General features: G+C 54.3%; 38 protein-coding genes and 3 pseudogenes (1 of these 41 running past the window's edge). 16 read left to right on the top strand and 25 right to left on the bottom strand.

The window, feature by feature from the left end:
• A protein-coding gene (locus tag IEV89_RS19890) for a prepilin-type N-terminal cleavage/methylation domain-containing protein (protein ID WP_188475253.1) crosses the window boundary here: on the bottom strand, positions 1–17 show its beginning. It extends 322 nt beyond the left edge of the window; the window shows 17 of its 339 coding nt (coding positions 1–17); it begins with the start codon at positions 15–17; the stop codon falls past the left edge of the window.
• Positions 1–522 (bottom strand): YgdB family protein, encoded by a 522-nt coding sequence (locus tag IEV89_RS19885; protein WP_188475252.1) that lies wholly within the window; start codon positions 520–522, stop codon positions 1–3. The genes IEV89_RS19890 and IEV89_RS19885 overlap by 17 nt, the downstream gene beginning before the upstream one ends.
• Positions 519–1,106 carry a prepilin peptidase-dependent protein gene (locus tag IEV89_RS19880; RefSeq protein WP_188475251.1) on the bottom strand — a complete coding sequence of 196 codons (588 nt, stop codon included), beginning with the start codon at positions 1,104–1,106 and terminating at the stop codon, positions 519–521. Before IEV89_RS19880 ends, IEV89_RS19885 begins: the two co-directional genes overlap by 4 nt.
• Positions 1,097–1,594, bottom strand: coding sequence for a prepilin peptidase-dependent protein (locus IEV89_RS19875; protein ID WP_229746543.1), 498 nt, complete (start codon positions 1,592–1,594; stop codon positions 1,097–1,099). Before IEV89_RS19875 ends, IEV89_RS19880 begins: the two co-directional genes overlap by 10 nt.
• A 251-nt stretch (positions 1,595–1,845) precedes the next feature.
• On the bottom strand, positions 1,846–2,640 hold the full coding sequence (gene thyA / locus IEV89_RS19870; protein ID WP_188475250.1) for a thymidylate synthase: 795 nt from the start codon (positions 2,638–2,640) through the stop codon (positions 1,846–1,848).
• 6 nt (positions 2,641–2,646) lie between these two features.
• Entirely contained in the window at positions 2,647–3,516 is an 870-nt protein-coding gene (gene lgt, locus IEV89_RS19865) for a prolipoprotein diacylglyceryl transferase (RefSeq protein ID WP_188475249.1), read from the bottom strand.
• Between the two features lie 173 nt (positions 3,517–3,689).
• The gene (gene ptsP, locus IEV89_RS19860; RefSeq protein WP_188475248.1) at positions 3,690–5,936 is read right to left on the bottom strand and encodes a phosphoenolpyruvate--protein phosphotransferase; all 2,247 of its coding nucleotides are present in this window, start codon (positions 5,934–5,936) and stop codon (positions 3,690–3,692) included.
• Positions 5,937–5,947: 11 nt separating this feature from the next.
• Positions 5,948–6,475 carry an RNA pyrophosphohydrolase gene (rppH, locus tag IEV89_RS19855; protein WP_188475247.1) on the bottom strand — a complete coding sequence of 176 codons (528 nt, stop codon included), beginning with the start codon at positions 6,473–6,475 and terminating at the stop codon, positions 5,948–5,950.
• A gap of 695 nt (positions 6,476–7,170) precedes the next feature.
• Between rppH and mutH the strand changes: the two genes are divergently transcribed.
• The 3 genes from mutH (at position 7,171) to IEV89_RS19840 (ending at position 9,524) form a co-directional block, all read left to right on the top strand.
• Positions 7,171–7,857 carry a DNA mismatch repair endonuclease MutH gene (gene mutH, locus IEV89_RS19850; RefSeq protein WP_188475246.1) on the top strand — a complete coding sequence of 229 codons (687 nt, stop codon included), beginning with the start codon at positions 7,171–7,173 and terminating at the stop codon, positions 7,855–7,857.
• Between the two features lie 129 nt (positions 7,858–7,986).
• Entirely contained in the window at positions 7,987–8,205 is a 219-nt protein-coding gene (locus IEV89_RS19845) for a YgdI/YgdR family lipoprotein (RefSeq protein WP_188475312.1), read from the top strand.
• Positions 8,206–8,483: 278 nt separating this feature from the next.
• A complete protein-coding gene (locus IEV89_RS19840; RefSeq protein WP_188475245.1) occupies positions 8,484–9,524 on the top strand; it encodes an NADP(H)-dependent aldo-keto reductase in 1,041 nt (346 codons plus the stop codon).
• A gap of 63 nt (positions 9,525–9,587) precedes the next feature.
• On the opposite strand, the gene lplT is transcribed toward IEV89_RS19840, so the two are convergent.
• The 3 genes from lplT to IEV89_RS19825 form a co-directional block, all read right to left on the bottom strand.
• On the bottom strand, positions 9,588–10,805 hold the full coding sequence (lplT, locus tag IEV89_RS19835; protein ID WP_188475244.1) for a lysophospholipid transporter LplT: 1,218 nt from the start codon (positions 10,803–10,805) through the stop codon (positions 9,588–9,590).
• Positions 10,802–12,967 (bottom strand): bifunctional acyl-ACP--phospholipid O-acyltransferase/long-chain-fatty-acid--ACP ligase, encoded by a 2,166-nt coding sequence (gene aas / locus IEV89_RS19830; RefSeq protein ID WP_188475243.1) that lies wholly within the window; start codon positions 12,965–12,967, stop codon positions 10,802–10,804. The genes lplT and aas overlap by 4 nt, the downstream gene beginning before the upstream one ends.
• 368 nt (positions 12,968–13,335) lie before the next feature.
• Complete coding sequence (locus IEV89_RS19825; RefSeq protein WP_188475242.1) at positions 13,336–15,600, bottom strand: molybdopterin guanine dinucleotide-containing S/N-oxide reductase; 2,265 nt, start codon at positions 15,598–15,600, stop codon at positions 13,336–13,338.
• A gap of 264 nt (positions 15,601–15,864) precedes the next feature.
• On the opposite strand from IEV89_RS19825, the gene galR reads away from it, so the two are divergent.
• The gene (gene galR, locus IEV89_RS19820) at positions 15,865–16,869 is read left to right on the top strand and encodes an HTH-type transcriptional regulator GalR (RefSeq protein ID WP_188475241.1); all 1,005 of its coding nucleotides are present in this window, start codon (positions 15,865–15,867) and stop codon (positions 16,867–16,869) included.
• Positions 16,870–17,066: 197 nt separating this feature from the next.
• On the opposite strand, the gene lysA is transcribed toward galR, so the two are convergent.
• Positions 17,067–18,329: a diaminopimelate decarboxylase gene (gene lysA, locus IEV89_RS19815; protein ID WP_188475240.1), complete on the bottom strand. Its 1,263-nt coding sequence runs from the start codon at positions 18,327–18,329 to the stop codon at positions 17,067–17,069.
• 138 nt (positions 18,330–18,467) lie between these two features.
• On the opposite strand from lysA, the gene IEV89_RS19810 reads away from it, so the two are divergent.
• Complete coding sequence (locus IEV89_RS19810) at positions 18,468–19,403, top strand: LysR family transcriptional regulator (protein ID WP_188475239.1); 936 nt, start codon at positions 18,468–18,470, stop codon at positions 19,401–19,403.
• 82 nt (positions 19,404–19,485) lie between these two features.
• Here IEV89_RS19810 and IEV89_RS19805 read toward each other — a convergent pair whose 3' ends face one another.
• Both IEV89_RS19805 and IEV89_RS19800 read right to left on the bottom strand, forming a co-directional pair.
• Positions 19,486–20,649, bottom strand: coding sequence for an MFS transporter (locus tag IEV89_RS19805; protein WP_188475238.1), 1,164 nt, complete (start codon positions 20,647–20,649; stop codon positions 19,486–19,488).
• A 201-nt stretch (positions 20,650–20,850) separates the two neighbouring features.
• Positions 20,851–21,759, bottom strand: coding sequence for a LysR family transcriptional regulator (locus IEV89_RS19800; RefSeq protein ID WP_188475237.1), 909 nt, complete (start codon positions 21,757–21,759; stop codon positions 20,851–20,853).
• Between the two features lie 126 nt (positions 21,760–21,885).
• Between IEV89_RS19800 and IEV89_RS19795 the strand changes: the two genes are divergently transcribed.
• Positions 21,886–22,755, top strand: coding sequence for an MBL fold metallo-hydrolase (locus IEV89_RS19795; RefSeq protein WP_188475236.1), 870 nt, complete (start codon positions 21,886–21,888; stop codon positions 22,753–22,755).
• A 90-nt stretch (positions 22,756–22,845) separates the two neighbouring features.
• Here IEV89_RS19795 and IEV89_RS19790 read toward each other — a convergent pair whose 3' ends face one another.
• A complete protein-coding gene (locus IEV89_RS19790) occupies positions 22,846–23,562 on the bottom strand; it encodes a tetratricopeptide repeat protein (RefSeq protein ID WP_188475235.1) in 717 nt (238 codons plus the stop codon).
• Positions 23,563–23,703: 141 nt separating this feature from the next.
• Here IEV89_RS19790 and IEV89_RS19785 point away from each other — a divergent pair, with 141 nt between their 5' ends.
• Complete coding sequence (locus IEV89_RS19785) at positions 23,704–25,443, top strand: ABC transporter ATP-binding protein/permease (protein WP_188475234.1); 1,740 nt, start codon at positions 23,704–23,706, stop codon at positions 25,441–25,443.
• A gap of 145 nt (positions 25,444–25,588) precedes the next feature.
• Positions 25,589–26,341 carry a GntR family transcriptional regulator gene (locus IEV89_RS19780; protein ID WP_188475233.1) on the top strand — a complete coding sequence of 251 codons (753 nt, stop codon included), beginning with the start codon at positions 25,589–25,591 and terminating at the stop codon, positions 26,339–26,341.
• Positions 26,342–26,374: 33 nt separating this feature from the next.
• Here the strand turns inward: IEV89_RS19780 and IEV89_RS19775 are convergent, their stop codons facing one another.
• Complete coding sequence (locus tag IEV89_RS19775) at positions 26,375–27,973, bottom strand: PTS transporter subunit EIIC (RefSeq protein WP_188475232.1); 1,599 nt, start codon at positions 27,971–27,973, stop codon at positions 26,375–26,377.
• Between the two features lie 50 nt (positions 27,974–28,023).
• Positions 28,024–28,286 (bottom strand): annotated as a pseudogene (locus tag IEV89_RS19770) (helix-turn-helix domain-containing protein).
• Between the two features lie 121 nt (positions 28,287–28,407).
• On the opposite strand from IEV89_RS19770, the gene IEV89_RS19765 reads away from it, so the two are divergent.
• Positions 28,408–28,638: a helix-turn-helix domain-containing protein gene (locus IEV89_RS19765; RefSeq protein WP_188475231.1), complete on the top strand. Its 231-nt coding sequence runs from the start codon at positions 28,408–28,410 to the stop codon at positions 28,636–28,638.
• A gap of 283 nt (positions 28,639–28,921) precedes the next feature.
• On the opposite strand, the gene IEV89_RS19760 is transcribed toward IEV89_RS19765, so the two are convergent.
• From IEV89_RS19760 to IEV89_RS19745, 4 genes are read right to left on the bottom strand one after another with little or no spacing between them, the layout of a single operon-like run.
• Complete coding sequence (locus tag IEV89_RS19760; protein WP_229746544.1) at positions 28,922–30,328, bottom strand: efflux transporter outer membrane subunit; 1,407 nt, start codon at positions 30,326–30,328, stop codon at positions 28,922–28,924.
• 40 nt (positions 30,329–30,368) lie between these two features.
• Complete coding sequence (locus tag IEV89_RS19755; protein WP_188475229.1) at positions 30,369–33,494, bottom strand: efflux RND transporter permease subunit; 3,126 nt, start codon at positions 33,492–33,494, stop codon at positions 30,369–30,371.
• Positions 33,495–36,740: an efflux RND transporter permease subunit gene (locus tag IEV89_RS19750; RefSeq protein WP_188475228.1), complete on the bottom strand. Its 3,246-nt coding sequence runs from the start codon at positions 36,738–36,740 to the stop codon at positions 33,495–33,497.
• Complete coding sequence (locus IEV89_RS19745; protein ID WP_188475227.1) at positions 36,737–38,026, bottom strand: MdtA/MuxA family multidrug efflux RND transporter periplasmic adaptor subunit; 1,290 nt, start codon at positions 38,024–38,026, stop codon at positions 36,737–36,739. The genes IEV89_RS19750 and IEV89_RS19745 overlap by 4 nt, the downstream gene beginning before the upstream one ends.
• Before the next feature lie 401 nt (positions 38,027–38,427).
• On the opposite strand from IEV89_RS19745, the gene IEV89_RS19740 reads away from it, so the two are divergent.
• The 3 genes from IEV89_RS19740 to IEV89_RS19730 all read left to right on the top strand — a co-directional run bounded on the left by IEV89_RS19740 (position 38,428) and on the right by IEV89_RS19730 (position 52,408).
• Positions 38,428–39,249, top strand: coding sequence for a gamma-glutamyl-gamma-aminobutyrate hydrolase family protein (locus IEV89_RS19740; RefSeq protein WP_229746542.1), 822 nt, complete (start codon positions 38,428–38,430; stop codon positions 39,247–39,249).
• Positions 39,250–39,668: 419 nt separating this feature from the next.
• On the top strand, positions 39,669–41,399 hold the full coding sequence (locus IEV89_RS19735) for a ShlB/FhaC/HecB family hemolysin secretion/activation protein (RefSeq protein WP_188475226.1): 1,731 nt from the start codon (positions 39,669–39,671) through the stop codon (positions 41,397–41,399).
• A 71-nt stretch (positions 41,400–41,470) separates the two neighbouring features.
• On the top strand, positions 41,471–52,408 hold the full coding sequence (locus IEV89_RS19730) for a hemagglutinin repeat-containing protein (protein ID WP_229746541.1): 10,938 nt from the start codon (positions 41,471–41,473) through the stop codon (positions 52,406–52,408).
• A gap of 183 nt (positions 52,409–52,591) precedes the next feature.
• On the opposite strand, the pseudogene IEV89_RS22090 reads toward IEV89_RS19730, so the two are convergent.
• Positions 52,592–52,696: pseudogene (locus IEV89_RS22090) on the bottom strand (SymE family type I addiction module toxin); the annotation flags it as partial.
• A gap of 237 nt (positions 52,697–52,933) precedes the next feature.
• Here IEV89_RS22090 and IEV89_RS21825 point away from each other — a divergent pair.
• Both IEV89_RS21825 and IEV89_RS19720 read left to right on the top strand, forming a co-directional pair.
• Positions 52,934–54,514 (top strand): VENN motif pre-toxin domain-containing protein, encoded by a 1,581-nt coding sequence (locus IEV89_RS21825; protein WP_229746540.1) that lies wholly within the window; start codon positions 52,934–52,936, stop codon positions 54,512–54,514.
• A gap of 2 nt (positions 54,515–54,516) precedes the next feature.
• Entirely contained in the window at positions 54,517–54,825 is a 309-nt protein-coding gene (locus tag IEV89_RS19720) for a hypothetical protein (RefSeq protein WP_188475225.1), read from the top strand.
• A 51-nt stretch (positions 54,826–54,876) separates the two neighbouring features.
• Here IEV89_RS19720 and IEV89_RS19715 read toward each other — a convergent pair whose 3' ends face one another.
• On the bottom strand, positions 54,877–55,203 hold the full coding sequence (locus tag IEV89_RS19715) for a SymE family type I addiction module toxin (RefSeq protein ID WP_188475224.1): 327 nt from the start codon (positions 55,201–55,203) through the stop codon (positions 54,877–54,879).
• Positions 55,200–55,385, bottom strand: a pseudogene (locus IEV89_RS19710) (SymE family type I addiction module toxin). The gene IEV89_RS19715 and the pseudogene IEV89_RS19710 overlap by 4 nt, the downstream one beginning before the upstream one ends.
• Positions 55,386–55,645: 260 nt before the next feature.
• Between IEV89_RS19710 and IEV89_RS19705 the strand changes: the two are divergent.
• Entirely contained in the window at positions 55,646–56,959 is a 1,314-nt protein-coding gene (locus tag IEV89_RS19705; RefSeq protein WP_188475223.1) for a VENN motif pre-toxin domain-containing protein, read from the top strand.
• Between the two features lies 1 nt (position 56,960).
• Positions 56,961–57,425, top strand: a complete 465-nt coding sequence (locus IEV89_RS19700; RefSeq protein ID WP_144417054.1) for a PM0498 family protein — start codon at positions 56,961–56,963, stop codon at positions 57,423–57,425.
• 137 nt (positions 57,426–57,562) lie between these two features.
• On the opposite strand, the gene IEV89_RS19695 is transcribed toward IEV89_RS19700, so the two are convergent.
• The coding region (locus IEV89_RS19695; RefSeq protein WP_188471404.1) for an integrase core domain-containing protein at positions 57,563–57,671 on the bottom strand (109 nt) is incomplete at its 5' end.

Genomic DNA, 57,671 nt, shown 5'->3' with positions numbered 1-57,671 from the left:
CTAAATCCCTTTTCCATCAGTTGCCTCCGTGTGGGTTGCCTCACAATAGGTCGCGTCAGACTCGGGGCAAAAGTCCAGATACCCCTGCTTAAGCGCCACCAGAACATATCTTCCCCCTGAGATTGTTATCGCGGTTGCTTGCTGATAGAGCGTGAGTGGCGCCCCATCGCCTATTCTCGGCCCTTCCCCTTTGAGCAAAAAAATCCCCTCCCGCAATGAGGGGCGCATACAGCTATTCAGTGGTTGCCCCAAGCCGGCCGCACTCAGGTTTCTCTGCTGGCACTGCCAGCCATTCCCAGAAGGTATTGCCCAAGATTGTTGCATCCCCCAGTTGAGCGATGATTCCGCCTGTTCCCATTCGAGGAAGTAACGATGCTCATTAGCAGTAATTAACAGTGCACCCGATAAATGCTGCCCCAGAGTCGTGAGGACCAAAAGGCCGAGCGACATCATCATCACAATACTCAATATCATTGCACTGCCGCGCTCATGACCACCTGCCTGACCGCTAACCGCCCTCACAGCTGATGCCCTGCCACGTGCGTTTCAATCCGCCGATGAATAACAGGCGCATCCCTCCATCTGGCTGACAGAACGATTGAATACAGATGGGCATTCTTCGGCGAAATAGTGTCTGTGATCTTAAATTCAGTCACTTGCACCTCCGAGGGATCCAGAAGCTTTTCCCAACCGCTCTCAGAGCAATGTTGTGTTCCTCGCTGTGTTTCGATCCCACTATCGCGCAATCGATAGCCAAAATAATCTGACTCACTGCTGCCTGGCGGATCCCAGCGGCCGTTGCGGTTCAGGTCATACAGAATAATCACGCAAGAACGCGCGGCTTCACCACGACTATTACCTATCATTACGGCCTTTCCTTCGCACTCACCATTGCAAAATCCTGCACGCCGCAAGTCCTTTTCAATATTGAACGCCACCCCTCTGAGAAGTTGCTCCAGTTGGAAGTGTCGACTAAGGCTTTGGCTGCGCTGACGTAACATCGGGTAGAGCTGTGCCGCACTGAGCATTAGCATGCTGCCAATACTGATTGCCATCAGCACCTCGGGCAGTGTGAAGCCTTGTGAGCGACCTTGATTCAGAGACATACCGGTGAGCCCGGCATAGGTTTGCCTTCACTGCATAATCTGATCCGTCCTCGGGCTGAAAGAACCAGGCGAATACTGCCCGCAGAATTTCTCAATGTGATATGTCCCGCCTGGGCGGCATTACGTATGCCATAGAACCCCATGACTTTCTCCGTGAAATCGAGGATTTCCATGTCGGGTTCAGACACCATAAAGTGCGCCATACTGTCAGAAGACGTGCAACTTGCCGGACGCAATGAATAACCGACACAGCCTTGAACCCCGCCTATGGCCCATAAGATGATTGAACGGTTATAAGCATTAGCTTGCGTCTGTAAACTAATGAGATAGAGCCTTAGTCTCTGGGCATTTTGTTCAAGACGAAGTGCCTGCTGGTAACTCTGCCAACTGTGCATTCCCCACAGGCTACAGATGCTAATCAGCATAATCACCACCAAGATTTCTATCAGGCTCATGCCCTGCTGTTTTGAGTCATAGGCTGTTTTCATGCGGAGATTTTACTCAACCGTATTGAGCCAACAACTGACAAAGTAAGGCTTTCCAGCCATCATCTGGAATATTTTTGAGGATTAGTTTTACACAACAAACATTATGCGATATGGCTCGCAAGACGGTAATACAGGCAGGAATTGTTATGGAGAAAACCAGAATAACGTGTAGAAAAGGGGACAGGAAACTGAAACCGACTTTTTAGCAAGAAAGATCCCCCGCCAGCGTGAGCCAACGGGGAAACCAAGGCTTAAATAGCGACCAGCGCTTTGATCGCAGGATGCGGATCATAACCTTCGATATCAAAGTCTTCGAAACGATAGTCAAACAGCGAGGCTGGCTTACGTTTGATGATGAGTTTAGGCAACGCTCGTGGTGCACGGCTCAGTTGCAAATGCGTCTGATCCATATGGTTGTTGTACAGATGCGTATCACCGCCCGTCCAGACGAAGTCACCCACTTCCAGGTCACACTGCTGGGCCATCATATGAACTAATAGAGCATAGCTGGCGATATTGAAAGGCAACCCGAGAAAGATGTCGCAAGAACGTTGGTATAGCTGGCAGGAGAGCTTGCCATCAGCCACATAGAACTGGAAAAACGCGTGGCAAGGTGCCAGCGCCATTTGATCCAGCTCCCCAACATTCCATGCAGAAACGATAATGCGCCGGGAGTTCGGGTCCTGTTTCAACTGGTTTACCACATTGGCCAACTGGTCGATCTGCTGGCCGTCGGCAGAGCCCCAGGCGCGCCATTGCTTGCCATATACCGGACCCAGATCGCCATTTTCATCGGCCCACTCGTCCCAGATAGAGACGTTATTTTCATGCAGATAAGCGACGTTGGTTTCACCTTTCAGGAACCATAACAGCTCATGAATGATGGAGCGCAAATGACATTTTTTAGTGGTAACCAGCGGAAAGCCATCTTGCAGATTGAAACGCATCTGATGACCGAAAATTGACACCGTCCCCGTACCGGTACGATCAGCTTTAGGTGTGCCCTCATCAAGCACTTTCTGCATTAAATCCAGATACTGTTTCATGTTACCTCACGACAACTGTTTTTGCGGGCGGCGATAGGCCCAGATCATCACGATGATACCGATGACAATCATTGGAACGGAAAGGATTTGCCCCATGCTGAGGAAACCGTCAAACAAGCCAAGTTGAGCATCTGGCTGGCGGTAATGTTCAACGATGCTGCGGAAAGTACCATAACCAATCAAGAACAGACCCGACACTGCACCCATTGGGCGCGGTTTGCGGATAAACAGGTTGAGGATGATAAACAACACCACACCTTCAAGCAGCAGTTCATACAACTGTGACGGATGACGCGGCAGAACACCGTATTGGTCTAGCAATGGCTGCCATTTAGGGTTAGCCGCGGCGATAGCGATATCTTCCTGGCGAGAGCCTGGAAACAGCATCGCCCATGGCACATCGGTCGTCACTCGGCCCCACAATTCACCGTTAATGAAGTTACCCAAACGACCGGCACCTAATCCAAACGGGATCAGCGGAGCAATGAAGTCGGCAACCTGGAAGAAAGTGCGTTTGGTACGACGCGCAAACCACAGCATGACCAAGATGACGCCGATCAAACCACCGTGGAAGGACATTCCACCGTCCCAGACTTTGAATAAATAGAGCGGATTTTCGAGGAACAAAGGCAGGTTATAAAACAGTACATAACCGATGCGGCCACCGACGAAAACACCGAGGAAACCGGCATACAGCAGATTCTCAACTTCATCTTTTGTCCAGCCACTGCCTGGCTTGTTAGCCCGGCGAACGGCTAGCCACATTGCAAAGACAAAACCGACCAGATACATCAGGCCATACCAGTGCAGAGAAACCGGTCCTATGGAGAAAATGACCGGGTCAAACTTGGGAAACGCCAGATAGCTGTTACTCATCTATCACCCTAAATAGTTTATTGTTATCGCCCGGTTAGGGGTCGGCAGGGGCAGGATCATAGCACAGGCAATGCTTGGCGCGGACCAGACAGTCCGGAAAATTTCTGTAAAAAAACATCACACACCCTACTTCCGGAGCAGCCAATGCATCGCATCTTAAGAATTTAGGGTATTTATTTACCGCCGCGGATCAGACCGCCCAACCCACGTCTTTCCATGAAAGCCGCTGTCATGTGGCGAACATCAGTCGTGAATTGCGCCTCAAGTGCTCTGCGGGCAAGTTCCTGTGCGTCCACCAAATCAATATGGCGTAACAGATATTTAATACGTGCCACGCTGCGTCCGTTCATGCTGAGATTGCGATACCCCATACCGGTTAGCAACAGCGCTCCCATCGGATCCCCCGCCATTTCACCGCAAATACTAAGGGATAAATCGGCAGTTTCGGCATCGGCCACGATCTGTTTAAGCACCCGCAGCATGGCCGGATGCAGACTGTCATATAACCCGGCAACCCGGGTATTATTACGATCAACGGCCAGCAGATATTGTGTTAAGTCGTTGGTTCCAACTGAAAGAAAGTCGACCCGGCCAGCCAGCGAAGGCAACATAAAGATCATCGATGGCACTTCGATCATCACGCCAATACGCGTTTTAGGTAAGTCGTAACCGAGTTGTTCCTGCACCTCGCGCGCGGCACGATCGATCAAACGACGCGCCTCATCAATCTCTTCAAGGCTGGTGATCATCGGCAGCAGAATACCAAGGTTGCCCGTCGCCGCATTCGCTCGCAGCATGGCGCGAACCTGAATCAGGAAAATTTCTGGCTGGTCGAGGGTGATGCGGATACCGCGCCAGCCAAGACAAGGGTTCTCCTCGCTGATTGGCATGTAGGGCAGTTGCTTGTCAGAACCAATATCCAACGTACGCAAGGTCACTGGCTTGGTAGGAAACAGCTGCAGCATCCCCTGATACTGCGCAACCTGTTCCTCTTCAGACGGAAAACCACTTTGTAACATAAAAGGGATTTCGGTGCGGTAGAGGCCCACGCCATCAACGCGACTGCCGAACAGCTTTTCGTGATCCGCGCTCAGGCCAGCATTAAGCATCACCTGAACCCGCTCACCGGTTTTCATCGCCGCAGGTTGTTCAACGTCATCTTCCGCACGCTGACTGAGTTCCATCTCTTCGCTGATCAACCGCTTATACTCGTTAACCAGCACCGGCTCAGGATCGATCAACAGCTCGCCGCGGTAACCATCGACAATCAGTTGGCGCTGATTGAGCAGGGACGGTTGAATATCTGCCCCCATGATCGTTGGCACGCCCATGGCGCGCACGAGGATCGCCGCATGGGAGTTAGAGGCACCATCACGCACAACCACCCCAGCCAGCCGATCCTGGGGGACTTCAGCCAGTAAGGTGGCGCTCAATTCATCCGTTACCAGAATAAAACGCTCTGGCCACTGGGTATTCCCCTGAATAGTGTCATCAAGATGGAAAACCAACCGCTGCCCGAGCGCCCGAAGATCACTGCCGCGTTCTCGCATGTAAGTGTCTTGCAGGCTGGCAAACTGCGCGGCAAATGCCTCCACGACTTTTTTGACCGCCCACTCCGCCACGGAGCCTTTATCGATTTCAGCGAAGAGCTCACGCTTTAGCCGCGCGTCATTAAGCAAGTGTGAATAGAGGTCAAAAATGGCAGCACTTTCTTTCTGCGCGCTGGCACTAAAACGCTTACTGAAACGACGAAACTCGGCACCGGCATCCTCCAGAGCGCGGGTCAGACGCTCACGCTCACGCACCGTGTCCAAGGTGGACGCCATATAGACCTGATCTAACGAAGGTTGCGTGCTGTCCTGCCAGCCAGTACCAATAGCTACACCTGGGGAAGCAGCCAGCGCTTTAACTCGGGTTTGACGAAAGCGGCCGTAGAGGACGTTGAGCTGAGCCAGGGACAAAATGCCCGCGAGCTGGTTAGCAAGCGTAACCATGAAAGACTCTTCACTTTCATCGAATTGCCGGTGTTCACGCTGCTGGATAACCAGCACGCCAAGTAACTGGCGACGGTGAATAATCGGCACACCGAGGAAGGATCGAAACAGATCTTCTTTTACCTGGGGGATATATTTGAAGCTGGGGTGACTTTGCGCGTCGGCGAGGTTAATGGGTTCAGCCAGTCGCCCGACCAACCCGACAATGCCCTCGTCGAACGCCAACGCAATAGTACGCCCGCGAGGTTTTTTCAAACCTCGCGTCGCCATTAGGTAGTAACAACGGCGGTCATTGTCAGCGAGATAAACGGAACAGACTTCGGTATCCATCGCCAGGCAGGTTTCATTGACCAACACATCCAGCGCATCATTCAGGCTGGACGTCATCGCTACCTTTTCAACAATTTCTCGCAAACGCGTGAGCATTTCTTCGTGACTTAGCCTCTTTTACGGCGATAAACGGATGACGTTCGGAGCATGGATGTTTCCTGCATTGGCATCACAGTCATGGAAAACTCCTTCATAACGCGACGATAAACATCACGTTTGAATGACACGACCTGACGCACCGGATACCAGAAACTCACCCAGCGCCAACCATCAAATTCTGGCGTACTGCTGCGCTGCATGTTGATATCTGCATCATTACATACCAATTGCAGCAGGAACCATTTTTGCTTTTGGCCGATACATACCGGCTTTGTATCCCAACGCACCAAACGTTTTGGCAATTTATAGCGTAACCAGTTGCGGGTCGAAGCCAGAATACGCACGTCTTTTCTGCCAAGACCCACCTCTTCAAACAGCTCACGGTACATGGCCTGTTCAGCAGTTTCACCGGAGTTGATGCCCCCTTGAGGAAACTGCCATGAGTGCTGGCCATATCGTCTGGCCCATAAAACCTGGCCCTGTTTGTCACAGATTACGATACCAACATTCGGGCGGTAGCCATCATCATCGATCACCGGACTACCTCAATAAGCTCAAAATCATAGATGTTCTGATTGTTTCATACTACCAACAGGCGGTAAACCACTGCTTCGTCCCTATCTTCACGAATAAAAAAGGGATAACTCACACGAAAAAGTAAAGTTATAAACAGGCAACCCTAAACAAGTGCAACTTTATTCACTTTTTCTGTGGATAGACATGTGAAGAACTTCATAACAAGAGGGGTAAAACTATTTTAAGCTTTTTCCTACTCAGTTTTTAAATTCAATTTAAATCAATAATTTTCAATCATTTAAAAACAACTCACAGCTTCTCCACTGGTTTAATTTATGACTTTAACGGCACTGTGGATGATGGCTGGCGAAAGAACAACCAACGGTGTTTTTATCCACAGATAAAAGCTATCCATTGACTAATTATGGGACAAAATGACAAAAAACCCCCACAGTCAAGCCTGTAAATCAAACCAGTGATCCCTATAAGTGTGGGTTATCCAGAAAATCTGTGGATAAGTAGGGGGAAGATCCTGTTCATTGTCTGCTTCAACTGTGAGTTAACCTTAAATGATCCGCCAGGATAATGGGACTTTTCGAAAAAAAACCCACGATAAATCATGCTATTATTCGGGGTAGTCGCGGGTATAACTTTTAATTGTATCCAGCGCACAGCCTGCGTATAAAAATCAACCAACTATTGCGGAACTTGCTGCATGTCGATTCCACTGCCCACTATCGAACCACCTCGCGACGAACAAACGTTGCTGGCACGCGCACAATCACTCGCGGGTTATTCTCTGGGGCAATTAGCCGAGAACGCTAATCTGGCTATCCCGCCAGATTTAAAACGCGAAAAAGGCTGGGTGGGCATGTTGCTGGAAGTCTATCTGGGTGCAATGGCAGGCAGTAAACCCGAGCAAGATTTTGCCGAGATCGGTATCGAACTTAAAACCATCCCTATTGATGCTGCGGGCAAACCTCTGGAGACCACTTTTGTATGTGTCGCACCGTTGACCGGTAACAGCGGAGTGACCTGGGAAAGTAGCCATGTCCGACATAAACTGGCACGCGTACTGTGGATCCCGGTAGAAGGAGAACGTCAGATCCCGCTGTCAGAAAGAAGAATTGGCGCGCCACTGCTGTGGAGCCCTTCCCATGACGAGGAACAACAGTTGCGTCTGGACTGGGAGGAGTTGATGGATTTGATCGTGCTGGGAAAAGTAGAAACCATTACCGCTCGTCACGGCGAAGTATTACAGCTACGTCCTAAAGGCGCTAATAGTAAAGCGTTGACAGAAGCCATCGGCGAGTTTGGTCAGCCCATCATGACGCTACCGCGTGGGTTCTACCTCAAAAAGAGCTTTACCGGACCTCTGCTCGCGCGACATTTTCTGCTTTAGCCGATGTTTGTTTTTAACAATAAACAAAAATAAACATCTTTCACCTAACCTAACCCAGAGGTTTTGCTATCCTGATAACAGTTTGAACAAGCCCATGATGAAGGAATAGCAATGATGAAAGGAAAAGCAATGAATAAAGGCTTATTGATACTCAGCGCAGCGCTGATTGTAGTGGGTCTGGCGGGTTGTGCCAGTGATTATGTCATTTCAACCAAAGACGGCAGCATGATACTGACAGACGGCAAACCTAAATTGGATAAATCAACCGGGTTGTTGAGTTATACCGACGATCAAGGTAATGAACGTCAAATCAATAACGACAACGTCAGCCAGGTAATGAAACGCTAAGCGTTTGAGAAAAAACATTCCAGATGGGTACCAGCGGGGAGTCACCGCTGGCACCCACCCTTATTAACGCCAGCCTGACCATTTCCTGCCGAACTCAGCTTGCCGCTTCCCCCATCCGCATCGCTTGTATATAGTCAGATATCGTCTCTGACGCACAGACAACGGTAAAAACCGATAACGTCTAAACGTGAAAATAGATTTCATCCTGGAAAGAAATACAAAGTTAGTTAAGGCACGTTTTATCAGCCTGACATCCTCAAAAGTAAGGAAGACCGGCAATGCAATATCACCGTATACCCCACAGTTCTTTAGAAGTGAGCTTATTGGGACTTGGCACCATGACATTTGGTGAACAGAACAGCGAAGCCGAAGCCCATCAACAGCTGGATTACGCCGTCGCTGCTGGCATCAATCTGATTGATACGGCAGAAATGTATCCGGTGCCGCCACGCCCGCAAACGCAGGGACTGACTGAAAGCTATATTGGCAGTTGGCTGAAAGCCCGCGGCAATCGCGAAAAGATCGTGTTGGCCAGTAAAGTTTCCGGACCTTCACGCGGCAGCGACAACGCCATCCGTCCAGATCAATACCTGGATCGCAAGAACATCCGTGCGGCACTTGATGCCAGCCTCAAGCGTTTGAATACCGACTATCTGGATCTTTATCAATTACACTGGCCACAACGTCCAACGAACTTCTTTGGTAAATTGAGTTATCAGTACACCGAAGACAGCTCACCGGTCACCATTCTGGAAACACTGGAAGCGCTGAATGAGCAGGTGCGTGCCGGGAAAATTCGCTACATAGGCGTATCCAATGAAACACCATGGGGTGTGATGCGTTATCTGCAACTGGCAGAGAAACACGATCTTCCACGCATTGTGTCGATTCAAAACCCCTACAGCCTGCTAAACCGCAGTTTTGAGATTGGTCTGGCAGAGATTAGCCAACATGAAGGCGTAGAACTTCTGGCCTACTCAAGCTTGGCTTTCGGTACGCTAAGCGGCAAATACCTCAACGGTGCAAAACCGGCGAATGCACGTAATACGCTATTCAGCCGCTTTACCCGCTACTCTTCGCCGCAGTCTGAAGCCGCCGTGGCCGAATATGTGACTCTGGCCCAAAAGCACAACCTGGACCCATCACAGATGGCACTGGCCTTTGTCCGTCAGCAACCTTTTGTCGCCAGTACCTTGCTCGGCGCGACATCACTGGAGCAATTGAAGATCAACATTGATAGCCAGAACCTGACGCTGGGAGAGGATGTGCTTAACGCGCTGGAAGAGATCCATAAACGCTTTACCATTCCTGCGCCGTGATCGCGATTTCAGACATTAAAAAGGGCGCAATCTGCGCCCTTTCGTTTTTGTTCCAACAATGAATTATGACGACGACAGGCTGCGACGCTTTTGCATCACCTGCCATACCCACAGCGCGGTAATGGCCAGAGCGAAGATCACGCCAAAACCAATACCAATGCCCACGACCGGTACTCCTGCCATGACCACCAGCGAATACAAGCCAAGCATCAGCAGCATCGCGGTGTTCTCACCGAGATTCTGCACCGCAATCGCGTTACCCGCGCCGACCGACTCTTTACCTCGATGCTGCAACAGCGCATTAAGTGGCACCACAAAGAACCCGCCGAGGATCCCCATAATCACCAGTAACAAGTAGCTGTTCAACATATTGGTTTGCAAAGCAAAAACAACGACTGCGATACCAATCGCCACACCAGCAGGTAGGCAGCGTTTGACCGTTTTGAGGGTGATCAGTTTAGCGGCCGCAGCGGCACCCACCACGATACCGATCGCCACCATGGCGTTAAGCAGCGTTGGGGTTTTGTTGTCAGTAATACCGAGCGCTACCGGCACCCACAACACCAGCAGAAAACGCAGCGTGACGCCTGCGCCCCAGAACAAGCTGGTTCCGACCAGTGAGAAACGGGTTTCGCCGTCGTTCCACAAAATTCGACAGGCGCGGAAAAAGGTGCCCGTTATGGCTTTCGGCTTCCATGACTGCCCCGGACGGGCCGCCGTAAGCTTAGGAATAAACCAGTTCGCCACCACGGCCGCTGCATAAGCCAGCACACAGACGCTCAGTGCCGCCAAAATACTCCAGTCAGCCAGCGAGCCACCGGCCACCGAGCCCAGCAAAATAGCAGCGATAGTTGAAGCTTCCATCAGACCATTGGCTTTGACCAGCTGTTCGCCTTCGGTAATTTCACCGAGGATGCCGTACTTAGCGGGTGAATAGGCTGCCGCACCAATCCCAACCAGCGTATAACCGAGGAACGGATTCAGTCCGGCGCAAATAACGGCCGCTCCTGCCAGTTTGAGGATATTGGCAAACATCATCACTCTGCCCTTGGCAAAACTGTCTGCGAACTGACCGACAAACGGCGCGAGAATGATGTAAGTGGCGACGAAAGCCATTTGTAAAATGGGCTGACTCCAGTCGGGATAGAGTTGTTGCTTAATCAATGCCAGTGCGGCAAACAGCAGCGCGTTATCGCCGAAAGCTGACAGGAACTGCGCAACGATCACCGCAGTCATGCTACGCGACATGAGCGGGGATTTTGCAAGTAAGGGCTGGATCATGCCTCATTCTCCGGTTTTTCTGCCATCTCGCGCAGGGTGACAAAGTCAGGTTTACCGCTGCCGAGTAGCGGCAGCGCTTTGATCACGCGAATATCGCGCGGCACAGTGAGTTCAGGCAGCCCGAGTTCGCGGGCGGCTTTGGAGAGTGCATCGCGGCGCAGTTCGCCATCGGTGGTAAACAGCACTAACGCTTCACCTTTGCTGCTGTCACTGCGCGACGTCGCGGCGTGCTGAGCATCAGGCGAGGCTTTCAGTGCCAGCTGTTCTACACTTTCGAGCGAGACCATTTCACCGGCCAGTTTCGCAAAGCGCTTCACGCGGCCCTTAATGGCACAGAAACCCTGCTCATCAAGCGTGACGATATCACCGGTGTCGTACCAGCCGGCTTGCATATCACCATCAGCATTTTCGGCCTGCGGCGTCTCCAGTACACCGGGGTTTTCCACCCGCAGATAGCCTTTCATAATATTCGGCCCGCGCAGTTGTAAACGCCCCCCCACGTCAATACCCGGTACCGCAATCAAACGCGATTCCATACCCGGCATAATGCGACCCACGGTGTTAATTTTAGTGGCCATAGGGACATTGATAGAGACGACGGGCGCACATTCCGTCACGCCATAGCCTTCCAAAATGCGGATACCGAATTTGTCCTGCCAGATTTGCTTGGTGCTTTCAGACAACTTCTCGGCGCCAGCCACCACGTAACGCAAACGAGCGAAATCATACGGATGGGCGAAGCGAGCGTAGTGACCGAGGAAAGTCGAGGTGCCAAATAGCACGGTGCAGTTCTGATCGTAAACCAGCTCCGGCACGATGCGATAATGCAGCGGGCTTGGGTAGAGGAACACTCGCGCACCGGTAATGAGTGGTGTCAGTAGCCCAACGGTCAGGCCAAAAGCGTGAAACAGCGGCAACGACGACATAAAGCGGTCGCGCGGCGTGAAGTCTGCAATAGTGCGGATTTGCTCGACGTTGGCCAGCAGGCTGGCATGGGAATGCACGACGCCCTTCGGATTGCCTTCCGAACCGGAAGTAAACAGCACCAGCGCTGCATCGTCGGCTTTTTGTGGCAGCATCGCCCGGCGTGGGAAGATCAGATGGAAAAGGATCCACAGCTTATCTTTGGTGCTGACGGTATCTTTTAGATCTTCCAGATAGACCCATTTCGCGTCCGGGACGTTCTCCGGCAGATGCGTTAATTTGCCTTTTTCCAAAAACTGGCGCGAGGTGATAATGGTTTCAATCTTCGCCGCTTTCATCGCGCTGTTGATACCTTTGGCACCCGACGTATAGTTAAGCAGCGCCGGAATACGGTTACGCATTGAAGCGCCGAACAGTGCTGCAGCCATAATAGTGGCGTTCGGCAGCAACATCCCGACATGTTCACCTTCACGGGTGAAGCATTGCAGAATACGGCTCACGCCCAGAGATTTTTTCAGCAATCCCTGATAACTGTCCTCTTTGAAAGCGATGTCCGCAATACAAGGTTTACGGCGGCCATAACGGGTCTGTGCGGACAGCAATGCCTGATAGAGCGTCTCGGGTTCGCGGGTGTTCATCCGCGCATCCATCATGATGTCATGCAACGTCTGTCCCGCCAGTATGCGACGTTCACGGGCGCGCGGGGCATCCGGTATCGGTATCTGCTGTGGCGGCAAAATGTTGATCGTGATTTTTGGGAACCAGCGGATTTTGAAGCTACCGAACAGGCGGCCGAACGGCGTGTACTCTGCACCGTCAATACGCACAGGTATCACGGTGGCCTGTGACTTCGCGGCCACAAAAGCGGCGCCGTCGTAAATCTTCATCAGTGAACCGGTGACGGTGATGCGGCCTTCAGGGAACACCACCACCGGACGCCCCTTTTCAACTTCGCGCACCAACCGTTTAATCGCCATCGGCTTGGTCGGATCCAGCGGCACAAAGTCGACATAAGGTTTCAACCATTGCATATACCCACTCTCGGTAATGCTGGAATAGACTGCAAACACTGGCTTGACCGGCAAGAACAGCACCAACAGCACGCCGTCGATAAACGAAACATGGTTCGGTGTGATCAGGAGTTTGGGATAATCAAAATTGGCGTTGGCGGGTGTGACCGTAACGCGAAACGCCAGGCGGAACAGCAGCCTGAAAAATTGAAAAAGAAAGTTGTACATCCAAGCCATCTCCTTATGAGTCATTCCTGATTCTGAAAGAAGAAAAAGGTTAAGGAAGCAGCATACTATAGGAGCAAGGAATTTTACGACGGGTAGGTGAAAGTTTAGGAGAGTCCCGTATTTAGCGATGCAAAAAAGCAAAAAAAAACCTACGCATCCGCGTAGGTTGGTGCAAATTTAATCGGTATCAACATACAGAGTACGCTGATGATTCACCAATCAATACCTCTGGGACGTTCAATTTAGCCGTTTTGCCCTATTCCCTGCCAGCAGCCAATAGCAACATAATCCCGCAAAGTGTAACCAGTGGTGAAAAACTGTCTGAGTTCAGTCATTAATGACACATCAGACAGTCACCCGATAAAATTTCATGTGTTTATACCGGCAACCTCCACCAGGCAGCTCATGGCATTCGGCCCCTGGGTCAGTGGTGACGTGCCGATATCTAGCGTCAGTACGTTGGGGTTACCCGCCTGTTCAGTCTCCTGCCATTTGCCGCCAAAGCCTGGGTCAAACCATGCACCGGTCGCCATCAATACGACCCCACGGGTGATCCCGTCATTGAGCGATATACCCGCCAGACAACTACCGCGATCGTTGGAGACTTTCACCAGCGCCCCATTTTGAAGCCCGCGCACAGCCGCATCCTCAGGGTGCATCATCAACGTTTCTTTGCCTGCCGTTTTATTCGACTGCGCTAACGGGGACTGATCCAGCTGGCTGTGCAGACGATCTTTCGGCTGAATAGAAATCAGGTGCAGCGGCCATTGTTTAGCGATGTCAGCCCCAAGCCACTCTACCGGTGGCTTCCATTCAGGATGACCTGCAAAATCCTGATAGCCGTAGCTGGCGATTTTCTCAGAGAACAGTTCAATTTTTCCGCTCTGGGTACCGAGCGGATTGGCGCGCGGGCTTTTACGAAATTCCTCGAAAAACACGAAATCTTTCTGCGGCATCGGCAACTCAACAAAGCCACGCTCCCAGAAGCTTTCAAAATCCGGCCACTCCACGCCCGTGCCGTTTTGCGCTTCACCACATTTTTGGTAAATATGACGCAGCCAGGCATCTTCGTCACGGCCCTGGGTGAACGGCTCGCGGTAGCCCAGACGCTCAGCCAGATCGGCAAATATGTCGAAGTCATTACGCGCCTGATGCTGAGGCGCAATCGCCTGATGCATCGCCAGCACGAAGCGGTCGCGGGACGAACCCCCAATATCATTACGCTCAAGTGTCGTGGTGGCCGGTAATACGATGTCCGCCATTTTGGCGGCCGGTGTCCAGACATTGTCTTGCACAATCACTGTGTCCGGTTTCTGCCACCCTTCCACCAGCCGGTTAAGCTGCTGGTGGTGATGGAACGGATTACCACCAGACCAGTGCACCAGATGAATATCCGGGTAGTTCAGCGTTTCCCCCTGAAACTGATAAGGCTGGCCGGGGTTGAGCAGCATGTCGCTGATACGCGCCACTGGGATCGACAAACCGGATGGATTTGGCCCAGCGCTGACCGCTGGCCCCGGCGTGTCAAAACGTGGGTTGCCGACGCTATTCATCGAACCGTGGCCGAATGAGAAGCCACCGCCTGGCAGACCGACCTGCCCGAGCATGGCTGAAAGGGCAATCATCATCCAGTAAGGTTGCTCGCCGCGATGGGCGCGCTGAACCGAGTAAGAGCAGGTGATGAAGCTGCGCACGCCAATCAACTGCTGCGCCAACCGAGCAATACGCTCTGCCGGAATACCCGTGATCAGACTCGCCCACTCGGGTGTTTTTGCCACGCCGTCAGTTTTGCCTTGCAGATAGGCTACCAGTTGCGGATACCCCACGCAGTGGCTGGCGAGAAAGTCATCATCCTGAGCACCCTGACGCTGAATTTCGAAGGCTAGCGCCATCATCAGTGCGGCATCCGTATTGGGACGGATGGGGATCCACTCGGCATTGAGAAAGGCCGGGCAGTCATCACGCATTGGGCTGATATTAATCACTGGCGTGCCTTTCTTCGCCAACTGCTCCAGCGCCGGTTTCAGCGTGTGCTCCACCGCACCGCCGGACGCCACCTGAGCGTTTTTCAATGCCAGGCCGCCAAAGGCCAGCAGGATCTCCGCGTTGTGCACTACGCTCGGCCATGACGTGACACGCCCGGTCATAGGGGTAAAAGTGCCAATCACATAAGGAAGGAAGAATTGTGCTGAGCCCCAGCTATAGTTGCCCTGCTGATCCACACCGCCACCGCCGGTGAAATAAAAACGTCGCACCAGTGATCGCGCATGATGAAGACGACCGGCGGAAGACCAGCCATAGGACCCGTTGAAAATACCGGATGCACCATAGCGATCACGCACACGTTTGTTCTCCGCCGCCACCAGATCCAGCGCCAGATCCCAGTCCACTTCGACAAAATCTTCTTTACCACGCAGCGTACGGTCGCTGTTTTCTCGCTTTTGCAGCCACGAACGGCGCACCGCCGGTTTACGGATGCGCTTATCGGAATACACCAGTGGGACGATGGAGTCGAGCAAGGGTGAAGGGTCAGCATCCGCAGAGTGAGGCTCACAGCGGATTAAGCGCCCGTCTTCCACCACGGCGGTATAGGCTCCCCAGTGAGCCAGTTGCGGATAGCGTTTGATTGTCATGTTGTTCTCTGATGGGATTATTATAGGCAAGTGAATAACGTTAAAAATAGCATTGCTGGTGACGGTAACTCAAAGCACAAATATCGATAATCGCTGAGTTTTACAGAGGAAGCTGGTTTTAATCAGCCCTTATCTTTTGAACCACTGATCCACAAAACATTGTCTTGCATCACAAAGTTACGATCTGCATCCCTTGTCCCACCGCGCTTTTTCCGCAAAACTGATAATGTAAACGCTTACCCTCACACAAACTTTGGACGTGTAATGGCTACCATCAAAGATGTTGCAAAACTGGCAGGTGTCTCCGTTGCGACGGTTTCACGCGTGATTAACCACTCACCCAAGGCCAGTGACAGCTCGCGAGAAGCGGTGCAGATCGCCATGCAACATCTGCAGTATCATCCTAATGCCAATGCGCGAGCGCTGGCACAGCAATCGACTGAAACCCTCGGCCTGATTGTCGCGGACGTCTCAGACCCTTTCTTTGGTGCCATGGTAAAAGCCGTGGAACAAGTGGCCTATGCTACCGGCAATTTTCTGCTGATCGGCAACGGTTATCACAATGTCGAGAAAGAGCGTCAAGCGATTGAACAGTTGATCCGTCACCGCTGTGCAGCGTTGGTGGTCCACGCAAAAATGCTGCCTGACGACGAGCTGCAAAACCTCATGCAACAGATCCCGGGTATGGTGCTGGTCAACCGCACTTTGCCTAATTTCGAACAACGCTGCGTAGCCCTTGATGACCGCCACGGCTCATGGCTGGCGACCCGTCATCTGATCCAGAGCGGCCACCAGCGCATTGCCATTTTGTGTTCAAACCACGGTATTTCTGATGCCAAAGATCGCCTGCAAGGCTATCTCGATGCCCTAAAAGAGCACAACATTCCCGTCGACGACAAACTGATCGCTTACGGAGAACCGGATGAAATTGGCGGCGAGCAGGCCATGGCTGATTTACTGGGATTAGGGCGCCACTTCACCGCAGTGACTTGCTACAACGACTCGATGGCGGCCGGTGCGCTTTCGGTGTTAAGCGATAACAGCATTGATGTGCCGGAAGAGATCTCACTGATTGGTTTTGATGATGTGCTGATTTCCCGCTACCTGCGCCCGCGTCTGACCACGATTCGCTACCCGGTGGTGGCAATGGCAAATCAGGCGGCACAGCTGGCTCTCGCCTTAGCTAAAGGTCAGCCGCTGCCGGAAACAACCCATATGTTCAGCCCGACGTTAGTACGCCGACACTCGGTGAGCGGCCCTGCGAGATAAACACCCGTCATACTGCCAGCGACAGGGCATTGGCGGCAACTCGAAGGATACTGCCTGATATTTTAAGACGTGTGATTTAACCTACCGCTGAACGTGGTGGGATTGTGCCGGTGTTCGCGGGCATTCTTCTTGTACTCAGCCATACCGGGGCCTTTTGCCTAATCAGACAGAAAGTAGGCCCCGTGAATGCCTGCCGATTAAATCAGTTCAAGTGCCAGTAACTCTTCGATCGTTTGACGGCGGCGAATCAAACGCGGTTCGCCTTTTTCAAACAGCACTTCCGGCAGTAACGGGCGGCTGTTGTAGTTTGAAGACATCGATGCGCCATACGCGCCGGTATCGTGGAACACCAGATAATCACCGATATGGACTTCAGGCAACGGGAACGTCTCAATACCGCCGCCCGCTTCCTGCGTAAACACATCACCGGACTCACACAACGGGCCGGCAATCACTGAGTCAATAAGCGGTTGTCCACTGAGGTCCCGGCCATCGGCAGGCAGCAGCGAAATATGGTGGTAACTGCCGTACATCGCCGGGCGCATCAAATCGTTAAAACCGGCATCACACAACACGAAGTGACGGCTTCCCATATTTTTCGATGCCCGCACCTGCGCCACTAACACCCCCGCCTCGGCGACCAGAAAACGACCTGGTTCGATTTCCAGATGGACGTCATGACCGAAATGCGCGGCAATCTGTTCCCGCGCGCGGTTCCATAAACCATAATAATGCGCGGTATCTATGGCTTCTTCGCCGAAACGGTAAGGAATAGACAACCCCCCACCGGCTGAAATAGCCTCAATATCATGGCCCATTTCAATCACCTGACGCGCCATAGCATCGCACACCTGTTCAAGATGCGCATAATCCACGCCGGAGCCGATATGCATATGAATGCCAATCAGTTTCAGGTCATAACGCGCTATCTCGGCCAGCGCGGCGGACAAATCGGCATACCAGATCCCGTGTTTGCTGTTTTCACCGCCGGTATTGGTCTTCTGACTGTGCCCATGACCGAAGCCCGGATTGACGCGCAACCACACCGGATGTCCCGCCTTCTGGCGGCCAATTTGCCCCAGCATGTCAATGGAACCGGCGTTGACCGGAATATCCAGTTCTATCACTCGGTCGAGAGTCGGTTGATCCAGGACATCAGCGGTAAAGACAATCTCGCTGGCGTCACGGCCCGGTTTAAAGCCTGCCAGCAGCGCACGTTCAATCTCGCCGAGCGACACAGAATCCACCTTGACACCCTGTTCACGCATCAGACGCAAAATATGAATGTTCGAGCAAGCCTTCTGCGCAAAACGGATCACATCAAACTGGCGCAACTGCGCAATACGCTGGCTAATGATCTGTGCGTCATAGGCCCAGACCGGGCAGCCGTATTGCTGTGTCAGCGCCAGAAGATTGGCGGCATTCAGCGCGGTGGAGGTGTCATTTAAGGCGCGTGGCATAAGAAGTCCTGAGATCCGAGAAATTAAGTTAACCTGAGTATCGCCGATTCACACACTGCGGGAAAATATCTTCTTTGCACCAGTCTATTCATTTATGATATGGATATTGCCCGCTAAGCATCCTCTGCGGAGAGCCTGATGCCCACCCTTTCCCTGCGCCATATCGAGATTTTTCACGCCGTTATGACCACCGGCAATCTGACCGAAGCCGCTGCGCTGCTCAACACCTCTCAGCCTACGGTAAGCCGTGAATTAGCCCGCTGCGAAAAACTTTTGAATTTACAACTCTTCGAGCGCCTGCGCGGACGCCTCTTTCCGACCGTGCAAGGACTGAGATTGTTCGAGGAAGTGCAGCGATCCTATTACGGACTGGACCGCATCGTCAGCGCGGCAGAAGGCATCCGCCAGTTTGAACAGGCACAGCTCTCCATTGTCTGTTTGCCGGTGTTCAGTCAGTCTCTGTTACCTGCGGTGTGCAAGCCCTTTCTGGACCGTTACCCGGACGTCAGTTTTAACATTGTGCCGCAGGAATCGCCGCTGCTGGAAGAGTGGTTATCGGCGCAGCGCCACGATCTCGGGCTGACCGAAAATACTCATACGCCGGCCGGTACCGAGCGGCAACCGTTACTGACGCTGAATGAAGTGTGCGTATTGCCCGCCGGGCATGTGCTGGCAGCTAAAAATCGTCTGACACCAGAGGATTTTTCTGGCCACAATTTTATCAGCCTATCGGCCACCGACAGCTACCGACAGTTGTTCGATTCATTGTTCAATGAGCATCAGGTTAACCGTCGTCTGGTGATGGAAACCCACAGTGCGGCGTCGGTGTGCAGCATGGTGCGCGAGGGCATCGGCGTGTCGATAGTCAATCCGCTCACTGCTCTGGATTACGTCGAGAGGGGCGAAAGCGGCATGGTGGTGCGAGCATTAAGCCTGTCAGTCCCCTTCACCATCAGCCTGATTCGCCCGCTGCATCGGCCTGCATCGGCACTGGTGACGACGTTCATCGAACATTGCCATCAGCAGGCGCAGCGGTTTGCGCAGCGTCTGGAATATGCGCTGAAACAGTCATAGAATCCGAAAAATAGACGATAAGCAGCGAGAGCTCCAATCCAATATCACGATGAGTCGTGGCTCTACGCTATCACCGTAAAGGTCAGGCCACGGCTTTAACCGTTTTCTTCGCCGCGCGGCGGAATGTCACAATACACAACAAAAAGCCGACCAGGCCAAGGCTGGCAGCGGCCAGCGGCACGGCTGTCAGACCAAGACCCCGAGCAATCACTGCCCCACCGACCCAGGCACCTAGCGCATTACCCACATTAAACGCCGCAATGTTAAGGGTAGAAACCAGATTCGGCGCGTTTTTACCGTAAGTCACCACGTTAATCTGCAACGCCGGCACAGCAGCAAAACTGACCATCGCCCAGAAGAACAGCGTCACTTCAGCGGTCAGCAGATTCGTGCTGGTCCAGCGGAACAGCGCAGAGAACACCACGATCAGCAGAAAAATCACCGTCAGAGTGGCCCCTAATCGCCAATCGGCCAAACGCCCGCCGACCACATTCCCTATCGTCAAACCCAGACCAATCAGCAACAGTGTCAAACTGACGCCGTGCTCGGAAATGCCGGTAATTTCAGTGAGCATCGGGGCAATATAGGTGAACAATGCAAACATCGCTGCGGCGAAAAATACCGTGATCGACAACGATAGCCAGAGGCCAAGACCGCGCAGCGCGCCCATCTCTTTGCGTAAATCGGTAGGTTCTTCCTCTTTCTTATCCGGCAGATTTTTATACAGCGCGAACAGCGATGCGACGCCGATAAGCGCGACGGCCCAGAAGGTCGAACGCCAACCCAGAGCCTGACCGAGTGCGGTGCCGAGTGGCACACCCAATACGTTCGCCAGCGTCAGGCCGGTGAACATCAACGCCACGGCAGAAGCCCGGCGATTGGGTGCCACCAAATTGGCGGCCACGACGGCACCAATGCCAAAAAAGGCACCGTGACACAGCGCAGTGATCACTCGCGCCAGCATCAGGAAACCGTAGCTGTAAGACAAGGCGCACATCAGATTACCGAATATGAAAATCACCATCAGCAACAGCAGGGTTTTCTTGCGCGGTAATTTCGCCGTCAGTACCGCCATGATCGGCGCACCGATTGCCACGCCCAGCGCATATCCGCTGATAAGCCAGCCCGCCAGCGGAATACTGACCTGTAAATCGTTCGCCACATTGGGCAACAACCCCATGATGACAAATTCGGTTGTGCCGATGGCAAACGCACTTAACGCCAGTGCCAGAAGTGAAACAGGCATAAAATTCCCCGTGGTTTATCTATTATTGTTAGAAGAATGTTTCATAGCAGCACAGAAATACCACGCAGATCACACTTTTGACCAGTGACGATGGCACAAATTGCCATGTAATTTGGATTAACTCAATGATGTTTAAGGGTTATGAAAATGTGGGTAAACGGTTTTAAAAAATAGCGCCGACAGCATCAACCAGACTATTTTTCAGTACTCAGTGATAACCAGCTGTGGGTGCTCCGCAAACCACACCACCAAAAAGTCCAGCAACGCCCGCAGCGCAGCGGGCATTTGCCGACGAGAAGCGTAAATCGCATAAATGCCCATCTTTTGCGGTTGCCACTGCGACAGCAGCGTCACCAATTGTCCACTGGCAACCAGCGGTGCAGCAGAGTAATAAGGTTGCATCACAATGCCTGCACCTTCCACCGCGCCGGTCAGTAGCACCAGTGATTCATTGGCGCTGAGATTACCACTGACGGGGATTGCCGTTTTCTCGCCATCGCGCTCAAACTGCCACAGACTTTTGCTGAAATAGCTGTACGTCAGACAGTTGTGCAATGTTAAATCCTGAGGTTGTTGCGGCGTGCCGTGCGCTGCCAGATAGGCCGGTGCCGCGCACACGACTGACGGACACTGCGCCAGCGGGCGGGCTATCAAGTTGGGATCAAGATCGTTGGTGATGCGCAGCGCCAGATCGATGCGATCTTCCACCAGATTGATCGCCCGGCTCTCCAGTTGCAGATCGATGCTGACTTGCGGATGACGGCGCAAAAACTCGGCCACGGCGATCACCACCGCTCCCTGACCGAAAGATTGCGAACAACTCAGGCGAAGTAATCCGTGCAAAGCGTCGTTCTGACTTTCCCCGACGCTGACCATCTCCGCTGCCACCGCCAACATTTTACGGCAGCGTGTCAGCGTGTTTTCACCGGCATCCGTGAGACTCAATTTGCGGGTCGAGCGGTGCAGCAGACGTGCACCTGACCATTTTTCCATTTCAGATAAATAGCGCGTCACCATCGCCCGTGACATATTCAGCGACTCAGCGGCACTGACCATACTGCCGCGTTCGACAATGGCGACAAAAACTTCAGCAGCGGTAATTCTGTCCATAGATTGATCCGATTTACGCAACAAACAGTTGCGCATTATCCGGTTTTTCTCCCGCACTATGCAACGTAGAGTATGTGCTTACCAAACGTTATTATTTTACTTTGTTACCGTCTCTGAGGAAATTTTATGCGCCTGAACACCTTAGCCCTGACCGCCGCGTTATTACTCGGCACCAGCCTGGCCGCCAATGCCGCTGCGTTAAAAATGGAAGTCTATAATCCGGGTGAGGCCAGCATCTTCCCGGTGTCGTCTGAAATCATCACCGGAGAAAAAGACGCGGTGTTAATCGACGCACAGTTCCAGCGCAATGACGCAGAAAAACTGGTTGAGAAGATTAAAGCCAGCGGCAAGAACCTGACCACGGTGTATATCAGCCAATCAGATCCTGATTACTACTTCGGTCTGGATGTGATCCACGCCGCTTTCCCGCGGGCTAAGATCCTTGCGACTCAGGCGACTATCGATGAAATCAACGCCACCAAACAAGGTAAAATGGCCTTCTGGGGCCCGCAGTTAAAAGACAATGCACCGAAAACTGTGATTGTTCCACAAGCCCTTAAAGGCAACAGTTTTGAGTTGGAAGGCAAGAAATTCGAAGTGAAAGGCCAGGTCGCTGATCGTACCTTCGTGTGGATCCCATCGCTGAAAGCCGTTGTCGGCGGCGTGCTGGTCGATGGTAATAATATGCATCTGTGGGTGGCTGATAACCAAACGGTGGAATCTCGCAAGCAATGGGTTGCCGCGCTGGATCAGATTGCTGCACTGAAACCCTCTACTGTCGTGCCAGGACATTTCCTGCCGGGCGCACCGCACACGTTGGTGTCCGTTAAATTCACTAAAGACTATTTGCTGACGCTGGAACAAGAGCTGCCAAAAACCAAAGACTCCTCCGCGCTCATTGCCGCGATGAAAGGTCATTACCCGGAACTGAAGGATGATTCATCACTGCTGATGAGCGCCAAAGTATTGAAGGGCGAAATGAAGTGGCCGCAATAAACTTTCGATTCTTACTATTGCTGTATGGACAACCTTAACCCTCCGCGACAATCTGGAGGGTTAAGGAGAAGAGGGGAAAACATCAGAAAGTTATGGTGACACTCTAACGAAAGGCCCTTCGGCCTGCACGTTCATGCCAAAACCGCATTCACCTGTAGTATGCAGATTAACCTGTTCGGCCACGAAATCCATGCTGACCAAGCATTGCCCGCCACCGGCATTTTTGTCATCGGCTTGGCGGTACAGGGCTTTCCCCTCTTTTATTGTCGTCACCACCGAGAACTCACCGGTGTTCGGGCCGTAGTAGAGTGACATCAGTCCCATATACATTCCGCTGAAATCAATCCTGAACTGAGCCTCTTCCGCGTGAACGTCGACTTCATTCCAACTACCGTAACCGGCATATTGCCAATACTCCCCCGCCGCGCTGGCGGCGGCTGGCAGGGCATCAAGCTTAGGTTTGATCTGACTGAGATTGTATTGGGATTTCTTATTATCCGGCGCCAACATCAACCAGGCTTTCGCTTTGCGGTACTGCCCCTGACGAATATAGGTCAGCGCAATGTTGTTATAAGCAGTAGCGATACTGTCCTGCGGCTTGTGGCAGAATTCACTCCACGCCACCTGATCGCGAAAGACTTCTCGTGCTTTGTCGTACTCGCCCTGCTGATAAGCCACTTTTCCGGCGGAAGCATAAATACCGGCTTTCACACAGTCGCCGTTGATGTCGGGTTCATCGATCTTCGCCAATGCCTGAAAGCTGACCGACCCGCCGACGATCAGCAGTAAACTCAACGCGACTTTCATCAAAACCCCTTTTCTAAGTGCGGAATTGAACTTTACCGCAGGAAAAACATCCTTACATGTGTGCGATTGCCCTCTCGCGCTGGTTCGCTCATTCTGGGATGATGATTCATTCTCCCTTTAACTCTTTGAAACACGGCAATTATGACTAATAAACCTGGGAAATCGGCACCATGGCGTGCCGTCTGGCAACTCATTAAGCCTTATTGGCTCTCCGAAGAAAAATGGCGTGCATGGGGCCTGTTGACCATGATCATTATCCTTTCACTGGCTAGCGTCTACCTCAGCGTCCAATTCAATGAATGGAGCCGGGTGTTTTACGATGCTCTGCAAAACAGAAACTATCCGGTGTTCAAAGCCCAGTTGTTTAAATTTACCTGGCTGGCGCTGATCTTTATCGTCATTGCCATCTATAAAGTCTATCTGACACAGGGCCTGCAAATGAGCTGGCGCCGTTGGATGACCGAAGAGTATATGGACAAGTGGCTGGGTAATCACGCCTATTATTATACGGAGTATCAGCATCAGGTTGATAACCCAGACCAGCGTATTTCCGACGATCTTAACGCGCTGACCAGTGGTACGTTGTCGCTGATGCTGGGTCTGTTATCCAGCGTCGTCACACTGTTCTCTTTCGTATTTATTCTGTGGTCAATCAGCGGGCCGCTGACCTTTGCCCTCTTTTCGCATGAGATCACCATTCCAGGCTATATGCTGTGGTTTGCGCTGCTGTATGCCATTGTCGGCTCAGTCATCGTTTGGTGGGTGGGTAAACCGTTGGTTCGCCTTGGATTTAACCAAGAGTGGTTCGAAGCAAACTTCCGTTTTGGTCTGATCCGTGTTCGAGAAAACAGCGATGCGATTGCCCTTTATCACGGAGAGAAAAGCGAACGTGAGCAGTTGTCGGGCAAGTTTGATTCAATAAAGACCAACTGGTGGTCAATTATGAAGGTCACGCGTAACCTCAACGTAGCGTCAACCTTCTACGCCCAGTTTGCTAATATATTCCCTATTCTGGTGGCCTCACCGCGCTATTTCTCCGGCGCGATTCAGATGGGCGCACTGATGCAGATTGCCTCGGCTTTCGGCCAGGTACAGGGTTCGCTCTCCTGGTTTATCAATGCATTTACCGATCTCGCGAGTTGGAAAGCTTGCGTCAACCGTCTGGCTGGTTTCAATGCCGCCATCGATCAGGTTAACGGCCAACCCCGTGGTATCAGCGTGATTGAGTCAGAGAAGGTCGATCTGCAACTCGATGATCTTACGCTAAAACTCCCCAATGGCAGCCCGCTATTTTGCAACGTTTCCGCCAACCTTAAGGCCGGTGAACGCGTGCTGATTGCCGGTCCTTCCGGCTGCGGTAAATCTACGCTGCTGCGCGCCATTGCCGGAATATGGCCTTACGGCACTGGCCGCATTCATCTTGCCGCCGGTAAAAGTCATCTTTTCCTGCCACAGCGTAGTTACATCCCCATTGGCACACTGCGCGAAGCGCTGAGTTATCCAGATTCCAGTCGCGACTACACGGATGACCAGCTTAACAACGTGCTTGAGCAGTGCTGCCTGCCACACCTGCAAAGTGTACTGGATGATTACGCCAACTGGAGCCAACGCCTGTCGCCGGGAGAACAGCAACGTCTCTCGTTCGCACGAGCATTGCTGATCCAGCCGGCTATTTTATTCCTCGATGAAGCCACCAGCGCACTGGATGACGAAACCGAGCAACGTATGTACAGTCTGCTGGTCAGCGAATTGCCTGAAACCTCAGTGATCAGCGTCGCGCACCGTAACAGCGTGGCAAAATATCATCAGCATTGCTGGCGCTTCAAAAGCCAGGAAGATGGCTGCAGCCAATTCTCCTCCTCCGCATTACTGCCCGAGTAAATACCGCTAACCAAACCCCTGTCGGGGTTTGGTTATTTTCACTTCCGGCCCGGTCCTAAAACCCATCCCAGCGCACAGATCCTCGCTTTAAATTTGTTCAATTGTATACCTGGCTATACAATTTACACAGATAATCGGAGGCCTGATGAAAATCGACAAAACCTCGTTCGTTCCACTTTATTTACAGATAGAACAACAGCTTACTGAAAAGATTAATGCGGGTGATTTCCAACCCGGAGATGCTATTCCCACCGAAGCCGCGCTGTGCGAAATTTATGGTGTTTCTCGTATGACAGCGCGTAAAGCGGTGGACTACCTGGTACGTCAGGGGCAAGTGGCGCGTTTTCGTGGCCGGGGGACTTTTGTGGTCAAAAAAAGCAAAATCAGCAAAGTGAATCTTCCCCTCGACCGCCATCTCACCGCCAGTGAACTGGCCATCGAAATCAACCAGCCCATAGAAAACCGGGTGTTAGAGTTCAAACAAATCGCTGCAGACATCGATATTGCCACCGCGCTCAATGTGCCAGTGGGTACCGCACTGCATTTTATGGTTAGGTTACGTTTGCTCGGCCAGGAACCTTTTGTTTACGAACAGTGCTGGCTGCTGGCAGATCTGTTCCCGGATATGACCCGCCAGGCGCTGACCACGTCGAAATACGCTTATCTGCGTTCGAAAGGTTATGACCCGCTGGGGAGTAATAAGCAGATATCGGCCGAATTGCCTTCGAATCAAATTCGTTTGGTGCTGAATCTATCGCGTGATGAGCCGGTACTGCACTCACGCGCCGTGGCTGAATTCACTGACGGTACGCTGTTTGAAGTCTCTGATGTCTATTACAACCAACAGCACTACAATTTCAGTATCCGTGCCGTCGTCAAAAACAAAGGCCAAAGCTGACCTGTTGGCCAGCTTTGGCTGTAGACAGAAGTATTAAGCAATACCTGAAAGTTGGGCTTTGACCAGGTTAGCCACCTGTTCAACCTGTGGACCGTAAATCACATGCACATCATTTTCCGTCACCCGTTTCACCCCCATCGCTCCCGTTTTTAATAAAGTATCATCCTGAACCTGTGCCATATCTTTAACCTTCACCCGTAAACGGGTAAAGCAGCAGTCGACTTGTGAAATATTCCCTTCCCCACCCAGACCGACAATAATATTTTTAGTCTTCTCGTTACCCTGCGCAGGTGCGGCGCGCTCATCGGCATCGTTTTCATCCTCACGGCCCGGCGTTTTTATCTGCATACGCAGGATCACCCAGCGGAAACTGAAGTAATAGAGTGGCGCATAAATGATCCCAAGGAACAACGAATACCACCAGTGCGTTTTCGCTCCACCCAGTACCCCGAAGATCAGGAAGTCAATCGCCCCACCTTGAACATTCCCAATCATCACATGCAGCATCTGCATTAGCACAAATGAAAGACCGGTCAGCACGGCATGCATGACATACAGTAACGGCGAGACAAAGATGAAACAGAACTCCAGCGGTTCGGTAATACCGGTGGTGAAAGAGGCTAACGCCCCCGCCAGCATCAGCGCTTTTACCCGCCCTTTATGCTCAGGCCGGGCACAGTGATACATCGCCAGCGCAGCGGCTGGCAGCCCAAACATCATCACCGGGATTTTGCCCTGCGCCAGAAAACGGGTGGCCTGCTGAGTCACCGAATCGCTTATCGCGCCGGGATCGGACAGGGAAGCGTTAAAAATATTTAGGGCACCCACAATGGTCTGATTATCGACCGTGGTGACACCGCCAATCGGCGTAAAGCGCACGGTTTCATTAATGATGTGATGTAAACCGGTCGGGATCAGCAACCGTTCAGACGTCGCATAAATAAAAGTGCCCATCTCGCCGGTGCGGCCAATCAACTCACCGATCCATTGTATTCCCTGCGCAACCGTCGGCCAGATCAGTGACATCAGGACCCCAACAATCGGCAGCACCAATATCGTCACAATCGGCACCAAACGCCGTCCACCGAAAAAGGCGATAGCCGTCGGCAGTACAATGGTATAGAAGCGGTTATGCAGCCACATGGTGATTAACCCCACCAAAACCCCGCCCAGCACGCTCATGTTATAAGTGAAAATCCCCAGCGTTTTGGTGAACTCCGCCGCGTAAATCATCGCATCACTTTCTGTCATGCCTTTGGCGGTAAGTTTGGCAATGGTGATGGTCTCTGGCGTGATGTTCTGCACCAACAGACTATAATTCACCCCCACATGCAGACCAACAAAGCCAATCACGGCGGCAAAAGCGGCCGTCGCTTTCTCTGCATTGGCCAGCCCCATCGCCGTAGCTACCGCGAAAAACAGCGGTAAGTTGGCAAACAGCGCACCAGAAACCTGGCGGATAAAACCGATAATGAGTTGCAGGGATTTTATTTGTGCAAAAGATTCACCGGTTACTGCCGGGTTTTGTAACGCCGCTGCCAATCCGAGGAAAATCCCCGCCGCCGCGATCACCGAAATCGGCGTCATCAGCGCTTTACCCAAGTCGTGGATTTTGCTGCCTAATTTCATCATCCCTATCCCCTTAGTCAATTGGCGAAAAAAACGCCATTCATTGAGTAAAGTCACTGAATGTATAGTTGTATAGACATATAGGTCAGGAATATGAAAGAGATCACAGTTTGATGGGTATTCATGGCTGGGTTCACATCCAGCGCTTCGGCAATAATCTTCTCCCCTTTCGGCCATGAGCGGGACAACGCATTAGCTAATGTCGAAGAACTCAGCCCCGCTGCGCGCGAAACCGCCGCCAGCGTAGTACCACGTTACGCAGTGAAGCAATGATGTCGGCCTGATGCCAGTCGGTACGTAGAGATTTGGTTTTCATGATGATGTCCTTTTCATGCAAATGATAAGAGAGAGTTTAACGCAATCAATTATCCTGTTTTGGGATATTACAGTAAAGAGAAGATATTCGTTTTTGGGATTTTTTATGACGAGTATTTTTGATGGCATCAATCTATGATCGTGATTATCAGGAAGTCATTGGCCTGTTGAAAAAAGCCAGACAAGCTAAAGGAATGACGCAGATACAACTCGCTGAGATGCTGGGAAAACATCAATCATTTGTAGCGAAGTTTGAAAATGGTGAGCGGAGATTAGATGTGGTTGAATTCGCCCACATTGCGCGACTCTTGGGCGTTAATGCTCTCGAAACGCTCGAGAAAATTTTCAAGTAACTCATTATTTTTCAATAACATCATTCTAACTTTTTGAAATGAACTTTCTATAAGGAATATGATTACTACGCCGGTGGAATCAATAATGAAAAGAATTTACATAATTTTTTAAGTATATCTTGGGTCTCAAAGAAAAGATCAAATGATGAATTGAGAGCGTACGAATATTTTGACCTTGTGGAACTATCAACAACTCTTGATTAATCATTTCTACTTTCATTTTTAAGGCTGCATTGCAGCCCTATGAACCGAGAAGATCTTGCTTCGCAAGATCTTCTTCTCATCATTCCCCGACGTCCCCATTCCATCCGCCGCCAAGTGCGGCAATCAACTTAACGCTGGTAACCATCTGGGTGCTAAGCAGTGATAGCACATTTTGCTGCTGGGAAAGGCTGGTGTTTTCGGTGCTGGCAACGTCGAGATAATCGATCATCCCCGCCTGATACTGGTTGTAGGTCACGCGGGCTGACTCTTTGGCGGCATCAGCGGCGCGTTGTTGCGCCAGTGTTTGCGCGTCAAGAGTATGCAACTCCACCAGATAATCCTCCACTTCCTGCAAGGCACCCAACACACTCTGGCGATACGCCGCGACCTGCGCGTCATAGGCGGCTTCGGCCTGAGTCACTTTGCTACGCGTCGCGCCGAAATCCAGCACGGTCTGGCTCAGTTCCGGCCCCAGCGACCAGGCGCGGTTCGGTAGAGAGAACAGACTATGGAAAGCATTACTGGTGAAACCGCCGCTGGCACTGAGCGTCAGATCCGGATAATAGGCAGCAGTGGCCACACCGATGGCAGCGTTAGCCGACGCCATCGAACGTTCGGCCGACGCGATGTCCGGGCGACGTTGCAACAGTTGCGACGGGAGTCCCGGCGGGATCGACGGCAAAGTGAAGGTCATTTCGCGTGCCGTCAGGGTGAACTGCGCAGGCGGTTTCCCCATCAACACGGCAATGGCGTGCTCCATCTGTGCACGCTGCCACTGCACCTGCAACGCTGAAGCGCGTGCGCTTTCCAGTTGGGTTTGCGCCTGTGCCAGCGTGGCCCGCGACGTATTGCCGCCGGTATATTGATTCTGAATAATGGTTTGATAACGCTCATAGGCCGCGATACTGCGGTTATACAGCGCGATTTGTTGGTCCATCACACGCAACTGGAAATAATCCTGTGCCAGCTCGGACTGTGCACTGAGCGTGGCGTTCGCCAGATCGGCCTTGCTGGCCTGTGCACTGGCCCGGTCCTCTTCAACCGTGCGGCGCAATTTGCCCCACAAATCCAGCTCCCAACTGGCGCTGAGCTTCGCCGATTGCTGCTTGGTGATCGACGAATAGGTGCCGCTGCGGGTGCTGCCCACGCTGGCATCAACGGAGGGATACAGTCCGGATCGCGCCTCTGTCACCAACGCCTGCGCCTGCCGATACTGTGCTGCATATTGTGCGACGTTTTGGTTGGAAATCTGCACCTGACTCAACAAAGACGACAGCTCAGGGTCTTTATATACCGCCCACCAATCGCCCTTTGTGTGATTGTCCTGCGGCACCGCCGCCATCCAGCCTTTGGCCTCTTTAAATTCCAGCGAAAGCGGAGCAGATGGCCGCTGATAATCCGGGCCAACGGTGCAGGCGCTGACCAGCAACACCAACGCCAAAGGTGCAAGGCGGAATAGAACGGAACGGGTGTTAGCGGATGTCATCAGAATCTTTTCGCTTTTCAAAGGATGAGTCATAAAAGAATTAATCATGCGAATCGGCCTGTGGTGATGCCGCATGAGGACGCAGACGATGCCAGAAACGGCGCGTCGCACGGCTCGAGCGATCCATATAGAGATAGACCACTGGCGTGGTGAACAGGGTCAATATCTGACTCAGCGCCAAACCACCGGCAATGGCCAGTCCCAGCGGGCTACGCAGGTCAGCGTCGCCGCCGCTGCCGAGAGCCAACGGTAAAGCGCCAAAGAATGCCGCCAACGTAGTCATCAGGATCGGGCGGAAGCGCATCAGGCAGGCCTGCGTGATCGCCTGCTGTGGTGATAGTCCAAGGCGGCGTTCGGCATCGAGCGCGAAGTCGATCATCATGATCGCATTCTTCTTCACAATACCGATCAACAACAAAATCCCGATCAAAGCGATCACCGTCAACTGCGTGTTGGTCAGCAGCATCAGTAGCAATGCCCCCAAGCCCGCAGAAGGCAGCGTTGAGAGGATCGTCAGTGGATGAATGTAGCTTTCGTATAATACGCCAAGCACGATATACACCGCCGCCAACGCCGCGAGGATCAGCCAAGGCATCATGCTGGCCGATGAGTCAAACGCCTTCGCGGTACCGGCAAATCCGGCTTGAATAGTGTCAGGCAGACCAATTTTCGCCATCGCGGTTTTAATCAAACCCTGTGCGTCGCCAAGCGCCACACCGTCGGCCAGATTAAAGGCCAGCGTGGTGGTGGCCGATTGATCCTGATGCGACACAGACAGTGGTGCGTTGGCGCCGCTAAACTGGGTGAAAGCCGAGAGCGGTATCTGATCACCCGCATCGGTGATGACATACAGCTGATTGAGCACGTCAGGATTGCTGGTGTAGTCGTCTGTCAGATTCATCACCACGTGGTACTGATTGAGCGTTTTGTAGATAGTGGCAATTTGCCGCTGGCTGAACGCGTTGTTGAGCAGCGTGTCGACCATCTTGATATTGACCCCAAGACGCGACGCCTTGTCGCGGTCAATCGTCAGCATCACTTCCTGACCACCGGTTTGTGAATCGGTGTCTACGCCGGTCAGCTGTGGCAGTTTCTCCAGTGCAGCTTTCACTTTCGGCGCCCACTCACGCAGTAGCGACAGATCATCTGCCTGCAAGCTGTACTGGTATTGTGCGTTGGCGCTGCGTGCGCCAACGCGTAAATCCTGCGCGGCCATCAAAAACAGTTGCGCCCCCGCCAGCTTACTGGTTTTTGCCATCAACCGATTGGCCACTTCATTGGCGTTGGCGCTACGCTGTTTGTAGTCCTTCAGCCGCACAAAGAACGTCGCGGTATTACGCGAACCAAACCCGCCGCTCCCCGCTGAACTCATCACGGCCTCAACGGCCGGATCGGCCTGAATAATTTTGCTGTATTCCAGCACTTTTGGCTGAATAGACTGAAATGAGGTGTTCTGATCCGCGCGCATCATACCCATCAGCATGCCGGTGTCCTGATTGGGGAAAAAGCCTTTCTCCACCACGGTATAAAGGTAGACGTTGAGCATGATGGTCAACAGCAGGCCAAACAAAGTGATCAGTTGGTGCCGCATCACCCAGCCAAGCGCAGCAGCATAGCTCGCCAGCAAGCGGTTAAGTGCCCGTTCGATAATGCGGTAAATGCGCGGCTGACGTTTTTCCACGGCCGGTTTACGGCTTAGAAAACGCGCACAGAGCATCGGTGTGAGGCTCAGCGACACCAGCATCGAGATGAGCAGCGATACGGTGAGTGTCACGGCAAACTCGCGGAACAAGCGCCCCAAGATCCCGCCCATCAGCAGCAGCGGAATGAATACGGCAACCAGCGAGAGGGTCATCGACAGCACGGTAAAGCTGACTTCTTGCGCGCCTTTGATGGCAGCCCGCACCGGCCCCAATCCCTCTTCAATATGGCGGGTGATATTTTCCAGCACCACAATGGCATCATCGACCACAAAGCCAGTGGCGATAATCAGTGCCATCAGCGACAGGTTATCCAGGCTGTATCCCAGCAGGTACATCACCGAGCAGGTGCCGATGAGTGACACCGGCAATGCCAGCGCCGGAATGATCACCGCCTGTAAATTGCGCAGAAAGACAAACACCACGGCGATCACCAGCACCGTAGCTTCAAGCAATGTCACTTCGGTGGCGCGCAAGGAACCGGAAATCGTACCCGAACGATCCAGTGCGATGTGTAGCGTCACGTCGCCCGGCAGGCTCTCTTCCATTTGTGGCAGCGCGGTTTTGATGGCCCGAATGGTCTCCAGCATGTTAGCGCCCGCCTGACGGGTGACACCAATCATCACCGACGGGGTGTCGTTGTAGTAGCCAACGTTGTACTTATCTTCCACTGAATCATACACATTCGCGATGTCGCTCAGGCGAATTGCTGCGCCATTAATGTAAGTGACAATCAGCGTTTTATACTGAGCCGCCGTGCTTTGTTGGCCGTTACCCTCAATCATCCAGGATTGACTCGAGCCTTGTAAAACGCCCTTCGGCAAATTGGTGGTGCTGTTAGCAATGGCGGAGCGAATGGTGTCGAGCGAAATGCCATACTGGCTGATGGCCTCCGGACGCAGATCGATACGTACACCGGGCAACGCAGAGCCGACCAGTGATACCTGGCCGACGCCGTTGACCTGCGCAATTTTCTGTTGCAGCTGGCTGGAGGCGATATCGTACAGTTCGCCTTTGCTACGTGTGGACGAAGTCAGCGACAGCATGATGATCGGCGCGTCCGACGGGTTGGCTTTACGGTAGGTCGGCAATGACGGCATGCTACTTGGCAACAAAGCCCGCGAGGCATTAATCGCCGCCTGCACGTCGCGTGCTGCACCGTTGATTTCACGGTCTAGATCAAACTGCAACACCACGGAGGTACTGCCTTGCGAACTGTTGGACGTCATTTCGCTGACACCGGCAATCTGCCCCAAAGCACGTTCGAGCGGCGTCGCCACGGTGGCGGCCATGGTTTCCGGGCTGGCACCAGGCAGGCTGGCGCTGACCATGATCACCGGCAGATCCAACTGCGGCAGCGGTGCAACCGGCAGCAGGCGATAACCGAGCAGACCCAGCAGGACAATCGCCCCCGTCAGCAACAGTGTCGCTACCGGGCGGAAGATGAAAAAGCGCGAGATATTCATCTATTGATTACCAGTAGGCGGCTGACTGGCTTGTTTTTTTTCAGCCTGAAGAGCCCGTTTTCTTTTTAGACGCGGATTCCAGCGGGTCGCCAGGCGGTCAAACATCAGGTAAATAACCGGCGTAGAGAACAGCGTCAGCAACTGACTGAGGATCAAGCCACCAACAATCACCAACCCCAGCGGCTGACGCAGTTCCGCGCCGGATCCGCTGGCCAGCATGAGCGGCAGCGCGCCGAGTAGCGCCGCCATGGTGGTCATCAGAATCGGTCGAAAACGCAGTAAGCATGCCTGGTGGATCGCCTCCCGCGGCGACATGCCCTGTTTGTTTTCCGCCTCGAGCGCAAAGTCGATCATCATGATGGCATTTTTCTTGACGATGCCGATCAACAGGATCACGCCGATCAGCGCAATCAGACTGAATTCGGTATTGGCAAACAGCAAGGAGAGCAGCGCACCCACTGCCGCCGACGGCAGCGTCGAAAGGATTGTCACCGGATGAATAAAGCTTTCATACAGAATACCGAGCACCACGTACATGGTCAGCAAGGCAGCCAGAATGAGCCACAGCGTATTACTGGTGGCGCTTTCAAAGGATGATGCCGCGCCCTGATAGCGCAGAGTAATGCTGTCCGGCAGGGAAAGATCCGCCACGCTCTGCTTGATGGCTTCCTGCGCTTGTTCCAGCGAGTAGCCCTCTTTCAGATTGAAGGAGACGGTCACTGCCGGGAACTGATTGAGACGTGCCTGCAACAGGGCACCCGTGCGCATATGTATTTTGGCGATCGACGTCAGTTTGATCATGCCCGCCGTAGTATGGGTGGATGTCCCGCTGGCGGAACTGCTGGTGGTTGAGCCTGACGCGCTAGTGGTCGAGGTGCTGTTTGCATCCGATGTCGATGACGATGACGCGTCAGTGTTGCTGGTCGCCAGATAGATATCCTCAAACGAGGCCGGTGACTGCTGGAACTGCGGCGCGACTTCGAGTACAACCCGGTATTGGTTTGACTGAGTAAAGATGGTTGAAACCAGTCGCTGACCGAAAGCGTTATAGAGCGCGGTATCGACATCAGAAGCCGTAATACCAAAACGCGAAGCGGCATCGCGGTCCAGTTCAACGTAGGCCACCTGCCCCTGATTTTGCAGGTTGCTGACCACGTCACTGAACTCCGGCTGCTGACTCAGTTTCTCAATCAGTTTCGGCGTCCAGGTGACCAGATTTTCGCTGTCGGCATCGTCGAGCGTAAACTGGTACTGGCTTGGCGTAACCTGGTCATCGACCGTGAGATCCTGTGAGGACAGCATATACAACCTAATGCCTGGCACCGAAGCCGTTTCTTGCTTAAGACGCGCAATGATCGCGGGAGCGCGTTCGCCCCGCTGAGCAAAAGACTTAAGGTTAATTTGCAGACGCCCGCTGTTCAGACTCGTGTTGTTACCGTCCACACCAATGGTCGAAGATACGCTGTCGACCGCCGGATCTTGCAAAATGGCGGCAGTCAGCAACTGCTGGCGGCGGCCCATCTCACCGAAAGAGACATCCTGCGACGCCTGCGTGATCCCCTGAATCATCCCTGTATCCTGTGATGGGAAGAAGCCTTTCGGCACAATCACATACAGCAATGCGGTGAACACCAGCGTAGCGGCGGCCACCAGCAAGGTCAGACGCTGATGGTTGAGGACCACGATCAGCATACGGTCGTAGCCGGCAATCAGTTTGTCGAATAGTTGCCCGCCTTTGCGGTAAAAACGACTCTGTTTTTCTTCGGGAATATGACGGAGTAAATAGGCGCACAGCATCGGCGTCAGGGTTAGCGACACCACCATCGACACCAGAATCGACACCGCCAACGTAATCGCAAATTCACGAAATAACCGCCCCACCACGTCGCCCATAAACAGCAGCGGGATCAATACGGCAATCAGAGAGAAAGTCAGGGAAATGATGGTAAAGCCGATCTGCGCAGAGCCTTTAAGCGCTGCCTGCATCGGCGTTTCGCCCTCTTCCAGCCGTCGCGTAATGTTCTCCACGACCACGATAGCGTCATCGATAACAAAGCCGGTGGCAATGGTCAGCGCCATCAGCGACAGGTTGTTCAGGCTGAACCCGCACAGGTACATCACGCCGAATGTCCCCACCAGCGAAAGTGGCACCGCGACGCTCGGAATGAGCGTGGCCGCGACGTTGCGCAAGAAAAGGAAGGTGACCATGACGACCAGCGCAATTGACAGCATCAACTCAAACTTTACATCGCTGATGGAGGCACGGATGGTCTGAGTACGGTCTGACAAAATCGTGACGTTGACTGAGTCCGGCAGCGATTCCTGCAATGTCGGTAACTGCTGTTTAATCGCATCCACCACCGCAATCACGTTGGCACCTGGCTGGCGCTGTACGCTAATGATGATCGCCGGTTTTTTGTTGGCCCACGCCGACAGGTACTGATTTTCTGGCGCTTCGGAGAGTGTGGCGATGTCGCGCAGACGCAGCGCCGCACCATTCTGATAAGTGATAATCAGATTGCCATACTCAGCAGCGGTACGCAGTTGATCGTTGGCATCGATGGTGACCGAATGGTATTTGCCATCAAAGCCGCCTTTGGAGCCGTTGACGTTGCTGTTGCCAATCAGCGTGTTGATATCTTCCAGCGTGAGGTTGTGCGCCGCCAACGCGCGCGGATTGACCTGCACACGAATGGCGGGCTGATTGCCACCCGCCAGCGTCACCATACCGACGCCGGATATTTGCGACAGCTTCAGCGCCACGCGGGTATTCACTAAATCCTGCACTTTGGTCAGCGGCAGTGATTCAGAAGTCACGGCCAGTGTCAGCACCGCGCTGTCGGCCGGATTGACCTTTTTGTAGGTCGGTGGATTGGGAAGATCTTTAGGCAGGAGGTTGTCAGCGGCATTAATGGCCGCCTGCACTTCCTGTTCGGCGACGTCTAGCGAGAGATCCAGCGAGAATTTCAGCGTGATGATCGACGAACCGCTGGCGCTGGTAGAATACATCTGACTTAGGCCAGCCATCTGCCCCAACTGACGCTCAAGCGGTGCAGTAATACCGGATGCCATCACATCCGGGCTGGCACCTGGATAGAGCGTGGTCACCTGGATAGTTGGGTAATCGACCTGCGGCAGCGCCGAGGTAGAGAGCATATTGTAGGCAAAAATGCCCGACAGCAGCACGGCCACCATCAGCAAAATGGTGGCGACCGGCCTTTGTATAAAGAGGCGTGATGGATTCATTTCGGCCCGCTGTCTTTACCGGTACTGGCGTTGTCTGGGCTAATGGCGGCGGGTTGTTTCGGCGCTGTAGCGTCACCCGCAGCGCTGGCGGTAACAACCTGTACTTTGCTGCCGTTGTTCAGGCTGTCAATACCCGTGGTGACCACCTGTTCGCCCGGTATAATTCCAGACAGCACCGCAACTTTGTCATCGCCGAAGGATGGGCCGGATTTCACCTGGCGTCGCTCGATCGTGTTATCGGCCTTCACTACATAGACAAAATCTCCCGCGGCACTCAGCTGTAAGGCCGCCGCCGGGATCACGGTGGTCTTCTCCAGCGTCCCCACCTGTAAACGGACATTCACAAACTGGTTCGGATAGAGCTTTTCATCTTGGTTCTCAAACAGCGCTTTCAGCTTAATGCTGCCGGTACTGGTGTCGATTTCATTACTGATGAATTGAAGTTTGCCTTGCCCAAGCACGTTGCTACCATTTTGATCAAAGGCTGTCGTCGGCAACTGCTGGCCGCCGCGCAGTGCTTTAAGCAAAGTTTGCACGTTGCTTTGCGGCACGCTGAACGTGACGGCAATCGGCTGAGTTTGGGTAATAGTGACGATTCCGGTCGTCGAACTGCTGCTCACCATATTGCCCGGATCGACCAGACGCAGACCGACATGCCCGCTGACCGGTGCGGTGATTTTGGCAAACTCCAGATTCAGTTTTGCCGCAGCAATCTGTGCCTGATCGGCTTTCACTGCACCGGCGTATTGGCCGGCAGTCGCCATCTGGCTTTCCAGATCCTGACGCGCCAGAGAGTCCTGTGCGTAGAGTTTTTTATAACGGGCCAACGTCAACTCAGCGCTTTTGGCCAGCGCCTGGTTCTGCGCTAAATCGCCCTGATACTGCTCCAGCGTCGCCTGATAACTGCGTGGATCAATCTGCGCCAGCAACTGGCCTTGCTCCACTTTCTGGCCTTCGGTGAAATAGACTTTCATCAGTTGCCCGTCAACCCGGCTGGTGACCGTCACCGTCGCATTGGCCACAACGGTGCCCAATGCCCGTAGAAAGACCGGCACATCGGCCTGCTCGGCTTTCCCCGCCTGCACCGGCGTTGGGCCGCCCTTCATCGCAGCACCGTGCATTCCCCCGCGCATTCCGCCACGTCCTGGCCCGCCATTTTTCACAGCAGTGGTTGAAGCACTGTGATGGAAGGCAAAATACCAGACCAAAATAGCCGCAATGATCACAGCAATGACAAGCCACAATCTTGTGCGGCGTTTGGAGCGGGAAGAGGCATTTGGCAGCATAAATTTCTTGGTTTCGCAGTAAAAATGAGGATAAAAAAGCTGAATGAGGTCCTTCAACCAGACAGAATCATTATCCTGAAAATAGCGACGGGCTGTTTCTAGGACAACGTAAAGATTACGTCAGCAATTAATTTTATATGTTTCTAATGACTGTATGAATTCTAACAGCAAAAACAACGCAGCGGTAAACCTCACAACCCCCGAGATCATGAACTGCTGGCGATGAGACAACCTTGTAATATGGTACGCAAACCGTCGTAGATGACCGATTACAGTGGTAAATTCCAAATACCTCTTGCATTGATAATTTGTATTGTTTCTGCCCCCGGCCTGTTGATATGTTGAGATAAAGTCTTTTCCTTCTCCTTTCTCTTTGGGTTAACTACGGAGTGCGGCAGATTATGATGAGCACAAAATTTCAATCTAAGCCGGTTATTGGCGTGACGCTGGATAGCGAAGAGGCTGGCGGATACTCCGATTCACCCTGGTACGCATTGCGCCAAAATTATATGAGCAGCCTGGCAGAACTTGGAGCCGTTCCGTTGGCGCTGCCCCACCACGGCGAACTGGCAGACGAATATCTCTCTTTATGCGATGCGGTTGTGGTCACCGGCGGTGCCTTTGACGTTCCGCCTTCACTGTTCAACGAACAGCAATCCAGCGATCACATTCGCCTGAAACCGGCACGCACTGAGTTTGAAACTGCCATCGTGCAGGGGGCCATGCGCCGCAATATGCCGCTGCTCGGCATTTGTGGTGGTCAACAACTGCTGGCGGTGCTTACCGGCGGCACATTGCATCAACATATCCCCGATGCACTTCCCGACGCACTCGAACACAACACCACAGTCAATACTGAAAATACCGGCGGCAAAAAACGCGCGCGTCATGAAATAGAGATCTTTGCAGGCACCTTGCTTAGCCGCTGTGTGGATTCATTGCGTTATGAGGTCAACAGCTCCCACCATCAGGCTGTGAAAACAGTGGGCGCAGGTTGCCGTATCAATGCCGTGGCACCGGATGGGGTTATCGAAGGCATAGAATGCGACGGCTATCACTTTTGTCTCGGCGTACAGTGGCACCCGGAATATTTTCAACATCAACAGGACAGAGAACTGCTTGCGGCGTTTGTCAGCGCAGCCGCTCATTACCAACAAACCATGCGCAGCAGCGGCCAGGCCATGGCACAGGCGATGAATCGCTTAGGGCATCACGACAGATGAAAAGGGAAAACTCGTTGATTTCTCAGAAACGGATGACAAAGGGCACCCACTGGGTTCAAACGTGAAGTGGAAACCTGGATGCAACAACGTATTGCGCAGTCCCGCAAGTCACTCGCCCCTTGTTCCGTTCCCCGTAAATCAACGACTCACCGACCCGACCAGAATCACTTTGCCCTTCGCATCCTGTCAGGCTGCCCATGCCGGGACGGCTTTCGCCTGCGTGCCATATGCGCAAGCTGAAGTGTCATCCCACAAACGACAGGATCGGGCATTGTATTATGGCCAACACTGCACGAACGATGGTCTGTAAACACAAAGCGCCGTACGCCCAAAAAATATAATTTGCTTGCTTTCTAGTCTGTTGAATGAATAATTACCGTCAAGTTACACATCTTTACACTTTATGAAACGGATTTTTCATGAAAAGGATTTTTATAACGCTCTGGCGTCAGCCAAAAGCGTGGGTTCCTGTGATTACTGGAATGCTGCTAACCCTTTCTTCCCCGATATTTGCTGCCAGCCAGCCCGGCGCCCTTGAGCAAGAGGCTGCGACACTCGATGCCCGCCAGCAACTGCGTCAGCAAGAGCGTGAAAGCGCCCTACAAAGCCAAAATACCCCGCAGACGGATACGCGCCTTGCCCGTCCCGACATTGCGCTGCCTGACTATCCTGCCCACGAAAGTCCCTGCTTTACCATTAACCAGATAATCCTGATCGGCGAGTCTGCCGACCGCTTTCAGTGGGCACTTAGCGCCGCCGATGACGCCAAAGGGCGCTGCCTGGGCGGCCAGGGTATTGTGCTGGTCATCAATAAGGTGCAAAACGCCATACTGGCTAAAGGCTACATCACCACCCGCGTTATGGCGCAGGAGCAGGATCTGACCAAAAGCATCCTGACGCTGACTCTGCAGCCCGGGCGCATCGGCGACGTTCGCTTTGACCAACCCGTTTCGTGGCGCGGGCGATGGTGGAACGCCCTCCCCGCCTCATCAGGCGATATTTTGAACTTACGCGACATCGAGCAGGGACTGGAGAATTTCCGGCGGGTGCCCAGCGCCACCGCCGACATCAAAATTGTCCCCGGCAAGCATGATGCCACCAGTGACCTGCTGGTCAACTGGCAGGAAGTCCGGCCGGTGCGGCTCAGCCTGGGCCTCGATGACAGCGGCTCTAAAAGTACCGGACGGTATCTCGGCTCCGCGACGTTAGCACTCGATGCGCCTTTTGCACAGAACGACCTGTTTTATGCCAACGTCGGTAAAGACCTGTTCCAGCACGGTCCGTTTGGTAACCGTTCGCACACGCTGAACTACTTTTTCCCGGTGGGTTATTGGGGTTTTTCCGCCAATTACAACGACTATACCTACCATCAGAACATCCCCAACGCCAACGAAGTGCTGCGCTACAGCGGTAAAAGCGACAACGTTCAGCTGACAGTCTCCCGGTTGCTGTACCGCGACCAGTCGCACAAAACAACGCTAAACCTGCGCGCTTACCGCAAGCATTCGACCAACGCCGTAAACGACATCGATATCGACCAGCAGAAGCGGCGCACCGCCGGCTGGGAGCTGGGGCTCAACCAGCGCAGCTACCTCGGGACCACCACCCTTGACGCAAATATCCACTGGCGACGCGGAACCGGCGCGTTCAACGCCCTGCCGGCCCCGGAAGAATCGCGTCATGAAGGCAGCGCACGGACAGGCATGTTGCTCGGTGACCTGGGCATCAACCAGCCCTTTACTGTGGGTGAGCAACCCTGGCGGGTATACACCCACCTTCGCGGACAGTGGAGCCCGAACGCGCTGACGCCCCAGGAGCGCATGGCGATTGCAGGGCGTTACACGGTGCGCGGCTTTGACGGCGAACAGGTGTTGTCCGGCGAGAAAGGCCTGCTCTGGCGTAACGACATCGCCTGGAACGTATTCGCAAGCGGCCACGAGCTGTACCTCGCGGCCGACTACGGCCGGGTGGACGGGCCGGGTACGCGATACCTGGTCGGTCACCAGCTGGCCGGCAGCGCGGTTGGCGTGCGCGGGGCGCTGTGGGGCCGGTTGAGTTACGACGTTTTTGCCGGCATACCGCTCTATAAGCCATCAGGCTTCCACACCTCGGGCGCCACGGCCGGATTCAGCGTCAATCTTGAAATCTGATGCCCGGGCGTGATACCGCCCTCTTTATTGATACTGACAGAACGGACTGACTTTTCTCAAGGAAGAACCCCATGAACAAACATTGCTACCGCCTGATATTTAGCCGTACCCACGGGGAACTGCGGGTCGTGTCCGAACTGGCCCGCAGCTGCAGCACCGAACCCGGCCAGCACCGCGGTACCGGCCTCACGGGAGGGGATCGTTTATGGGTGACCCTGCGGCGTGCGGTGTGGCTGCTGGGGCTGGCTTTGTTTGCCGGGCCGGTCATGGCCAACAGCATTGTGGCGGACGGCAGCGCCGCGCCCGGCCAGCGGCCGGAGGTGATCGCCACCCAGAACGGATTGCCGCAGGTCAACATTACCGCCCCTAATCCGTCCGGGGTATCGCACAACCAGTATCAGCAGTTCGACGTCGAGCAAAAAGGCGCCATCCTCAACAACTCGGCGGTGATGACGTCCACCCAGATGGCCGGGATGATCCAGGGCAACCCCCATCTCAATCCCAATGCAGCACCGGCGCGGGTTATCCTCAACGAAGTGAACAGCAATAATCCCAGCCAGCTGCGGGGCTTTCTGGAAGTGGCCGGCGGCAAGGCACAGGTGATTGTGGCTAACCCTGCAGGCATTGTGTGCAACGGCTGCGGCACCATCAACGCCGGACGCATGACGCTGACCACCGGCAAGCCGCAGATCAACGCCGACGGCAGCGTGGCGGGATACCAGGTTGAGCGCGGCGTGGTGCGCATTGAAGGTGGCGGACTCAACGGAGACGTCCGTCATGATACCGAGTACGTCGACATCCTCGCCCGTGCGGTCGAGGTCAACGCCGGCGTCTGGGCCAAAGAGGGCGTGTCGGTGGTCGCCGGCCGCAACCGTATAAGTGCGGACGGAAAAACCGTGGCGCCGCTCTCTGATGACGGCAGCGCTAAACCCCAGTTGGCGATAGACATGGGCCAGATGGGCGGCATGTACAGCGGCAGTATTCGCATGATAGGCACCGAAGCCGGCGTGGGCGTGCGCAATCAGAACGCGCAGGTTCAGGCGGGTAAGACGCTGACCGTAAGCAGCGAGGGCAAGCTCAGCTGGCAGTCGGATGCGCAAAATGCCGTCACGCAGGCCGGCGGCGATATCAGCCTCGCGGCCAGAGACGCTGTCGACTATCAGGGTAAATTACACGGCGGCGGCCAACTCTCCGTGCAGAGCCGCGAGGCCACGCTGACGCAGACAGGCACCCTGGCTGCGGCGGGTGATGTGCACCTCAGCGCCGCCCGCGGCATAGAGAGCAGCGGGCATCTGCTGGCGGGCAGCGATGCCAACAGCCAGATTGTACGCGATGCCAGCCTGCGCCTGGAAAGCCAGGGCGATATTCGTGCGAGCGGCAGCCTGCTCAGTAAAAAAGAGGTTGATGTGAGCGGACGCCGGATCGATATCAGTGGCGCGAACGTCGCAGCCAGCCGTGCCGGGCTGAGCGCACGGGAAGGCGGCGTGGCGCTGCGGCAGTCCGCCATCGACAGCGAACAGCTTGCCATTAACACCGCTGGTGATATTGATGCGCGGCAGGCTCAGGTTAAAGCAGGCCGCTGGGAAGTCGATGCCAGTGACCTGTTCAATCAGCAGGCCGCCTGGTCCCAAACGGAAAGTGCCGAGAGTCGTTTCACGCTGACGGGACGGCTTGACAACAGCGGCGGCACCATAGAAAGCCGCCAGCTCAGTTTCAACGCAGCGGCGCTGACCAACCGACGCGGCCGCCTGTTTGCACTTGATAACGTGGCGCAGCAGTGGCGGGTCGGTGGCCTGCTCGACAATGCGGGCGGCGAGATGGGCAGCAACGGCGACCTGCGGCTTGACGCAGGCAGCCTGGACAATCAGGACGGTACGGTAAAAACGCAGGCGGCGCTGACGGTGCAGACCTCCGGCGCGGTCAACAACGCGGGAGGTGACCTGCTGGCCGGCAACGCCCTGACGCTCAGCGCGGGCGGTGACGTCAGCAATCAGTCCGGCACCCTGAGCGGCGGCCGGCTCACCCTGACGGCCGGGCATCTGGATAATACCCAGGGGCAGGTCATCAGCCAGAGCGACCTCGGCCTGACCACAGACCGGCTGGACAACCAGCGCGGCCTTATAGGGGCGGGCAAAGGTCTGGACATTCGCACCGGTGACCTGAACAACCAGGGCGGCACGGCGCAGGGCGAAACCTCACTGACGGCGGTGGCGAATACAGTCAACAACGACGACGGCAAGCTGCTGTCCGGCCAGCAGTTAACCCTCAATGCCGCAGGGCACGCCTCTAACCGCGGTGGCGAAATCAGCGGCACGGCGCTGACGGTAAGCGCTGACGGCCTCGATAATACGCAGGGCAAGGTGATTGGCCAACAGACCTTAGACCTGCGTGCCCGCCAGGGGCTGGACAATGCCCGGGGACTCATTGGCGCAGGTAAAACGCTGGCGGTTCACACCAACGGCGACCTGAATAACCGCGGCGGCACGCTCACCGCAACGGGGCAGACTACCGTGACCGCCCGGGACGTGCGCAACGACGCGGGCAAACTGCTGGGCGGTGAGCAGCTCACCCTCACCGCGGCGGGTGTGCTCGCAAACGGAGAGGGCGAAATCAGCGGTGAGTCGCTGACGCTGACGACCGGCAGTCTGGATAACACGCTGGGTAAGGTCGTCGCCCAAAACGATGCAACCCTGACGTCGCAGCAGGGGCTGAACAATGCCCGCGGCTGGCTTGAGGCCGGTCATGTCCTCTCGCTAAACGCCGGGGGCGACTGGGATAACCGTGGCGGTACCGCACAAGGTGGCCAACAGGTGACCGCCGCCGCACGCACCCTCGATAATACCGGCGGCCAGTTGCAGTCCGGCGGCGACCTGACCTATGACAGTGCAGGAGATATCCTTAACCGCCAGGGCAAACTGACCGCGCAGCAGGCCCTCGTCGTCAACACAGGCACGACCAGCCTGTTTGACAATGACGGCGGATCGCTGCAAAGCGGCGGAGCCCTGTCCCTCCACACCGGGCGACTGACCAACCGTCAATCGGGGCTGGTTTTCAGCCAAAACACGCTGTCCCTCAGCCTCGCGGGAGAATGGAACAACCAGGGCGGCAGGTTTACCGGCAACGGCAGCACGTGGGTGCGCGCTGCAAACCTGCTAAATGCTCAGGGGGCTATCAACGCGCTGGATAGTCTGGACATGCAGTTCACCGGGACGCTGGATAACGGACAGGGACGCATTTTCAGTCAATTATCTCAGAGGCTTGAGGCGCAGGATATGGTCAACGCGCAGGGCTGGATGGGCAGCCAGGGCCGCTGGCAGGCCATCAGCGGCGGCTTTGACAATACTGAAGGCAGTGTACAGAGCCTGCAGGCCGCACAACTTGCGGCGGACTGGCTGGGCAACGCTAAAGGCGTGGTGCAGTCGGCGGCGGATCTGGTACTGCGCGTTGCGCAGGATGTCGATAACCGCGCTGGCAAGGTTTCAGCGCAAGGGCTGCTTGCCGTGCAGGGCACGACTGAAAGCGCCGTCGCAGGCTCGATAAACAACGCCGGCGGCCAGTGGCTGGCCGGTGAGGCACTGAACATTGCCGCCCTGAGCCTCAACAATACCCAGAGCGGCCAGCTGTACAGTCAAAAGCAACTACGCCTGAATCTGAACGGCGGGCTGGATAACCATAGCGGCAAGCTACAGAGCGGCGAAGCCTTGTCGCTCGACGCACAGGCGCTGAACAATGCCGGTGGGACGATAGACGCCCAGCAGGCGCTTACGCTGCGCATTCTCAACCTGCTTGACAATACTGACGGTGCGGTACGCAGCAATGGTGAACAGCAGGTGACGGCGGGCAACATCAATAACCGACAGGGCGTGTTCAGCAGCCGCGGCGGCATTGCCCTGTCGACCTCGCAGTTGGACAACACTCGCGGCACGCTCATCAGTCAGGGGGCGGGCAGCTATCACATCGACCGGCTTAACAATCCGCAGGGCAAGGTTCACAGCGGTGCATCGCTGACGCTTGACGCCACACAGGTGAACAATCAGGGCGGCCAACTGGTCGCCACGCAGGGGCTGAAGATCAACGCTGGCGCGCTCGACAACAGCGGTCAGGGAACGCTCAGCAGCCAGGCGTCGCTTGACGTACAAACCGACCGCCTGAATAACCGCGACGGCGGCCTGATATTGGGCACCACGCACACCAGCATTACCGCGCGCGACATCGACAACACGGCAGGCCGGTTGCAAAGCGCCGCCACCCTCACCCTCGCGGCGGTCTCACAGTTAGACAACCGCCAGGGTCATATTCTGGCTAATGGCAATCTCGATATCAACGCCGAACTGTCACCGACCGACTCACCGCTCGCCCTGCTCAATCAGAGCGGACGGCTGGAGAGTGCCGGTGCCCTGACCCTGCATACGCGCACCCTGGAAAACCAACAGGGTACCCTGCTGGGCCTGCAGGCGCTGACGCTGACCGCGCAGCAGGATCACACCCACAGCGCGGGCGAAACCCTCAGCAGCAACGGCACGGTCACCTTCTCCCTGAGCGGTGTCTTTAACAACCTCGCGGACTGGTTGCTGCCGGGCAACCTGGTGCTCAATGCGGCCAGCATTACTAATCCGGCCACCCTGGTGGGCAAAACGCTGCAGCTGACGACCGAAGCCTTGCAAAATACCGGACGTATTGAGGCTGACAGGATAACGCTCAACGTCGATACCCTGGACAACGCCACCGCGCTGATGGGTGACGATATCACCGTGCTCGGGCGCATCATTAACAACCACGGAGCGCCGGCGGTGATGGCGGCGACTCAGAGCCTTCAGCTTACAGCCGGTGAACGCCTGAGCAACCGCGACGGCGCCCTACTCTACAGTGGCAACCGTCTGTCTCTTCGCAGCGGTGACCTGATTGAGAACCGGGCGAGCTTTATTGAAGCGGACGGCGACCTCACCGTCGAGGCCCGCCGGCTGGACAACCTGCGCGAAGGGCTTGAGATACAGCGCGATGCACAAAAGAGCGACTATAAGTGGCATCGCTACAACTATTACTGGCGCTCTTACGGCGAAGGCGTCAATACCGATGTCAGCACCATAGCGCCGACCACTCAACAACTGACATTCCGTGATGCAGCAGCCGCAGAGAGCAACCCGTATGGTACGTTGCTGAACATTGACGCTGCGGCTAAACGGGCACAAGTGCGAGTGAAAGACAATACAGGGCAACTGATCAACCTGTGGATCAACTACCTTGCGCTCAAACCCAACACTGACGGCAGTTATGCCATGACATTTTACGACGTGCGCGGGTGGAATCAGGACGTTATCCCAACGCCTTATCAAAACTCCTTCCGCCGGGAACATGATATCGGGCAAGCCGTTGTGTGGGATCCCGTGAAATTTCTGGATATTGCCACCGCCCCCTTTGTGAGTGACTACAACACCCTGCGCGAGCGCACAGTGACCGGTACGGTGACGGCAGACAAACTGATCTCCGAAGGACTCGGGGCACGTATTCTGGCTGGGGGCAATATGGTGCTGCGCATCACCGGTCAGTTGTTCAATGACGCCAGCGTCATCACGGCGAACGGCGACCTAACGCAGGACGGCGGTGGCAGCGTGGACAACCGGGGTTACTCGATCAATGAGCGGCGCCAGGAGTTCATTGTCGACCACTACGACAGGGGCGAGTCGCACTGGTATCCGACGTTCAACCATGACGAAACCACAGCGCTGGCGACCATTGACGGCATTATTACCGGCAACGGCAACGTCACCATCAGCGGAGCCAGCATCACCAACACGACGGTAAATCAGGCGCAAATCAGCCGGCTGGAGGCCGCGCTGAACGCCGTGGATGCCGAGCGCGCCGAACTTGAGCGAAATCCGCTGGCCTTCACGGTGGAAGGCGCTGGTCACCAGGGCGGCGACATGTCGCTGGCTCCGGGGAGTCAGCTTACACCGTCCGGCGTCAACTCAACATCGCCGCTGGGACGGCCGCTGCTGCCTTCTGAGCTGGCGCTGACCCAGATGCAACACCTGGGCAGCGTGGCGACCAGCGTCCCTAACAACGGCCTGTTTGCTCAGCATACGGCGGCAGGCAGCCCGTTCCTGGTGGTCACCGATGAACGCTTTACCAGCCGTAATAAGTTTATCAGCAGCGATTATCTGCTCGACCGAGTGGGTTATGACCCGGCGCAGGCGCACAAACGCCTGGGCGACGGTTTTTACGAGCAGCGCCTGGTGCGTGAACAGGTGCTGGCACTTACCGGTAAACCGTCCGTCAGGGGGGAAGATGCGATGGCGCAGTACCAGCAACTGATGAGCAATGGTGCTAAGGTCGCGCAGGACTTCCATCTGGTGCCCGGTGTGGCCCTGACGCCTGAACAGATTGCCGCGCTGGGGCAGGACATCGTCTGGCTGGTCAGTGAGACGGTGCAAACGGCCGACGGTCCGCAAACCGTGTGGGTGCCGAAGGTCTATCTGGCGCAGACCACGCTGCGCCTGACCGGTGATGGCGCGGTGATTGGCGGCGGCAATCTGCAACTCTCGGCGGGCAGCATTACCAATGCCGGCAACCTGTTTGCCGACAAGGCCCTCGCCGTCGATGCCGGGCAGTTCCTGCACCAGAGCGGTGACATCAAGGCCGGCAGTATTGACGTGCAGGCCGACACCCTGTCGATGAGCACCAATCTGCAGGACGCTCTGCGCCAGGCGACGATGAGCGCGGGCGACATCAGCCTGCGCGGCACCGACATTCGGCTTACGGGCGCGAAGTTGGACGCCACCGACACCCTCAGCCTGAGCGCGCGCAACGACCTGACCATTACCACGGCCAAAAGCACCCACACCGCTGATCTCGAGGTCATCTCGGGCTCGATGGGCAACCGCACCCGCGCCGGGATGGAGGACGCAGGCAAGCGCATGGCACAGGTCAGCGGCGAATGGCAGCAGGCGCTGAGCAGCACGTTGACCGCCGGTAGCGACCTCAGCCTGTCGGCCGGGCGGGACGTGGCGCTCATGGGAAGCCAGGCCCAGGCAGGTGGCAAGCTGGGCGTGCAGGCCGGGGGCGATATCAACATCAAGGCCGACACCACCACCAATACGTCGCATCTTGAGGCCGACAGCCGCACCTCGTCTGTCAGCAACCACCGCGAGGAAGAGCGCCTGACGCTCAGCACCCTCGGCGGTGACCAGGGTGTCACCCTGGTGGCGGGCAATCAGCTGTTGGCCGAAGGAGCACAAGTTGACAGCAAAGAAGGTCGCATTGGCGTCAGTGCGCAGGACGTGACCATCACTGACGCGCGCACTCACACCCTCGCTCAGGACAGCGAAAACAAACGTGAGGGCAAAACGCGCAGCCATCGCGAAGAGGAAAGCGCGCGCGAAGCCAGCACGGGCAGCACCTTCAGCGGTCAACAGGGTGTGACGGTCATTGGACGTGAGGACGACGTGACAGTCACCGGCAGTACGCTGCACAGCGAACAAGGGGCCATCGCGCTGCAGGCGAAAAAAGATGTCCTGCTCAACACCGCCACCGAAAGTGAATCCCAATACCGTGAAGAGCGCTCGCAGAAAAAAGGCTTCCTGAATAAAAGCAGCAGCCACACCGTGACCGATGATCGCATCACGCGCGAGAAAGGCACCCTACTCAGCGGGGAAAGTGTCAGCGTCACTGCCGGTAACGACCTGACGCTGAAAGGGTCGGCGATTGCCGCCGACCGGGATGTCAACCTGCAGGCTGGCCACAACGTCGATATCGGTGCAGCCACCGAAACCAAGTCCCACTACCTGCTGGAAGAGAAGAAAAAAAGCGGCCTGCTAAGCAGCGGTGGCATCGGCTTCACAATAGGCAAACAGTCGAGTAAACACGAAGTCGACGAGAAAGGCACCACCCAGAGCCAGAGCGTCAGCACCGTCGGGAGTAACCAGGGCAACGTCAGTATCACGGCGGGCAACCAGCTGCACATCGGTGGCGCCGACCTGATAGCGGGCAAGGACCTTAATCTTACCGGCGACAGCGTGACCATTGACCCGGGCTACGACCAGCGCACCCGGACAGAAACCTTCGAGCAGAAGCAGAGCGGCCTGAGCGTGGCGCTGTCGGGTACCGTGGGCAGCGCACTCAACACCGCGGTCAGCTCGGCGCAGCAGGCCAGAAAAGAAAGTGACAGCCGGCTGGGTGCTCTGCAAAACACCAAGGCGGCGTTGTCCGGCGTGCAGGCTGCGCAGGCCTATGCCCGTGATAACGCCCTGACCGAAGCGGCGGATGCAAAAAACGCCGCCGCCGGTTTGAGCCCGGACAACCCGGATGCCGCGAAAGGGGCCACCAACACCGTGGGCATCAGTGCATCCTACGGCAGCCAGTCGTCGAAGAGCGAAACCCGCACTGACAGCCGCCAGTCGCAAGGCAGCACGCTTACGGCCGGGCAAAATCTGTCGGTAACGGCCACCGGTAAACGCAACACCGCAGAGAGTGGCAATATCGCGATATCCGGCAGCCAACTTAAAGCGGGCAAAGACCTGGCGCTTGATGCCGCGCGGGACATTACCCTGCAGTCTGCGCAAAACACCGAAAGTACGGTCAGCAAAAACGAGAGCCGCGGCGGTAACATCGGCGTGGGGATCGGCGTCGGCTCGGGTGGGTACGGCATCAGCGTCTCGGCCAGCGTCAACGCGGGCAAGGGATATGAGAACGGCAACGGCCTGACCCATACCGAAACTACCCTCGATGCAGGCAGCCATCTCAGCATGACCAGCGGCCGCGACACGACCCTGAAAGGGGCGCAGGCCAGCGGGGAAAAAGTCACCGTGGATGTGGGACGCAACCTGACGCTTGAAAGCGAACAGGACAGCGACCGTTATGATGCCAAACAGCAGAACGCCAGCGCAGGCGGCAGCTTCACCTTCGGCTCGATGACCGGCTCGGCCAACGTGAGCGTCAGCCAGGACAAGCTCAGGAGCAACTTCGACAGCGTCAAAGAGCAGACCGGGCTGTTTGCGGGCAAAGGCGGGTATGACGTCACGGTCAAAGACCACACCCAGCTTGATGGCGCCGTCATTGCGAGCACCGCGGATAAAGAGCACAACCGCCTCGATACCGGCACGCTGGGCTGGACGGACATCCACAACCAGGCGGACTACAACGCGACGCACAGCGGCGGCAGCTTCAGCACAGGCGGACCTGTGGGCAAGGACCTGCTGACCAACATGGCCGGCGGCATGCTGTCGGGTGCCAACAACAGCGGACATGCCGAAGGCACGACAAAAGCCGGTGTCAGCGAGGGCACGTTGATAGTCCGCGACACCGACAAACAGCAACAGGACATCACCCAGCTTAACCGGGATACCGAGCATGCCAATGCCGGCAGCATCAGCCCGATATTCAACAAGGAGAAGGAGCAGAACCGGCTCAAACAGGCGCAGCTTATCGGGGAAATCGGTAGTCAGGCGATGGACGTCATCCGCACACAGGGCGAAATCGCCGGGCTGAAGGCCCAGACAGACCCGGGCGCACTGTCGCAGGCCCGGGAGCAGTTGACCAAAGACGGCAAACCGGCCAGCAACGCAGACGTCATGCAGCGTGCATATAATAATGCCAGGCAGCAATACGGCACCGGCAGCGACCTACAGAAGGCCGCGCAGGCGGTGACAGGCACACTGACGGCGCTGGCTGGCAACAACCTGGCGGGGGCGCTGGCGAGTGGCGCGTCACCGTATCTGGCGACAGAAATCAAGAAGCTGACCACCACCGACGGTCAGGTGAATGTTGCGGCCAACGCCATGGCGCACGCGGTGCTGGGTGCGGTGACCGCACAGTTGAATAACCAGTCGGCCATAGCCGGTGGGCTGGGCGCTGGCGGCGGCGAACTGGCAGCACGCTATATAGCCGGCCAGCTGTTCCCGGATAAGAAACCGGAACAACTGAGCGAAAGCGAGAAACAGCAGGTAAGCGCGCTGAGCCAGCTGGCCTCAGGACTTGCTGGCGGCCTGGCAACGGGCGATGCCGGCGGTGCAGTGATCGCGGCTCAGGCGGGTAAGAATACAGTAGAGAATAACTATCTGAGCGCAGATCAAACGACATCTTGGCTTGAAAAATACAAGGCCGCTTCTTCCGATGATGCACGAAAACGTCTGATTGACGTCGCAAATAAAGCAGATAAAGATCAACAGCAAAAAGCTATCGATACAAAAATATCGAAGGATTACCTTATTCAGCAACAAGATGATCTTATCAGGCTGATTCAGTCACCGAATTGCGATGCAGATTGTCAAAAATTAGCTAAGTACAGTATCAATCAACTCAGCCCTATAATTAAAAATTATGATGAACTACAACAGGGGAATAATATTCCCCGTGCTGCAATCGCGACAATAACACTTGCGATCCCAGTATTGAGTAAAGCGGTAGCTCCAGTTATTGGGGAATGGTTGGGTAGCCAAACCATAGCCAACCGTGTAATAGGTGCAGGAACGAGTGGAGCCGCAAATATGGGAATGCAGGGTTATAATATTTATAATGATCCTAATGAAAGTTTCAGTTGGGCAGGCTTTGGTACATCAATTATTACAGGTGGGGTGACTGCTGGCATGGGATACAAGCCATCAGTAGTAATTAATACAGCAGGGGCCGGTTTTTCCAGCGTTGTTGACGGGAAATCCCCTTGGGTTCCTATGGGAGGAGCCTTCGCGGGTTCTACAGTGGGTTACTGGGGAGCAGGTAAAATTACTCCTTATGCAGAAAAGCAATTTAATCCTTGGTCAAATGGATTTAAAGAAAAATACAATCTGAATATTCCATCTATATCGGCACCGCCAGTAGCATCTCCATTGCCAAGTATTATTGGTGGTGGTACAGGTGCAATTGGTTCGGAAATGACAAACAAATATGTTGATAACAAAAGCAAGGAAATATCCAGTGAGGTGAAAAATGAAAATGTTGAAGTATTTTTCTTTTTTAACTTTAATGTTTTCATTGCTAATAATGTTTTTCTTATTTGGATTGAAGGTGTTTGTTGAAGTGGTTTTTTATTTTAAAACAGACTCTTTCTCGATAAAACAGCAGGATGTTACTGAAATAATTTTTCTTGGCTTGATAATTGGTATTTTTTTTAGTTGTGTTGTTTGTTTAGTACAATATATACAACACAAAAATCACTGAACAAAGATCTCGGCCAGCTCGCCGGGATCTTTGTTCAGCCGTTACTTGCACCATCCGTCACGGCGCTTGAACACCGGCGCATCGCCGGTATCGTTCAGCGCCCCCGGGAAATCCTTCAGCCACAGAGCCACCTTCTTGCGGTTGATGTGAGGCGAACTCAGTGCTCATACTGTCCGGCACGGCATACCTTCGGCGCCGGGTAATACACAGGTGGATGCAAATGTCGCTGACCAAGATGCCATTGGCAGTAGTCTCTTTTTGGCAGCACGGCAACGACAGACAAGAACCGTCTCGACACCGGCACCCTGGGCTGGAGCGATATTCACAACCAGGCCGATTACAAGGCCGAGCACAGCGGCGGCTCGCTGAGCACCGGTGGACCGGTGGGCAAGGACCTGCTGACCAACACGGCGGGCGGCATGCTGTCGAGGGCGAACAACAGCGGCCATGCACAAGGAACGACCAAAGCCGGCGTCAGCGAGGGGACGTTGATAGTCCGGGATACGGACAAGCAACAGCAGGAAGTCACCGCGCTTAACCGGGATACTGACCACGCCAACGACGGCAGCATCAGCCCGATATTTAATAAAGAGAAGGAGCAGAACCGGCTCAAACAGGCGCAGCTTATCGGGGAAATCGGCAGTCAGGCGATGGATGTCATCCGCACCCAGGGCGAAATCGCCGGGCTGAAGGCCCAGACAGACCCGGGCGCGCTGTCGCAGGCCCGGGAGCAGTTGACCAAAGACGGCAAACCGGCCAGCGACGCAGACGTCATGCAGCGCGCATATAATAATGCCATGCAGCAGTACGGCACCGGCAGCGACCTACAGAAGGCGGCGCAGGCGGTGACTGGCACACTGACGGCGCTGGCGAGTGGCGCGTCACCGTATCTGGCGACAGAAATCAAGAAGCTGACCACCACCGACGGTCAGGTGAATGTTGCGGCCAACGCGATGGCGCACGCGGTGCTGGGTGCGGTGACCGCGCAGTTGAATAACCAGTCGGCCGTAGCCGGTGGGCTGGGCGCTGGCGGCGGCGAACTGGCGGCACGCTACATTGCCGGCCAGCTGTTCCCCGACAAGACTGCAGACCAGCTGAGCGAAAGCGAGAAACAGCAAGTAAGCGCGCTGAGCCAGCTGGCCGCAGGACTTGCTGGCGGCCTGACGACGGGCGATACTGGCGGTGCAGTGACCGCGGCTCAGGCGGGTAAGAATGCGGTTGAGAATAACTTGCTGGGTGGAAATGAAGAGACCCAGACCAAGTTCGTACAGGAGCATGGCAAGAATATAGCGTCCTGTGCAGACAATCCGGATTCAGCGTCGTGCCAGAAAGGGCTGGCGATGAATGATGCGCTGATGGTTGCGCTTCCGGCTGGTCTTGGTGGCGGCATTCTTGCTGCCGCCACGCCTGAAATCGCAGCGGCAGCAAAAGCAGCGATACAGGGCTGTGCGGGTAATGTGGTGCTGTGTCTGAATAATGCTGGTATCCAGATGTCGGAAGTCATCGTGCCGGGCGGTGTTGGCGCTGGCGGTGCGGTCGGTATCGGCAAGACAGCTGCAGAGGCGACGGCGGCGAAAGCTGAAGCGGTGGCGGCCAATACCGCGAAGGAAGTCTGGAAAGGCTCGATCGTTCAGTCCAGGGTCAACCTCAGAAATGGTGATAGCTCGACAGGTTCAGGGCTAGAATATGCCTGGAAGAAACACGGCGGTGAGTGGGGCTCTAATAAGTCACACTTCACGGTGACGAAGGATGAACTGAAGACGATCTTGCAATCAGATACTGTAGTGAAGACATCTGTCCAATATTCTAAAACAACAGGAAATTATATGCGCTTTGTTGATGTAGGGCATCCAATTGGTATTGATGCTAAAAGCGGAGGAGTTCCTACGTCGATAATGACGGTAATAACGGATAAACAAGGAAACCTAGTTAATACGTTCCCTGGCAGAACGGGGGTTAACTAATTATGTTTACGATTGTATTATGGGATGTTGAAAAATATCAACAAGTTAAGTTGATAGAAAACTATGCTGATAATGAGGTTTTTTTAGCCCAATCGGATCAAGATAAATATCCGCTTTTATCACAGCTAACATATTGTGATGAAGAATTATTTAGCAATGATGAGTTAATTGGATTATCAAGTGAAATTAATGAGTTAAAGATGGAAAGTGTTGATACAGAAATCTCGGCATATCTTGAGAGTGTCGAAAATATGATCGCCGAGGCTATTAGCACGCATAAAAGTATTTTAATAACACCTTTTGTTGATTGAGTTTAACCCCGGCTGAGACCGGGGTTACTGTCTTTAAGCTCTAAATCCTCCCTATTCCCGCCGCCGCAACCGAATAACACCGAGTGCGGCGGTGATCTCCAACTGTTCCGCGTCAGTGATCCCGGACTCGATAAGCCAGTCGCCGCCGATGATCAACTCGCCGTTATCCCTCACCCAATCCGCCCCCAAATCTTGCCGGTCTTGGCTGGCCGCGCAGACGGCTTCCCATGTGACTTCATCGGTGACGGTGGTGATCCACAGGCCATCGGGCCTGAGTGTGAGCTGAAAGGGTGCGCCGGATATAAAACCCAGCCGGGTGAGGGCGTCGCCGTTAATCGTCAGTTCCGGTATTGGTTCGGGGGTAAAGGTGATGTTCATGCGGTGCCCTCCGTGGCCGGTGCGATGCGGATGATCAACTGCCCCGGTTCGGTGAGCACCTCGATCCGCTTGCCCGGTGGTGAAGCCCAACTGTTCCAGCCATCTTCCCCTAATCATCAGTGCGGGCTGGGGTTCGGCATGCCGCCCTTGGGGCGATAACTAACGGGCCTAGTGCACAGCAATTGTTTCTTAGCTAGTCAAAGCATTTAATCGAACGTGCCACGACGGATATCACAATGATAAAACAACGAGTTATGAATTTTTTAAGATCCCTTTATACTACTGATTTTGTCATTCTTGCTCTTTAACATCGTGAGGCAAACTCAGTGCTCATACTGTCCGGCACGGCATACCTTCGGCGCTGGGTAATAGACAGGTGGATGAAAATGTCGCTGACCAAGATGCCATTGGCAGTAGTCTCTTTTGAATCGGCAGTCAGGCGATGGACGTCATCCGCACCCAGGGCGAAATCGCCGGGCTGAAGGCCCAGACAGACCCGGGCGCACTGTCGCAGGCCCGGGAGCAACTAACCAAAGATGGCAAACCGGCCAGCGACGCAGATGTCATGCAGCGTGCATATAATAATGCCATGCAGCAATACGGCACCGGCAGCGACCTACAGAAGGCCGCGCAGGCGGTGACAGGCACACTGACGGCGCTGGCGGGCAACAACCTGGCCGGGGCGCTGGCGAGCGGCGCGTCACCGTATCTGGCGACAGAAATCAAGAAGCTGACCACCACCGACGGTCAGGTGAATGTCGCGGCCAACGCGATAGCGCACGCGGTACTGGGTGCGGTGACCGCACAGTTGAATAACCAGTCGGCCGTAGCCGGTGGGCTGGGCGCTGGCGGCGGCGAACTGGCAGCACGCTATATAGCCAGCCAGCTGTTCCCCGACAAGACCGCAGACCAGCTGAACGAAAGCGAGAAACAGCAGGTAAGCGCGCTGAGCCAACTGGCCTCAGGACTTGCTGGCGGCCTGGCGACGGGCGATGCTGGTGGTGCAGTGACCGCGGCACAGACGGGTAAGAATGCGGTGGAGAATAACTTCCTCAGCGTAACCCAGCTTGATAACTTTGCTCAGAAAGCTAGGACGTGTGAAGGTGCAGCCTGTCAGCAAGTGATTCAGGACATGGTAGATACCAACCTAAAACAGCAGAAGGAAATGCTGGAGTTCTGTAGCAGTCAGCCTGATCAATGTGGGAATAAGTATGGTTATCTGGTTGATCAGTGGGATGTGTTCGATCAAGCCATCAAGCAGTTGGACACTGACGGCAAGTTACCTAACGAGTTCAAGAACTACCTGTCAGCAGTGTACAGCTCAAGTATGGAAGCCGAAGGGACGGTTGCCAATTTAGGGTGGCAACAGAAGTTCGAAGCGCTTGGACTGGACAAGGATACAGCGGCAGCGATGGCGGCTACTGTGCCTGCAATGATTAATGCCAAGGGCGGGAAATCAGGAGCAAATTATACTTTAAATAAAAATGGACAAATGCTTGGTGCAAATGGAGTAAGAGTAGATAGCAAAACCATTTGGAAAGGAAAGGGACAAGAACGTATAGATGTGGAAAACCCAGCACCAGGAAAAAGAACTGGGCAGCTACATTACCAAGATAATAAAGGTAATAAGTATTATTATGATCCCATAACTCAAAGTTTTCCTGATGCTCCAAAAAGTGTAAATGCTCAGTTGAAAAATTCAGCTTTTAAAAATGCTGTAGAGAAAGGCATGTCTAAGTATTTGGGGGAACAGTAATTTGTTAACTAATAGCTTAATGAATATACAACTTGCCAAATTAACATCTGATGATTTTGTTGATTTGGAGTTGCCAGAAAAACTTAATGAAATAATAGGGTTAGGATTTTTAGAAGAACAAGGTAGCTTTTTGTCCAAGCGATTGATGGATTATTGTACGTCCGTGCAGCGCTCAAGTTTTGATGATGAAATTGCTTATGAATGTTTTGTGAATTCTTTTCATATGGAGGACTATGTAGATAGATCACATCTTGCATACTCCATCGTTTTCTCTAATGAATTGATAAGAAAGTGGAAGTTATTTAGAAGCTCGGCGCTAAATGTAATCATTGCGTTAGACGATGAAACTTTTTTACCAAAAATAAAATTTCACGCTAAAAGGGATGGTGCAGAGTGGTTGATGGAGAATGAATTAGAGTCTTATATTCAACCAATCCTTATTACTACAGAAGAAATTCATATTTGAATTGATTTTATTCCATAAGTAGTCGTAATCCTTGAATAAGATCCCGGCCTTGTGCCGGGATCTTTGTTTTTACGCCCTAAAAACGTCCACTTCTCGCCGCTGCAATCGGATCACTCCGGGTGTAGTCCCTCCGGTTTTTAGTACCACCGCCAATGAGGATCTCCGGCCAGTTTTTGCCTCGCATAGATAACGGGTGGCATATCACCGAGTGAGCTATGCGGACGTTCTTCGTTATATTCTGCGCGC

Source organism: Hafnia psychrotolerans, assembly GCF_014639435.1.
In the GTDB taxonomy this organism is placed as follows: Bacteria; Pseudomonadota; Gammaproteobacteria; order Enterobacterales; family Enterobacteriaceae; genus Ewingella; species Ewingella psychrotolerans.
Note: the sequence above shows the minus strand (reverse complement) of the source record. Positions and strands in the feature narration are given on the sequence as shown.

Bases quoted from the DNA above. Each gene is read 5' to 3' on its own strand.
- IEV89_RS19880 (WP_188475251.1), bottom strand. From the start codon at position 1,106: ATGTCTCTGAATCAAGGTCGCTCACAAGGCTTCACACTGCCCGAGGTG.
- IEV89_RS19875 (WP_229746543.1), bottom strand. From the start codon at position 1,594: ATGAAAACAGCCTATGACTCAAAACAGCAGGGCATGAGCCTGATAGAA.
- thyA (WP_188475250.1), bottom strand. From the start codon at position 2,640: ATGAAACAGTATCTGGATTTAATGCAGAAAGTGCTTGATGAGGGCACA.
- lgt (WP_188475249.1), bottom strand. From the start codon at position 3,516: ATGAGTAACAGCTATCTGGCGTTTCCCAAGTTTGACCCGGTCATTTTC.
- ptsP (WP_188475248.1), bottom strand. From the start codon at position 5,936: ATGCTCACGCGTTTGCGAGAAATTGTTGAAAAGGTAGCGATGACGTCC.
- mutH (WP_188475246.1), top strand. From the start codon at position 7,171: ATGTCGATTCCACTGCCCACTATCGAACCACCTCGCGACGAACAAACG.
- IEV89_RS19845 (WP_188475312.1), top strand. From the start codon at position 7,987: ATGAATAAAGGCTTATTGATACTCAGCGCAGCGCTGATTGTAGTGGGT.
- IEV89_RS19840 (WP_188475245.1), top strand. From the start codon at position 8,484: ATGCAATATCACCGTATACCCCACAGTTCTTTAGAAGTGAGCTTATTG.
- lplT (WP_188475244.1), bottom strand. From the start codon at position 10,805: ATGATCCAGCCCTTACTTGCAAAATCCCCGCTCATGTCGCGTAGCATG.
- aas (WP_188475243.1), bottom strand. From the start codon at position 12,967: ATGTACAACTTTCTTTTTCAATTTTTCAGGCTGCTGTTCCGCCTGGCG.
- IEV89_RS19825 (WP_188475242.1), bottom strand. From the start codon at position 15,600: ATGACAATCAAACGCTATCCGCAACTGGCTCACTGGGGAGCCTATACC.
- galR (WP_188475241.1), top strand. From the start codon at position 15,865: ATGGCTACCATCAAAGATGTTGCAAAACTGGCAGGTGTCTCCGTTGCG.
- lysA (WP_188475240.1), bottom strand. From the start codon at position 18,329: ATGCCACGCGCCTTAAATGACACCTCCACCGCGCTGAATGCCGCCAAT.
- IEV89_RS19810 (WP_188475239.1), top strand. From the start codon at position 18,468: ATGCCCACCCTTTCCCTGCGCCATATCGAGATTTTTCACGCCGTTATG.
- IEV89_RS19805 (WP_188475238.1), bottom strand. From the start codon at position 20,649: ATGCCTGTTTCACTTCTGGCACTGGCGTTAAGTGCGTTTGCCATCGGC.
- IEV89_RS19800 (WP_188475237.1), bottom strand. From the start codon at position 21,759: ATGGACAGAATTACCGCTGCTGAAGTTTTTGTCGCCATTGTCGAACGC.
- IEV89_RS19795 (WP_188475236.1), top strand. From the start codon at position 21,886: ATGCGCCTGAACACCTTAGCCCTGACCGCCGCGTTATTACTCGGCACC.
- IEV89_RS19790 (WP_188475235.1), bottom strand. From the start codon at position 23,562: ATGAAAGTCGCGTTGAGTTTACTGCTGATCGTCGGCGGGTCGGTCAGC.
- IEV89_RS19785 (WP_188475234.1), top strand. From the start codon at position 23,704: ATGACTAATAAACCTGGGAAATCGGCACCATGGCGTGCCGTCTGGCAA.
- IEV89_RS19780 (WP_188475233.1), top strand. From the start codon at position 25,589: ATGAAAATCGACAAAACCTCGTTCGTTCCACTTTATTTACAGATAGAA.
- IEV89_RS19775 (WP_188475232.1), bottom strand. From the start codon at position 27,973: ATGATGAAATTAGGCAGCAAAATCCACGACTTGGGTAAAGCGCTGATG.
- IEV89_RS19765 (WP_188475231.1), top strand. From the start codon at position 28,408: ATGGCATCAATCTATGATCGTGATTATCAGGAAGTCATTGGCCTGTTG.
- IEV89_RS19760 (WP_229746544.1), bottom strand. From the start codon at position 30,328: ATGACATCCGCTAACACCCGTTCCGTTCTATTCCGCCTTGCACCTTTG.
- IEV89_RS19755 (WP_188475229.1), bottom strand. From the start codon at position 33,494: ATGAATATCTCGCGCTTTTTCATCTTCCGCCCGGTAGCGACACTGTTG.
- IEV89_RS19750 (WP_188475228.1), bottom strand. From the start codon at position 36,740: ATGAATCCATCACGCCTCTTTATACAAAGGCCGGTCGCCACCATTTTG.
- IEV89_RS19745 (WP_188475227.1), bottom strand. From the start codon at position 38,026: ATGCTGCCAAATGCCTCTTCCCGCTCCAAACGCCGCACAAGATTGTGG.
- IEV89_RS19740 (WP_229746542.1), top strand. From the start codon at position 38,428: ATGATGAGCACAAAATTTCAATCTAAGCCGGTTATTGGCGTGACGCTG.
- IEV89_RS19735 (WP_188475226.1), top strand. From the start codon at position 39,669: ATGAAAAGGATTTTTATAACGCTCTGGCGTCAGCCAAAAGCGTGGGTT.
- IEV89_RS19730 (WP_229746541.1), top strand. From the start codon at position 41,471: ATGAACAAACATTGCTACCGCCTGATATTTAGCCGTACCCACGGGGAA.
- IEV89_RS19720 (WP_188475225.1), top strand. From the start codon at position 54,517: ATGTTTACGATTGTATTATGGGATGTTGAAAAATATCAACAAGTTAAG.
- IEV89_RS19715 (WP_188475224.1), bottom strand. From the start codon at position 55,203: ATGAACATCACCTTTACCCCCGAACCAATACCGGAACTGACGATTAAC.
- IEV89_RS19705 (WP_188475223.1), top strand. From the start codon at position 55,646: ATGGACGTCATCCGCACCCAGGGCGAAATCGCCGGGCTGAAGGCCCAG.